General features: G+C 68.0%; 48 protein-coding genes and 1 tRNA gene. 20 read left to right on the forward strand and 29 right to left on the reverse strand.

The window, feature by feature from the left end:
* Positions 1-226: 226 nt before the first annotated feature.
* Positions 227-460, forward strand: a complete 234-nt coding sequence (locus ACFE7U_RS02200; RefSeq protein WP_375408092.1) for a hypothetical protein — start codon at positions 227-229, stop codon at positions 458-460.
* An 82-nt stretch (positions 461-542) separates the two neighbouring features.
* On the opposite strand, the gene ACFE7U_RS02205 is transcribed toward ACFE7U_RS02200, so the two are convergent.
* From ACFE7U_RS02205 to ACFE7U_RS02240, 8 genes are all read right to left on the reverse strand, one after another.
* Positions 543-1,940: an NAD(P)(+) transhydrogenase (Re/Si-specific) subunit beta gene (locus tag ACFE7U_RS02205; RefSeq protein ID WP_375408093.1), complete on the reverse strand. Its 1,398-nt coding sequence runs from the start codon at positions 1,938-1,940 to the stop codon at positions 543-545.
* 4 nt (positions 1,941-1,944) lie between these two features.
* Positions 1,945-2,394: an NAD(P) transhydrogenase subunit alpha gene (locus ACFE7U_RS02210; protein ID WP_375408094.1), complete on the reverse strand. Its 450-nt coding sequence runs from the start codon at positions 2,392-2,394 to the stop codon at positions 1,945-1,947.
* A gap of 18 nt (positions 2,395-2,412) precedes the next feature.
* Positions 2,413-3,552 (reverse strand): Re/Si-specific NAD(P)(+) transhydrogenase subunit alpha, encoded by a 1,140-nt coding sequence (locus ACFE7U_RS02215; protein WP_375408095.1) that lies wholly within the window; start codon positions 3,550-3,552, stop codon positions 2,413-2,415.
* Positions 3,553-3,604: 52 nt separating this feature from the next.
* Positions 3,605-3,898: an aa3-type cytochrome c oxidase subunit IV gene (locus ACFE7U_RS02220; protein ID WP_375408096.1), complete on the reverse strand. Its 294-nt coding sequence runs from the start codon at positions 3,896-3,898 to the stop codon at positions 3,605-3,607.
* A 140-nt stretch (positions 3,899-4,038) separates the two neighbouring features.
* A complete protein-coding gene (locus ACFE7U_RS02225; RefSeq protein ID WP_375408097.1) occupies positions 4,039-5,409 on the reverse strand; it encodes an ABC1 kinase family protein in 1,371 nt (456 codons plus the stop codon).
* Positions 5,410-5,499: 90 nt separating this feature from the next.
* Positions 5,500-5,898: a type II toxin-antitoxin system death-on-curing family toxin gene (locus ACFE7U_RS02230; protein WP_375408098.1), complete on the reverse strand. Its 399-nt coding sequence runs from the start codon at positions 5,896-5,898 to the stop codon at positions 5,500-5,502.
* Positions 5,895-6,119: an AbrB/MazE/SpoVT family DNA-binding domain-containing protein gene (locus ACFE7U_RS02235; protein ID WP_375408099.1), complete on the reverse strand. Its 225-nt coding sequence runs from the start codon at positions 6,117-6,119 to the stop codon at positions 5,895-5,897. The genes ACFE7U_RS02230 and ACFE7U_RS02235 overlap by 4 nt, the downstream gene beginning before the upstream one ends.
* Before the next feature lie 60 nt (positions 6,120-6,179).
* Positions 6,180-8,054, reverse strand: coding sequence for a M3 family oligoendopeptidase (locus ACFE7U_RS02240; RefSeq protein WP_375408100.1), 1,875 nt, complete (start codon positions 8,052-8,054; stop codon positions 6,180-6,182).
* A 331-nt stretch (positions 8,055-8,385) separates the two neighbouring features.
* Here ACFE7U_RS02240 and ACFE7U_RS02245 point away from each other — a divergent pair, with 331 nt between their 5' ends.
* Both ACFE7U_RS02245 and ACFE7U_RS02250 read left to right on the forward strand, forming a co-directional pair.
* Entirely contained in the window at positions 8,386-9,879 is a 1,494-nt protein-coding gene (locus ACFE7U_RS02245) for a sigma-54-dependent transcriptional regulator (RefSeq protein WP_375408101.1), read from the forward strand.
* Positions 9,880-10,003: 124 nt separating this feature from the next.
* Complete coding sequence (locus ACFE7U_RS02250) at positions 10,004-11,986, forward strand: murein L,D-transpeptidase (protein ID WP_375408102.1); 1,983 nt, start codon at positions 10,004-10,006, stop codon at positions 11,984-11,986.
* Positions 11,987-12,651: 665 nt separating this feature from the next.
* Here the strand turns inward: ACFE7U_RS02250 and ACFE7U_RS02255 are convergent.
* Complete coding sequence (locus ACFE7U_RS02255; RefSeq protein ID WP_375408103.1) at positions 12,652-13,272, reverse strand: hypothetical protein; 621 nt, start codon at positions 13,270-13,272, stop codon at positions 12,652-12,654.
* A gap of 319 nt (positions 13,273-13,591) precedes the next feature.
* Positions 13,592-15,661, reverse strand: coding sequence for a M3 family metallopeptidase (locus ACFE7U_RS02260; RefSeq protein WP_375408104.1), 2,070 nt, complete (start codon positions 15,659-15,661; stop codon positions 13,592-13,594).
* 132 nt (positions 15,662-15,793) lie between these two features.
* Here ACFE7U_RS02260 and ACFE7U_RS02265 point away from each other — a divergent pair, with 132 nt between their 5' ends.
* On the forward strand, positions 15,794-16,687 hold the full coding sequence (locus tag ACFE7U_RS02265) for an extensin family protein (protein WP_375408105.1): 894 nt from the start codon (positions 15,794-15,796) through the stop codon (positions 16,685-16,687).
* A 148-nt stretch (positions 16,688-16,835) separates the two neighbouring features.
* On the forward strand, positions 16,836-18,050 hold the full coding sequence (locus ACFE7U_RS02270) for a L,D-transpeptidase family protein (RefSeq protein WP_375408106.1): 1,215 nt from the start codon (positions 16,836-16,838) through the stop codon (positions 18,048-18,050).
* 15 nt (positions 18,051-18,065) lie between these two features.
* On the opposite strand, the gene ACFE7U_RS02275 is transcribed toward ACFE7U_RS02270, so the two are convergent.
* Genes ACFE7U_RS02275 through ACFE7U_RS02285 form a run of 3 tightly spaced genes read right to left on the reverse strand, consistent with a single transcriptional unit; the run spans position 18,066 to position 20,885 of the window.
* Entirely contained in the window at positions 18,066-18,791 is a 726-nt protein-coding gene (locus tag ACFE7U_RS02275; RefSeq protein ID WP_375408134.1) for an ABC transporter permease, read from the reverse strand.
* A gap of 19 nt (positions 18,792-18,810) precedes the next feature.
* Positions 18,811-19,917: an ABC transporter permease gene (locus tag ACFE7U_RS02280; protein ID WP_375408135.1), complete on the reverse strand. Its 1,107-nt coding sequence runs from the start codon at positions 19,915-19,917 to the stop codon at positions 18,811-18,813.
* Between the two features lie 56 nt (positions 19,918-19,973).
* Positions 19,974-20,885: a glycine betaine ABC transporter substrate-binding protein gene (locus tag ACFE7U_RS02285; protein WP_375408107.1), complete on the reverse strand. Its 912-nt coding sequence runs from the start codon at positions 20,883-20,885 to the stop codon at positions 19,974-19,976.
* 341 nt (positions 20,886-21,226) lie between these two features.
* Here ACFE7U_RS02285 and ACFE7U_RS02290 point away from each other — a divergent pair, with 341 nt between their 5' ends.
* The gene (locus ACFE7U_RS02290) at positions 21,227-21,616 is read left to right on the forward strand and encodes a response regulator (RefSeq protein WP_375408108.1); all 390 of its coding nucleotides are present in this window, start codon (positions 21,227-21,229) and stop codon (positions 21,614-21,616) included.
* A 26-nt stretch (positions 21,617-21,642) separates the two neighbouring features.
* Here the strand turns inward: ACFE7U_RS02290 and ACFE7U_RS02295 are convergent, their stop codons facing one another.
* Both ACFE7U_RS02295 and rsmI read right to left on the reverse strand, forming a co-directional pair.
* On the reverse strand, positions 21,643-22,035 hold the full coding sequence (locus ACFE7U_RS02295) for a YraN family protein (RefSeq protein ID WP_375408109.1): 393 nt from the start codon (positions 22,033-22,035) through the stop codon (positions 21,643-21,645).
* Complete coding sequence (gene rsmI, locus ACFE7U_RS02300) at positions 22,022-22,996, reverse strand: 16S rRNA (cytidine(1402)-2'-O)-methyltransferase (protein ID WP_375408136.1); 975 nt, start codon at positions 22,994-22,996, stop codon at positions 22,022-22,024. Before rsmI ends, ACFE7U_RS02295 begins: the two co-directional genes overlap by 14 nt.
* 156 nt (positions 22,997-23,152) lie before the next feature.
* On the opposite strand from rsmI, the gene ACFE7U_RS02305 reads away from it, so the two are divergent.
* Positions 23,153-24,379, forward strand: a complete 1,227-nt coding sequence (locus ACFE7U_RS02305) for a penicillin-binding protein activator (RefSeq protein WP_375408110.1) — start codon at positions 23,153-23,155, stop codon at positions 24,377-24,379.
* A 108-nt stretch (positions 24,380-24,487) separates the two neighbouring features.
* Here ACFE7U_RS02305 and ACFE7U_RS02310 read toward each other — a convergent pair whose 3' ends face one another.
* The 5 genes from ACFE7U_RS02310 to ACFE7U_RS02330 all read right to left on the reverse strand — a co-directional run bounded on the left by ACFE7U_RS02310 (position 24,488) and on the right by ACFE7U_RS02330 (position 28,980).
* Entirely contained in the window at positions 24,488-25,999 is a 1,512-nt protein-coding gene (locus tag ACFE7U_RS02310; protein WP_375408111.1) for a hypothetical protein, read from the reverse strand.
* Positions 26,000-27,172: a radical SAM family heme chaperone HemW gene (hemW, locus tag ACFE7U_RS02315; protein ID WP_375408112.1), complete on the reverse strand. Its 1,173-nt coding sequence runs from the start codon at positions 27,170-27,172 to the stop codon at positions 26,000-26,002. It lies immediately after the preceding gene.
* Between the two features lie 71 nt (positions 27,173-27,243).
* On the reverse strand, positions 27,244-27,876 hold the full coding sequence (gene rdgB / locus ACFE7U_RS02320) for an RdgB/HAM1 family non-canonical purine NTP pyrophosphatase (RefSeq protein WP_375408113.1): 633 nt from the start codon (positions 27,874-27,876) through the stop codon (positions 27,244-27,246).
* On the reverse strand, positions 27,873-28,586 hold the full coding sequence (rph, locus tag ACFE7U_RS02325) for a ribonuclease PH (protein ID WP_375408114.1): 714 nt from the start codon (positions 28,584-28,586) through the stop codon (positions 27,873-27,875). The genes rdgB and rph overlap by 4 nt, the downstream gene beginning before the upstream one ends.
* A gap of 109 nt (positions 28,587-28,695) precedes the next feature.
* On the reverse strand, positions 28,696-28,980 hold the full coding sequence (locus tag ACFE7U_RS02330) for a hypothetical protein (RefSeq protein ID WP_375408115.1): 285 nt from the start codon (positions 28,978-28,980) through the stop codon (positions 28,696-28,698).
* Between the two features lie 215 nt (positions 28,981-29,195).
* Between ACFE7U_RS02330 and hrcA the strand changes: the two genes are divergently transcribed.
* A complete protein-coding gene (gene hrcA / locus ACFE7U_RS02335; RefSeq protein WP_375408116.1) occupies positions 29,196-30,284 on the forward strand; it encodes a heat-inducible transcriptional repressor HrcA in 1,089 nt (362 codons plus the stop codon).
* Positions 30,285-30,320: 36 nt separating this feature from the next.
* On the opposite strand, the gene ACFE7U_RS02340 is transcribed toward hrcA, so the two are convergent.
* From ACFE7U_RS02340 to ACFE7U_RS02355, 4 genes are all read right to left on the reverse strand, one after another.
* The gene (locus ACFE7U_RS02340; protein ID WP_375408117.1) at positions 30,321-30,518 is read right to left on the reverse strand and encodes a DUF1236 domain-containing protein; all 198 of its coding nucleotides are present in this window, start codon (positions 30,516-30,518) and stop codon (positions 30,321-30,323) included.
* A complete protein-coding gene (locus ACFE7U_RS02345; protein WP_375408118.1) occupies positions 30,485-31,114 on the reverse strand; it encodes a hypothetical protein in 630 nt (209 codons plus the stop codon). The genes ACFE7U_RS02340 and ACFE7U_RS02345 overlap by 34 nt, the downstream gene beginning before the upstream one ends.
* A 461-nt stretch (positions 31,115-31,575) precedes the next feature.
* The gene (locus ACFE7U_RS02350) at positions 31,576-32,655 is read right to left on the reverse strand and encodes a tartrate dehydrogenase (protein WP_375408119.1); all 1,080 of its coding nucleotides are present in this window, start codon (positions 32,653-32,655) and stop codon (positions 31,576-31,578) included.
* Positions 32,656-32,749: 94 nt separating this feature from the next.
* A complete protein-coding gene (locus ACFE7U_RS02355) occupies positions 32,750-34,576 on the reverse strand; it encodes a chloride channel protein (protein WP_375408137.1) in 1,827 nt (608 codons plus the stop codon).
* A gap of 194 nt (positions 34,577-34,770) precedes the next feature.
* Between ACFE7U_RS02355 and ACFE7U_RS02360 the strand changes: the two genes are divergently transcribed.
* The 8 genes from ACFE7U_RS02360 to ACFE7U_RS02395 all read left to right on the forward strand — a co-directional run bounded on the left by ACFE7U_RS02360 (position 34,771) and on the right by ACFE7U_RS02395 (position 41,930).
* Positions 34,771-34,847 (forward strand) — tRNA-His (locus ACFE7U_RS02360).
* A gap of 393 nt (positions 34,848-35,240) precedes the next feature.
* Positions 35,241-36,350: a histidine kinase dimerization/phosphoacceptor domain -containing protein gene (locus ACFE7U_RS02365; RefSeq protein ID WP_375408120.1), complete on the forward strand. Its 1,110-nt coding sequence runs from the start codon at positions 35,241-35,243 to the stop codon at positions 36,348-36,350.
* Positions 36,351-36,358: 8 nt separating this feature from the next.
* Positions 36,359-36,844: a response regulator gene (locus ACFE7U_RS02370; RefSeq protein WP_375408121.1), complete on the forward strand. Its 486-nt coding sequence runs from the start codon at positions 36,359-36,361 to the stop codon at positions 36,842-36,844.
* 297 nt (positions 36,845-37,141) lie between these two features.
* A complete protein-coding gene (locus tag ACFE7U_RS02375; RefSeq protein WP_375408138.1) occupies positions 37,142-38,293 on the forward strand; it encodes a transglycosylase SLT domain-containing protein in 1,152 nt (383 codons plus the stop codon).
* A 296-nt stretch (positions 38,294-38,589) separates the two neighbouring features.
* Complete coding sequence (locus tag ACFE7U_RS02380; protein WP_375408139.1) at positions 38,590-39,120, forward strand: response regulator; 531 nt, start codon at positions 38,590-38,592, stop codon at positions 39,118-39,120.
* Positions 39,121-39,329: 209 nt separating this feature from the next.
* Positions 39,330-40,250 carry a transglutaminase domain-containing protein gene (locus ACFE7U_RS02385; RefSeq protein WP_375408122.1) on the forward strand — a complete coding sequence of 307 codons (921 nt, stop codon included), beginning with the start codon at positions 39,330-39,332 and terminating at the stop codon, positions 40,248-40,250.
* Positions 40,251-40,310: 60 nt separating this feature from the next.
* The gene (locus tag ACFE7U_RS02390; RefSeq protein ID WP_375408123.1) at positions 40,311-41,117 is read left to right on the forward strand and encodes a transglutaminase family protein; all 807 of its coding nucleotides are present in this window, start codon (positions 40,311-40,313) and stop codon (positions 41,115-41,117) included.
* Positions 41,118-41,264: 147 nt separating this feature from the next.
* Positions 41,265-41,930, forward strand: a complete 666-nt coding sequence (locus ACFE7U_RS02395; RefSeq protein WP_375408124.1) for a L,D-transpeptidase — start codon at positions 41,265-41,267, stop codon at positions 41,928-41,930.
* 163 nt (positions 41,931-42,093) lie between these two features.
* Here ACFE7U_RS02395 and ACFE7U_RS02400 read toward each other — a convergent pair whose 3' ends face one another.
* The gene (locus tag ACFE7U_RS02400; protein ID WP_375408125.1) at positions 42,094-42,456 is read right to left on the reverse strand and encodes a hypothetical protein; all 363 of its coding nucleotides are present in this window, start codon (positions 42,454-42,456) and stop codon (positions 42,094-42,096) included.
* A 195-nt stretch (positions 42,457-42,651) separates the two neighbouring features.
* Positions 42,652-43,140 (reverse strand): phasin, encoded by a 489-nt coding sequence (locus tag ACFE7U_RS02405; RefSeq protein WP_375408140.1) that lies wholly within the window; start codon positions 43,138-43,140, stop codon positions 42,652-42,654.
* A gap of 201 nt (positions 43,141-43,341) precedes the next feature.
* On the opposite strand from ACFE7U_RS02405, the gene ACFE7U_RS02410 reads away from it, so the two are divergent.
* The 4 genes from ACFE7U_RS02410 to ACFE7U_RS02425 all read left to right on the forward strand — a co-directional run bounded on the left by ACFE7U_RS02410 (position 43,342) and on the right by ACFE7U_RS02425 (position 51,597).
* Positions 43,342-45,981 carry an ATP-binding protein gene (locus tag ACFE7U_RS02410; RefSeq protein WP_375408126.1) on the forward strand — a complete coding sequence of 880 codons (2,640 nt, stop codon included), beginning with the start codon at positions 43,342-43,344 and terminating at the stop codon, positions 45,979-45,981.
* A gap of 124 nt (positions 45,982-46,105) precedes the next feature.
* Positions 46,106-47,413, forward strand: coding sequence for an ABC transporter substrate-binding protein (locus ACFE7U_RS02415; RefSeq protein WP_375408127.1), 1,308 nt, complete (start codon positions 46,106-46,108; stop codon positions 47,411-47,413).
* A 168-nt stretch (positions 47,414-47,581) separates the two neighbouring features.
* Positions 47,582-49,531 carry an acetate--CoA ligase gene (gene acs, locus ACFE7U_RS02420; protein ID WP_375408128.1) on the forward strand — a complete coding sequence of 650 codons (1,950 nt, stop codon included), beginning with the start codon at positions 47,582-47,584 and terminating at the stop codon, positions 49,529-49,531.
* Positions 49,532-49,809: 278 nt separating this feature from the next.
* Complete coding sequence (locus ACFE7U_RS02425; protein WP_375408129.1) at positions 49,810-51,597, forward strand: MFS transporter; 1,788 nt, start codon at positions 49,810-49,812, stop codon at positions 51,595-51,597.
* A 143-nt stretch (positions 51,598-51,740) separates the two neighbouring features.
* Here ACFE7U_RS02425 and ACFE7U_RS02430 read toward each other — a convergent pair whose 3' ends face one another.
* The 3 genes from ACFE7U_RS02430 to ACFE7U_RS02440 form a co-directional block, all read right to left on the reverse strand.
* Entirely contained in the window at positions 51,741-53,105 is a 1,365-nt protein-coding gene (locus ACFE7U_RS02430; protein ID WP_375408130.1) for a DUF2252 domain-containing protein, read from the reverse strand.
* A gap of 23 nt (positions 53,106-53,128) precedes the next feature.
* Positions 53,129-54,727, reverse strand: a complete 1,599-nt coding sequence (purH, locus tag ACFE7U_RS02435; RefSeq protein ID WP_375408131.1) for a bifunctional phosphoribosylaminoimidazolecarboxamide formyltransferase/IMP cyclohydrolase — start codon at positions 54,725-54,727, stop codon at positions 53,129-53,131.
* Between the two features lie 77 nt (positions 54,728-54,804).
* Entirely contained in the window at positions 54,805-56,571 is a 1,767-nt protein-coding gene (locus ACFE7U_RS02440) for a heparinase II/III family protein (protein ID WP_375408132.1), read from the reverse strand.
* Positions 56,572-57,671 lie beyond the last annotated feature (1,100 nt).

The raw sequence follows: 57,671 nt of genomic DNA on the forward strand, positions 1-57,671 counted from the left end.
CATGTCGACGGCCGTGCTCTTCGTCCAGCCGAGCAGCCCGGCGTAGAACGCAAAGGCGGCCTGCCAGTCGCGCGCGTGGAGTTCGTGCCAGCCGACATGGCCGGGCGTACCGAGCGCCGGCATCTCGGGCGGGGCGCCCTCGGCCGCGGAAGAGGACGAAGACGGCGCCCTGCGAGTCGGCGGCGACGGCAAAGCGGCCGATACCAGGGATGTCTGCGGGCGCGCGATGGATCGCACCACGCTGACGGCCGCCCTCAAGCCTCTCGAACGAGGAGGCCTCGTGGCGATCGCGATCGACGACAAGGACAGGCGAAGCCGGCGTCTCGTGCTGACGGATCGGGGCCGCAGCACCCTGGTCGAGGCGGTGCCGATCGGGAACCGCGCGCACGATGCGAACGAGGCGAGGCTGGACGGGCTCGACCCGTCGGCGTTGCGAACATCTCTGCGCGCTCAGGAGTGAGGCCCGGAGACGACGGCGGGGTCGGCGATGACGCCGACCCCGGTTCAGTCTGGATGAGTGGAGCGGATGTTCCGCCCGCGTCTCAGAGGTTCTTGAGGATCGAGTCGACGACCTTCTTGGCGTCGCCGAACAGCATCATGGTGTTGTCGCGGAAGAACACCTCGTTCTCGACGCCCGCATACCCTGAGCCCATGCCGCGCTTGATGAAAAGCACGGTCTTGGCCCGCTCCACGTCGAGGATCGGCATGCCGTAGATCGGCGAGGCCTTGTCGGTCTTCGCGGCGGGGTTGGTGACGTCGTTGGCGCCGATCACGAAGGCAACGTCGGCCTGCGGGAACTCGCCGTTGATGTCTTCCAACTCGTAGACCTCGTCGTAGGGGACGTTGGCTTCGGCGAGCAGCACGTTCATGTGGCCGGGCATGCGACCTGCCACCGGGTGGATGGCGTACTTCACGTCCACGCCCTCCTTCTTGAGCAGGTCCGCCATCTCGCGCAAGCTATGCTGGGCCTGGGCCACCGCCATGCCGTAGCCAGGCACGATGATCACGCGCTCGGCGTTCTTCATGATGTAGGCGGCATCGTCCGCAGAGCCCTGCTTCACCGGCCTGGTCTCGACAGCGCCCGCCGGGCCAGCTGCGGCGTCACCGCCGAAGCCGCCGAGGATGACCGAGATGAACGACCGGTTCATCGCCTTGCACATGATGTAGGACAGGATCGCACCCGACGAGCCGACGAGCGCACCCGTGATGATCAGCGCGAGATTGCCCAGCGTGAAGCCGATGCCGGCCGCAGCCCATCCCGAGTAGGAGTTCAGCATCGAGACGACGACGGGCATGTCGGCGCCACCGATCGGGACGATGAGAAGCCCACCGAGCACGAAGGACAGGATCACGATCAGCCAGAAGAGCAGCTTGCTCTCGGTGCCGATGAACATGGCGATGAGGCCGACCAGCGCGATGGCCAGCGCGATGTTGATGGCATGGCGCTGGGGCAGGATGATCGGCTTGCCCGACATCCGCCCGGAGAGCTTGGCGAAGGCGATGACCGAGCCCGTGAAGGTGATGGCGCCGATGGCGACGCCGAGTGCCATCTCGAACAGGGACTCCTTGTGGATGTGGCCGTTCTCGAGGATCCCGACCGCCTGGGGCGCATAGAGGGTACCCGCTGCGCCGGCCACGGCCGCGAGGCCGACCAGGGAGTGGAAGGCCGCCACGAGCTCAGGCATCGCCGTCATCGGCACGCGCTTGGCGATCACCGCACCGGCGCCGCCACCGATAACGAGGCCGAGGATCACGATCGCCCAGGCGCCCGCCCCTGCCGGCGGATGGCCGACCAGGGTCGTGACGACGGCCAGCCCCATGCCGATCATGCCATAGAGGTTGCCCTGGCGCGACGTGGTCGGGTGCGAGAGCCCCCGCAGCGCCATGATGAACAGGACGCCGGCAACGATATAGAGGAGACTCGAGACGTTCTGGGACATCGTCTCAAGCCTTCTTCTTATACATGCCGAGCATGCGTTGGGTGACGAGGAACCCGCCGAAGATGTTCACGCTGGCAAAGACGATGCCGAGGAACCCGAAAAAGCGGGCCCAACCGGTGCCGTGCTCGATGAGCGGCACGCCGGCGGCGAGGATGGCGCCGACGATGATCACCGAGGAGATCGCGTTGGTCACCGACATCAGGGGCGTGTGCAGGGCCGGAGTCACGGACCAGACGACGTAGTAGCCGACGAGGATCGCCAGCACGAAGATCGCGAGCTGGAAGACGACCGGGTCGACAGCGCCGTGGGTCACGGCGGAGAGGCCTTGGCCGAGGCTGTCGGCGATGGTCTGCGCCTGGTCGGCATTCGCTTTCGCGATGTCGGCCGCGGTACGGGCGGCGGCGGCGGCGGCGCGTGCCTGCTCGGCCGCCAGTTCGGGTGGAAGCGTGGCCATCTTGGTCCTCCGGCGGGATCAGGCTTTGGGCTGGAAGGCGGCGTGGACCACCTGGCCGTCACGGGTCAGGTTCGTGGCCTTGACGAGCTCGTCGTCCCACTTGATCGCCAGTGTCTTGGCCTCCTTGTCGACCAGCGTCTCGACGAAGGCGTAGAGGTTGCGTGCGTAGAGGTTCGACGCTGTGGCGGCGAGCCGGCCTGGCACGTTGAGGTGGCCGACGATCTTGGCACCGTTGCCCGTCACGACGATCTCGCCGGGCTTGGCGCCCTCGACGTTGCCGCCGCGCTCCACCGCGAGATCGACCAGCACCGAGCCCGGTTTCATCGAGGCGACCATCGCCTCGGAAATCAGCTTGGGTGCGGGCCGGCCGGGGATCAGCGCCGTGGTGATGACGATGTCCTGCTTGGCGATGTGGGTCGCCACGAGCTCGGCCTGCTTCTTCTGGTACTCGGCCGACATCTCCTTGGCGTAGCCGCCCGAGGTTTCGGCCTGCTTGAACTCGTCGTCCTCGACAGCGACGAACTTGGCCCCGAGCGACTCCACCTGTTCCTTGGTGGCGGGCCGCACGTCGGTGGCGGTGACGACAGCGCCCATGCGGCGCGCGGTTGCGATGGCCTGCAGGCCGGCGACGCCGACGCCCATCACGAAGACGCGGGCGGCGGGCACGGTGCCGGCGGCCGTCATCATCATCGGCATGGCGCGGCCGTACTCGGAGGCACCGTCGATCACGGCCCGGTAGCCGGCGAGGTTGGCCTGGCTCGAGAGCACATCCATGACCTGAGCGCGGGTGATGCGGGGCATCAACTCCATGGCGAAGGAGGTGACGCCGGCTTCGGCCATGGCCTTGAGCGCGTCCTCGTTGCCGTAGGGGTCCATGATCGCCACGACGGTCGCACCGCTCTTGTAGACGCCGAGTTCGTCGGCGGCGGGGCGGCGCACCTTCAAGATCAGGTCGGCGTCGCGGGCCGCCTCCTCTGCGGAGGCCGCCATGGTGGCGCCGGCCGCCTCGTACTCGCCGTCCGGCACGCCGGCCTTGGTGCCGGCACCGGACTGGACGACGACGTCGGCGCCGAGCGCCTTGAACTTCTTCACCGTCTCGGGGACCGCCGCGACTCGCGGCTCCGCAGAATCCGTCTCAGACAGGACAGCGACGCGCATTCAACGATTCCCCACGGAACGGACCGATGTGATGGCCGGCAAGAAGGCGGCTTCAGGCGAAGGCGAGGTACAGGGCAAGGAGGATGCCCACGACGAGGGGGCCCTTCCAGCCGATCGCCGGAGAGAGGGCGCCGACCGCACCCGCGGCGCCCGAAAGGAACACGCCGAAGATCGCCATCAGCCATGCTTCACGAATGCCGCCAACCGCCAGAGCAAGAACCCAGCAGAGCACCACGACGGTGCCGATTTCCACGAAACGGACGAAGCCACGATAGGTCTGTTCGTGCGTTTTGTCGTCCATCGCCGGGCTGTAGCCATAACCGGGCGTGGTCTTCGTATCGGCCATCGTGTGGTCGTCCCCGTGACGTCGTCTTGATTGGTTCCAAGGGGATCTAGCGCAAGCCAAAGCGGCCCGCAATCGAGTTGCGGGCCGATGGAATCCATTCAACGGTTTTCGCAGGGGACGCGATGGAGGCCGCTGATCCGTCAGACGGGTTCCGGCAACCCCGCGACGGCGAGGGCCTGACTCTGACGGGCCGACAGTTCGTCCAGTGAGAACCGCTCGATCTCTGCCTCGAACAGCCGGTGATAATTCAGCTCCGACCGGAGGTGCAGGAAGACGGCGCCCAGCCCAACGGCGGCCCGGTCCATGAAGACGAATTCCTGGGGCACGGTGACCGGCCCCCGTGCTTTGAGCGCCTGGTGGACCTCGAAGGCCTGGCGGCGGCCGTAATCCCCCGGCTTGACGCCGTCGGCGACCGTACGGGTGCGGTCTTCGAGGAGCGGCCCATAGATGAAGCCGGCCCAGATGTTCAGGATGTCGATCAGCTCCCGGTTGAGATTCTTGAAGCCCCAGGTCTCGTAGGCGTGGACGATGCGTGCCTGATCGTTGGTGAGGAGCCCGCGATAGAGGTCGACCACGCCACCGACGAAGCGCGGGTGGAAGATGCGGACGCAGCCGTAGTCGAGAAGATTGATGCCGCTCGGCTCACCCCCCTCCGAGAAGACGGTGTAGTTGCCCAAATGCGGGTCGCCATGGATGACGGCGGCGCGGCTGAACGGGTGCCACCACGCCTTGAACATCGACTGCGCGAGGTGGTTTCGGATCTCGATCGAGGATTCCGAGAAACTCAGGATCCTCTCGCCTTCGAGCCAGCCCAGGGTGAGCAGGCGCTTCGTCGAGAGGTCCTGATGGATCGCCGGCACCCGCACGACGTCGATGTCGCGCAGGACGTTCCCGTAGAGGACGGCGTGCTTGGCCTCGCGCTCGTAGTCGAGCTCCTCGCGCACCCTCGCGCCGATCTCCTTGGCGATCTCGCGGGTGTCGAGCCAGGAACTGATGCGCCGATGCAGGGCGAAGGCGACCTCGAGCTGGGTCAAGTCGGCCTCCACGGCCGACTGCATGTCCGGATACTGGAGCTTGCAGGCGTAGGGCGTCCCGTCGAGACCCACGGCCTTGTGGACCTGCCCCAGAGAGGCTGCGGCCGCGGGCTTGAGGTCGAAGCTCGTAAAGCGCGACTGCCAGTCCGGACCGAGCTCCGCCATCATGCGACGCTTGACGAAGGCCGCCCCCATCGGCGGTGCATCGGCCTGGAGCTTCTGCAGCTCGGCGGCGTATTCGGGCGGCAGCAGGTCCGGCACCGTGGCCAGAAGCTGCGCCACCTTCATGATCGGCCCCTTGAGGCCGCCGAGCGCCTGGGCCAACGCCGCCGCGTTGGTCGGCGTCTCGCCGCCCTTGGCACCGAACAGCTTGGCGCCGGCCATGCGCGCCGCCACCCCGCCGACATTGGCGCCGACGCGGGCGTAGCGGCTGGCGCGTGCGGAGAAGCGATTGGCTTCGCTGTCGTGGTCGGCCATCAAGGGGAGATCCGCTGAGCAGTGTGGGTGACCTCGACATAAGCCGAGATCGACCCGATGCCAGGGCGATGAGGCCGCGGGTCGCGGGCTTCAGGCGGCCGGCCAGTTGTCGCGAATCCAGCGGGCAAGGCCGGTTTCGTCGACCTCGCCGGCGGCGAGGCCTCGGATCATCACTACGGCTTCGGCTTCTTCGACCACGAGATCGACCTCGTTGAGACCGAGGAATGTAATCAATGCCAGAAGAGCCGCACGCTTGTTGCCATCAATGGACGGATGGTTCTTCGCGATCCCGAAGGCGTAGGCGGCAGCCAATTCGGCCAGATCGACGTCTCCATGAGCCGCCCGGTTCATCGGGCGGCCGAGAGCGGATTCAAGCGCGCCCTCGTCGCGAACGCCCGTTGGGCCGCCGAAGAGCTTGAGCTGGTGCGCGTGAATGGCTTGGACGAGGTCGCTCGTCAGCCAAACGACCTCGCCCTGTTGTTCGCTCACTTGGCGAGTTCGGACAGGGCGTTGCGATACGTCTTCATCGCCTTCTCGGCGATCTTCATGCCTTTCTCGAAGGTCGGATCGTAGGGCGATAATCGGACCGAGCCATCGGTACTCTCGGTCACGTAGAGCCAATCCCCTTGGGCGAGATTGAGTTTGCTCATCAACTCCCGAGGCAGGATGAGCCCGGTGGAGTTTCCGATCTTCTTCACTTCGAGCTTCATGGTAGCGGCCTTGCGTTGTACGTTCCGTACAACGCAAGGCCGTTCGGCGCAAAGGGCGCGTCAGCCCTCCATGGTCTCGAGTTCCTCGATCATCCCCTCGATCATGGTGAGCCCGATCTGCCAGAAAGCCGGGTCGCGGGCGTCGAGGCCGAAGGGGGCCAACAACTCGCCGTAGGGCTTCGAGCCGCCGGCCGAGAGCAGGGTGAAGTAGCGCTCGACGAACCCGGTCTCGGCCGTGGCGTAGACCCCGTAGAGGGAGTTCACGAGGCAGTCGCCGAAGGCGTAGGCGTAGACGTAGAACGGCGAGTGGATGAAGTGCGGGATGTAGGCCCAGAACGGCTCGTAGCTCGGGTCGAGGGCGATGGCGGGCCCTAAGCTCTCCGCCTGCACGGAGATCCAGAGCGCGTTGATCTGCTCCGCGGTGAGCTCGCCCTCCGCCCGGGCGAGGTGAACCTTGCGCTCGAACGAGTAGAACGCGATCTGGCGCACCACCGTGTTGATCATGTCCTCGACCTTGGCCGCCAGCATCGCGCGCTTCTGGCTCGGGTCTGTGATGCCGGCGAGCAGGCGGCGGAAGGTCAGCATCTCGCCGAACACGCTCGCGGTCTCGGCCAGCGTCAGGGGTGTCGGGGCCATCAGGGCGCCGTTCGGGCCGGCCAGGACCTGGTGCACGCCGTGGCCGAGTTCGTGCGCCAGGGTCATCACATCCCGCGGCTTGCCCTGGTAGTTCACGAGGACATAGGGGTGCGCCGAGGGCACCGTCGGGTGCGCGAAGGCGCCCGGCGCCTTGCCGGGCCGGGTCGGGGCATCAATCCAGCGCCCATCGAAGAAGCTCCTGGCGATGTCGGCCATCCGTGGCGAGAAGGCCCCGTAGGCGTCGAGCACGGTGTCGCGGGCCTCCGCCCAGGAGATGGTGCGCTGCTCGACGCGGGGCAGCGGTGCGTTGCGGTCCCAGTAGGGCATCGCCTCGACGCCGAACCAGCGTGCCTTGAGCCGGTAGTAGCGGTGCGAGAGGCGCGGATAGGCCGCCTGAACGGCCTCCACCATCGCGGCCACGACTTCGGGCTCGACCCGGTTGGCGAGATGGCGCGCGTCGGCCACGTCGGAGAACCCGCGCCAGCGGTCGGAGATCTCCTTGTCCTTGGCCAGCGTATTGGTGATCAGCGTGAAGGTCCGCAGGTTTGCGCGGAACACCTCGCTGAGCGCGCCCGCCGCCGCCTTCCGGATTTCTCCGTCGGAATCCTGGAGCCGGTTGAGCGTCGGTTCGAGGGTCAGCTGCTCACCCTGGACGGGAAAGCGCAAGCTCGCGATGGTGCCGTCGAAGAGCCGGTTCCAGGCGGCCCGCCCGGTGACGGACTTCTCCAGGAACAGCTTCTCGGTGCGGTCGTCGAGCTGGAACGCCTTCTCCCGGCGCAGGTCCTCGATCCAGGGCTGGTAATGGCTCAGGGGGCCATCGGTCATGGCCCGGTCCATCACCGCGTCCTCGACCCGGTTGAGTTCGAGGGTGAAGAACAGGAGGTCGCCCGAGGCCTTGGTCAGGCGCTCCTGGGTGTCGCCGTAGAACTTCTCCCGCCGCTCGTCGGTGGTGTCGCCGGAATAGACGAGGCCGGCAAAGGACATCAGCCGGCCGAGGAGATCCTCGATTCCCTCGTAGGCCCTCACGGCCTCCCCGAGCCGAGCGGAGGCATCGCCGGAGGCGGCGATCGCCGCGACCTCGCCCGCATAGCGGGCCGAGAAGTCCCGGCATTCCGCCTCGGCGCGGGCGAGGTCGGCGCGGAAGTCCGACGAGTCGATGCCGGAATACAGGTCCGAGAGATCCCATTCCGGCAGGGCGCCCAGATCCACCGCCAGGGCCGCCGCCCGGGCCGCACTTCCGCCTTCGGTCTGTCGCGTCGGGCTCGAGAGGACGGTCTTCGCGACGGATCGGATCGACATGATGTTTCAACATCCCCATGCGGCGCGGAGCGCCGCCGCTTCGTTCGGTGACGTGCCACCGTTCCTGCGCTGATATCGAGCGCGACGGCCCCGCGATCAACCGAGCAATCGTCATCCATCGCCAGGGGCAACCCGTCGCAGCGAGGCCGATGGAGGATCGCCGGGGCCGAGCACGGATAACCGCCATCGTCGTTAAGCGCAGCTTTACGCTCTTGCTGCACGCTACGGCTCGAAACGAAACAACGGCCGGTCGGCGTCGCAGGTACATCCCGCAAGGGTCGTCCGGGGATGCGGCCGCCTTCCTCGCCTCACGGACCCGGGGTCTCATCGTATGTCGACAACCGTCCTCATCGTCGACGACGATCCCGTGCAGCGTCGCCTCGCGGAGGCCATGGTGCGCCGTCTCGGATTCGACGCGAAAGTGGCCGAGGGCGGCGAGCAGGCGCTCGAGATGCTCCGCGCAGGTGATTCGATCGACGTCCTCCTCCTCGACCTCGTCATGCCCGGCGGCCTCGACGGCCTCGGCGTCATGGCCGAGCTGCGCAAGGCCGGGATCGATACGCCGGTCATCGTGCAGACCGCCAACGGCTCGATCGATGCCGTCGTCACCGCCATGCGGGCGGGGGCCACCGATTTCGTCGTCAAGCCGGCCGGCGCCGAACGGCTCCAGGTCTCGATCAAGAACGCTCTGAAGGTCGACCAGCTCGAGGAGGAGGTGCGGCGCATGCGCCGGCGAGCCTCCGGCTCGTTGAGCTTCAAGGACCTCGCCTCGAAGAGCCCCGACATGGACCGGGTGACGCGGCTGGCCGAGCGCGCCGCGAAATCCAACATCCCCGTCCTCATCGAGGGCGAATCGGGAGTGGGCAAGGAGGTCCTCGCCCGCGCGATCCAGGGCTCCGGCGAGCGGCGCGGCAAGTCGTTCGTCACCGTCAATTGCGGGGCGATCCCCGACAACCTGGTCGAGTCGACTCTGTTCGGCCATGAGAAGGGCGCCTTCACGGGCGCCACCGAGCGCCATACCGGCAAGTTCGTCGAGGCCTCGGGCGGGACGCTGTTCCTCGACGAGATCGGCGAATTGCCCCTCGACGCCCAGGTGAAGCTTCTGCGCGCCCTGCAGGAGGGTGAGGTCGACCCCGTCGGTGCCAAGCGCAGCGTGCGTGTCGACATCCGCCTCATCTCGGCGACGAACCGCTCGCTCCTCGACCTCGTCAAGCAGGGGCGTTTTCGCGAGGACCTCTACTACCGGCTCAACGTCTTCCCGATGACCCTGCCTCCCCTGCGGGCGCGCCGCGAGGACATCCCGGATCTGGTGCGCTCGTTCTGCGCGCGCTTCGCCGCGGAAGAGGGCAAGCGGATCCGGTCCGTGACCCCGGAGGCGCTGGCGCTGCTGAGCCGCTATGGATGGCCCGGCAACGTCCGCCAGCTCGAGAACGCCCTGTTCCGCGCGGTCGTGCTCGCCGACAGCGATGAGCTCACCGTGGCCGAGTTCCCCCAGATCGCCGCGCAGGTCGAGGGTTTCGACGTCCGCATCCCGGCCGCTCCCCATCAGCCGATGGTCCGTCCTGGGATGCCCGAGCCGGTGCGCGAGATCGTCCGGGTCGAGGTGCGCGATCCGCACGCCATGTCTCTCGTGCTCGACGAGACCGGCGAGATGAAGACCATGGACGTGATCGAGAGCGAGGCGATCCGCTTTGCGTTGCAATTCTATCGCGGTCGCATGTCGGAGGTGTCGCGCCGGCTCGGCATCGGGCGTTCGACCCTGTATCGCAAGCTCAAGGACCTCGGCCTCGATGCCGAGGACAAGCAGGACGAGGCCGCGGCCTGAGCCGCGACCGAGCGCGCTTGGGACACCATCGATTGAGGTCCGTGCCGTTGCGCACGGCCGCGCTTGGTACGATGATCTTTAACCTGGGACGGGCCGGACGGCTCGTTGCCGAGGAGTTGCAACCATGAGCGCTGCCAATGGCGCTTCGCGCTCCGCCTCCGTCGCCCTGGCCACCGCTCTGGCGGCCTACGTCGGACATGCGGCCTTCACGGTGCCCGCCGCCTACGCACAGGCCGCGATCCCGGGCGAGGCGTCGAGCGCTGCGATCCAGCTAGCGGACCCTGTCCCGGCCGAGATCGACGAAGAGGCGGCGGGCATGCAGTCCAAGTCGGACGTTGCCAAGCCGAACGTTGCCAAGCCGGACGTTGCCAGCGAGACGGCGGGCGCGGCTCAGGCGACCGCGCCCCTTGCTCCGCCATCCGATCCGCTCGGCGCGGCCGTCGCCGCGCGGCTGACCGATCCGGCCCCGCTTCTCGCGAGGCTGACCACGAAGGATCGCGAGGCGATGCAGGCCTTCTACGCGCTCGGCGCGTTCAAGCCCGTCTGGATCGTCGAGGGCGCGTTCACCCCTGCGGCGAAGGCCGTGATCGCGCGCCTGGCGCAGGCCGGCGAGGACGGGCTCGATCCCTCGGCCTATCCGGTCCCCGTCCTGGGCACTGCCAAGCTGACCGACGCCGAGGTCGCCCAGGCCGACCTGAAGCTCTCCTCGGCCGTGGCCCTCTATGCGCGCGACGCCCGCGGCGGTCGCATCAATCTCGCGGGGCTGTCGCGCCTCGTCACCCCGACCCTCGATCTGCCCGGGGCGGACGCCGTACTCGGGCGCCTCGCGTCCGGTGGTCCGGAAGCCGGGGGTCTCCTGCAGCGCTTCAATCCCGACCAACCCGGCTACCGCGCCCTCAAGGCCCGCCTCGCCACGATCCGCGACCGCAGCCAGCCGGCTTCCGCGACCCTGAACCTGCCGGCCGGTCCGGTGCTGAAGCTCGGCATGCGCGATCCTCGGGTGCCGCTGATCCGGAACCATTTCGACCTCGAGACCCGTTCCGCCGGAACGCTTGATGCGTCGCCCGGCGAGCCCGAGGCCTACGACCAGGGCGTCGCCGCCGCAGTCATCGCATTCCAGAAGAAGCGCGGCCTGGCGCCGACCGGCACGCTCACCGCGCAGACGGTCGTGGCACTGGCCATGCCCGCGGTCGCGCCCCGCGGCAGTGCCGACGAGGCCGCGCTGATCGTGAACATGGAGCGCTGGCGCTGGCTGCCCTCGGAGCTCGGGCCGGACTACGTCATGGTCAACATCCCCGAGTTCCGGCTGCGGGTGGTCCGGGACGGGCGCTCGCGCGACGAGGCGCGAGTGATCGTGGGCAAGACCGAGTCGCCGACCCCGATCTTCTCCGGCCTGATGGAATACGCGGTCGTCAATCCGTCGTGGAACGTCCCGCCCTCGATCCTGAAGAACGAGTTCCTACCCGCGCTCGCCCGCGATCCGGGCTACGCCGCCAGGCGGGGCTATCAGGTCTCGTACAACGGCAAGACCGTTTCGGTCCGCCAGCCGCCGGGCGAGCGCAATGCGCTCGGCTTCATCAAGTTCATGTTTCCTAACAACCATGCGGTCTACCTGCACGACACGCCGAACCGGTCGTTGTTCTCGGCGTCCCACCGCGCGTTGAGCCATGGCTGCGTGCGGGTCGACGACCCCTTCCGCTTCGCCGATTCCGTCCTGCCGACCGAATGGTCGAGCGAGCGTCTGAAGAAGCTCATCGGGAAAGGTGAGCGCACGGTCCGCTTGTCCCAGAAGCTCCCGGTCCACCTCGCCTATTTCACGGCCGTCCTGGACGAAGGCGGAGCCTACCGGACGTTCCCCGACCTGTATGGATACGACGCCCGGATGAGGACCGCCCTTGGTCTCGGCTCCACCGGGGGAGCGATGGTGAGCGTCTCCGCGGAACCTCAGAGACGTGCGAGCCAGGTCGTCAGGCCGCCGGCCGGTCCTCCTGCGGCCCGGCGTCCGAACGCGGCGTCCGTAAGGGTCGATGCCGATCGGGCACCCTCGGATTTCGGCGAGCCAGGCCTCTGGACGCCCTCCCCGTCCCGACCTCGTGCTTGGTGGTGAGCGTTCGCGCCGGGGAGGCGTCCTTCGCACCGCGACGATAACCGCCGTGCGAACGCTCCCGCGTCGCGATCCTTCCTGGGGCGTGTCCGGAGTCTGAGACCTCGCGCGGGTTCGATGCAGGCCGCTCTGGGCGTCGTCCCGCCGTGCGAAATGCCGTTGCGGTTGGCCTTGGCCGACGATTCACTCGGCTCCCGGATCACTTGGCTCCGGGACAAGAGATGGACCGGCCGGTCGGGTGGCGACCCAGCATCGCGCGTCAAATCACCATTAAGGGGTGTGTGCCTACGCACTGCGAACACTTGTCGGGACTGCAAGAACGAATAAGTCGTAAAGACCAAAAAAGATTCTGGAACTTATCGCCGCCGTCCCCATTATTCACCACAGTCGTGTTTGCGTCCCTCTCCGCACAGTTTTTCGTGGCCCCTGGCCCGGTGACCGTCATGCCCGTTTTCGACGCAAAAAATCTCGGCTCCGACAAGAGCGGCTTCGCACTCCTTGCGGCCATTCTCCATCCGACGCGCGAGGCTCAGACCCGCGCCTTGACTCATGGCCGTTGCAGGGCCGAGCGCTCGGCCACCATGGCAGATCCCCTCACGATGGAAAGCCGGTTTCCTCAACGGCCAGCCGAGATCGAGTCCGCCGTTCCGAACCAGTGATCGTCGGCGCTACCAGTCCTGAGGCGTGATGAGTCCGTCCTTGGTGACGACGACCCACATCCGGCCGCGGCGTTCGATCGATTCCGCCCGGCCTACGCCTGGGACCAGGTCCCCCCGGGCGACCTCCACGAGGCGTCGCTTGCGATCCTCCAGCACCGCGATTCCGTCATAGACCTCACGGACTGCCCAGTTCGCGATGGCGGCTGGTTTTTGTTTCACGTCCGCCGCTGCTTTCGCCTCGGCGATGGAGCCAGTCTGGACGGGATCCGGAAGGGCCGGTTTCGCGGCCTGCGGCGCGGACGCCGGTGGGACGATGGCTTGCGGCGCGGTCCGCTTCTCGATCAGTGTCGCCAGGGACGATAGGCGGGCCACCTGCTCGCGATCCGCTACGTCCTGCTTTTCTGCGAATGCGACGAGCTTCGTGGCCAGCGTCTGCTCCATCCGCGTCACGCGCTGGGTAAGTTCGGTGCGGGTGGCCTTGGCGTCCTCGGCGATCCTTTCGCCCGATTTGACGATGGTCCCGGTCAAGCGCCCGATCTCTCCCGAGATACGCGCCGTCTCGGCCCGCCCGGCATCCACATCGGCTTTGAGCTGCGAGAGCGTGGACGTGGCCATGTCGCTGCCCGACATGATCAGACCGGCGCTCCCGGCTCCGATGACCAGACCGAGGCTGAGTGCGGCGCCCCCGACGATCGCCGCGCGGGCATCGACGGCGCCGAGCAGCTTGCGCCGCAGGGCGCTCACCGGTTTCGCGTCCGAAGGCGCTTTCTCCGATCCGGAATTGGAGGACCCGGAGACCGCCTGCTTCAGCAAGTCGGCCGCCGAAAGGGCGGCATCCTTGGAGCCGGACGGGGGCCGTGCCGCAGCGATGATGTCCGTCATGACCGTTGGTCCCGATAATCCAGGCCACGATCGTTAAGGACGTTTCTTTACCGAAGGGTTACCATGATCAGGCTGCGAGCCCCCGCTTGCGGAGCAGCGGGTCGATGCTCGGAAGCCGTCCTCGGAACGCTGTGTAGGCCTCCTTCGGGTCGCGCAGATTACCGGCCCCGTAGACGTAGGTGCGCAGCCGCGACGCGGTCTCGGGATGGAAGATGTCGCCGGCCTCGCGGAAGGCATCGAAGGCATCGGCGTCGAGCACCTCCGACCACAGGTAGCTGTAATAGCCGGCCGCATAGCCGTCCCCGGAGAAGATGTGCGCGAAATGCGGGCTCCGGTGCCGCATCGAGATCTCCGCCGGCATGGCGATGCGCTCCAGGGCGTCCGCCTCGAAAGCGAGCACGTCGAGCCCGTCCTCGCCCGCGCTCGACAGGTGCAGCGTCATGTCGACGATCGCCGAGGCCGTGTACTCCACGGTGGAGAAGCCCTGGTTGAACGTACGGGCTGCGAGCAGGCGCTTGAGCAGATCCTCGGGCATCGGCTCGCCCGTGAGGTAGTGCCGGGCGTGCTCGCGCAGGACCTGCGGTTGCTCGAACCAGTGCTCGTAGAGCTGCGAGGGCAGTTCCACGAAATCGCCGGGTACGGCAGTGCCGGCGAGCATCGGGTAGGTCACGTCGGAGAGGAGCCCGTGCAGGGCATGGCCGAACTCGTGGAACAGTGTGCGGGCATCGTCGAAGGACAGGAGCGTCGGCTCACCGACGGGTGCCTTGGCGAAATTCATCACGTTGACGATGATCGGCTTCACGTCGGCGGTGAGGCGTTCCTGCGAGCGGAAGGCGCTCATCCAGGCGCCGCTGCGCTTCGAGGCGCGTGCGAAGTAATCGCCGATGAAGACGCCGACCTGCGATCCGTCGGCGTTCTGCACGCTCCAGGCGCGGATGTCGGGATGGTAGCGCGGAAAATCCTCCAACTCCTCGAACCTCAGCCCGAACAGCTTTGAGGCGGTGTCGAAGGCGGCGGCGATGACACCGTCGAGCGACAGGTACGGCTTGATCTCGCCCTCGTCGAGGTCGTGCTCGGCCCGTCGCAGCTTCTCCGCGTAGTGGCGCCAATCGTGCCGGGCCAGTGCGAAGTTTCCGCCTTCCGCCTGGACCAGGGCTTGGAGCCGGTCGCGCTCGGCGGCGGCGCGGCGGTGGGCGGGCGTCCAGACGTTGCGCAGCAGATCCATCGCCGCGTCGGGCGTCGCCGCCATGGTGTCGGCGAGCTTGAAATGCGCGAAGCTCTCGAAGCCGAGGAGCCGCGCCCGTTCGGCCCGCAGGGCGACGATTTCGGCGATGACCGTGCGGTTGTCGTGATCGCCCCCATTCTCGCCGCGGCGGATCCAGGCTTCGTAGGCCCGTTCGCGCAGATCGCGGCGGGTCGAGAAGACGAGGAACGGCTCGATCAGCGAGCGCGACAGGGTAATGACGTGGCCGTGCTCGCCGCCGCGCTCCTTGGCGGCACTGGCGGCGGCCGAGCGCAGGAAGTCCGGCAGACCGGCGAGGTCGTCCTCGCCGTCGAGCGGGAGGGCAAAGCCGCTCTCGTCGGCGAGCAGGTTCTGGCTGAAGCGCGTGCCGAGTTCGGCCATGCGCACGCTGATCTCCGCCATCCTGGCCTTGGCCTCCGGTGCAAGGTCGGCGCCGGCCCGGCGGAAGCGGATGCGGTAGCGGTCGAGCACGCGACGCTCTTCGCCGCCCAGGCCCTCGGCCTCGGCGTCCACGGCCGAGATCCGAGCCCAAAGGTCGGGGTTGAGGTAGATCGCGCTGCCGTGACGGGCGAGCCGGGGCGTGATCGCGCGCTCGACCGCCTGCAGATCCGGATTGGTGTGGCTGCCGCTGAGATTGAAGAACACGGACGCGACGCGGTCGAGGTCCTGGCCGGCCCGCTCCATCGCCGCCACCGTGTTGGCGAAGCAAGGCGCCTCCGTGTCGCCCGCAATGGCCGCGATCTCGCCGTCATGCGTGTCGAGCGCCTGCTCGAAGGCCGGGAGGAAATGCGCGGGCGCGATCCGCTCAAAGGGAGGCAGGCCGTAGGGCGTATCCCAAGTGGTCTCCGCAAAGGGGCCGGTCGCCGTTTCGGAACGGGTGGTGCTCGTGGTCATTGTCGTCCTTGCTGGGTCGTTCGTTGCGCGGATGGTAGAGGGCACCGGAGGCCTAAGCAAAGCGATCCTCACGACGCAGGCCGTTCGACGCCGGCGCTTCAAGACCAGTGATGCCGGGAGCACCAGGGCGCCATGTCTTCCCAACGACCGCCCGTCGCCGCCCGGCGTCCCGACCGCCTTCCCGAACGACTTGCCCAGCTGCTGATGGCCGTCCTGCCGGCGCTCGCCCTGCTTTCGCCGTCGCTGCTCCTGGCGCAGGACAAGCCCTCCCTTCCGCCCGCCGGCCTGCCGACGCCTCCGGCCCGGCCGGTGGAACTGACGCCGGCTCAGGGGCCGTCACCTGCTGTCGCTGCGCCTGCTCCGACTCCTCCTGAACGACCGACGGAGCTTGCGCCATCGCCCTCTCCTCCCCCGGCCGCCGAGATGCCGTCGCCGCCGCAACGTCCCCCGGAACTCAGCGGTGAGGCAATCCTCGCCCTCAAGGTGCAACCGCCCGACGACACAGCGTGCCGGGGGCGGCTCACGAGCCTCGGTGCGACGTTCGAGGCGCTGCCACCCATCGTCCTCGGCCAGTGCGGAGCCGAGAGACCCCTGAAGCTCTCCAGCCTCAAGGGCGTCGCCATCGAGCCAGCGGCGACGGTCGTGTGCGGCGCAGCCGAGGCCTTGGCCCGCTGGACGACGGAGGTTCAGTTCGCGTCCGAGCGGGACCTCGGGCAACCGCTCACCAGCCTGTCGGTGGGAAGCTACGAGTGCCGCGGCCAGAACCACAGCACCGATGCCAAGCTCAGCGAGCATGCACTCGCCAATGCCATTGACGTGATGGGCTATGGCTTTTCCAACCGCGCGCCGATCCGCGTCGGCGCCTCTGCGGCGGGAACGCCGGAGGCGTCGTTCCAGGCAGTGGTGCAGGCCAAGGCCTGCGGCTTCTTCCGAACGGTCCTCGGCCCCGGCTCGGACGCCGCCCATGCGAACCATCTCCATCTCGACGAGCGCGAGCGGAATGCCGGGCATCGCCTCTGCCAATAGGGACCGAACCTCGCAGGGATATTGACCGTGGCCGGACATGGAACACCGGACGGCGTCGCGCCTTGATGGCTCGGGCGCCGCGATGATCTTTGCGGTTGCATTCCGTGGGAGCGAATCGGTGATGGGCAGGTCTGGGGTACGTGCGTTGGTGGTCCTTCTGGCCTTGGCCGCCGCATGCGGACCCGGCCTGGCCGAGGGACGCAAGGCGAAGGCCGGCAAGGAGGAGGCGAAGGAGAGCGTGGCGGCGAAGGCGCCCCTGACTCGGGACGCGGTCAACGCCGCGACCTTCGGGCCTTCGGCGGCCGGCGAGACCAAGCAATCCGCGAAATCCAAATCCGCGCAATCCAAGACGTCCAAGGCCAATGGGAAAAGGCCGGATGCTCTCCTGCTCAAAGCCCAGGTGCTGCTCGGCCGGATGCATTTCTCGCCCGGTGCGATCGACGGGCGCGACGGCGAAAATTTTCGCGGTGCGCTCTCGGCCTTCGCGGTGGCGCAGGGGCTGCCGGCGACCACGGCCCTGAACCAGGAGGTTTTCGACAGGCTCCAGGCCTCCGGCATCGATCCGGTCATCGTCGACTACACCATCACGAAGGCCGATACCGCGGGGCCGTTCGTCGAGAAGATCCCGGCCAAGATGGAGGAACAGGCCTCGCTCGAAGCGATGGGCTACACCGATGTGCGCGAGATGCTCGCCGAGCGCTTCCACATGTCCCGCGACCTGCTCGGCGCCCTCAATCCCGACGCCGCCTTCGACAAGCCGGGCACCGTGATCGCAGTCGCGGCGGTGCCGGCAATGGAGCGCGGCAAGCCCAAGGCCGAGGCGAAGGCTCGGGCCAAGGGGAAGGCCAAGGACGGTGACAAGGAAGAGGCCAGGAAGGACGACGCCAAGAAGGACGAGAACAAAGGCGACGGCAAGGTCGAGACCAAGAGCGACGATACCCCAAAGAAGGTGACCCGCATCGAGGTCGACAAATCCTCGCGGCAGGTCCGCGCCTTCGATAGCGAAGGCAAACTGCGCGCCTTCTATCCGGCCTCGATCGGAAGCGAGGAGAAGCCCGCTCCCTCCGGCAGTGCCAAGGTCGAAGCCGTGGCCTACGAGCCGACCTACACCTACGACCCGAAATATGCCTTCAAAGGCGTGAAGGCGAAAGAGAAGTTCACGCTCAAGCCCGGCCCCAACAACCCGGTCGGCCTCGTCTGGATCGACCTCTCGATCCCCTCCTACGGGATCCACGGCACGCCCGAGCCCGAGAAGGTCGGCAAGACCGAATCGCATGGCTGTATCCGGCTCACCAACTGGGATGCCCGCGAACTGGCAGGATCCCTCGAGCGTGGCGCGACGGTCGAGTTCAAGGATGAATGACGGACCCAGCGCGCCTCATCGCCGCCAGAGCCCAGCGACCGTCAGCATCGCGGCGTCGCACAGGAAGGCCAGTGCCGCCGTGGCGCAGGCCCCCTGCATGAGGGGAAGGATATTCTGGTTCTGCAGGCCGGAGATGATCGGGGTGCCGAGGGTCGAGGCTCCGGCGAGGGCCCCGACGGCGCCGGTGGCGACCGCCAGGACGAGACCGGTGCGAAGGGCGTCGAGAATGCCGGGCGCCGCAAGCGGCAGCTCGACCTGGCGAAGGACCTGGGACGCGCTGAGCCCGATCGCCTTGCCGGCCTCGCGGGCATCGCGGGAGACGCCCTCGATCGCAGCGACGGTGCCGCGCAGCACGGGCATGATGCCGTAGGCGACGAGCGCCAGCAGCGTCGGCGGGCCGCCGAAGCCGAGCACCGGCATCGACAGGGCCACCACCACCACCGGCGGTATGCCCTGCGCGACCGCCGCCAGCGTATCGATGCCGTGCCGGAGGGGAGCCATACCCTCCCGCGTCGCCAGGATGCCGAAGCCGATCCCGAGCACGGCCATGATGGCGAGACCTGTCAGGGCGATCGCGAGGTGGTCGCCGGCCAGCGCGAGGAGCCGATCCGTGCCAACGGGGCGAAGCGGCGCCTCCCCGATGGCGACCACCACGTGCGCGGCAACGTCCGGATGGCTGAGGACGGCCAAGACTATCCCGGCGAGCGCGAAGCCGATGGCGGATCGCAGGCGTCGGGGCATCATCGGCGACGCTTCGGGCTCATGCGCTCCACCATGTGCGGGCCTTCGCTTCGAGGGCGCTCAAGGCGGTCTCGGCGACGAGCGATAGGGCCACGATGGGCAGGGCGCCGAGCAGGATCAGATCGGGCGCGAACTGTGCCATGCCGTCGAAGACGATGCGGCCGAGACCGCCGGCGCCGACCAGGGCTCCCAGGGTCGCCAATCCGAGGCTCTGCACCGCCGCTACCCGCAGAGCGCCGATCAGGACGGGGGCGCCCAGCGGTAGACGCACGCGCATCAGCACCTGGGTCCGACTCAGGCCCATGGCCTTGGCCGCGTCGAGGATCGCGGCGTCGGTGCCACCGAGACCGGCGGCGAGGCCACGCCAGAGCGGCAGCAGCAGGTAGGCCGCGATCCCGATCAGCGCCGGCCCCGGTCCGAGGGCGCTGAACCCGGCCTCGCGCATTGCCGGAACCGCCTTCAGCAGTGCCGAGGCCATCGCGACCAGCGCTCCGAACAGGGCCACTGCCGGCACGACCTGAATGCCGCTGACCGCGATCTCGACGATGCCCTGGCCTCGTCGCCAGAGCGAGGCCGCGACAGCGAGGAGGATGGCGAGGGCGAGCGCGCCGCCCGCGAGGATGAGGTGTTGGAGAACGGCCTCGGCAACCAGTGCCCGCCGGGCTTGAAACTCGACCGCGAGGGACAGATGGTCGAAGAATCCGGTGCGGCCGGCGAAGAGCAAGGCCACGCCCAGAACGATCGCGACAGCGATCCCGAGGCCGCCGACACGGCAGTCCCGGATCGCCCACACCGTCCCGGTGCCGAGCACCACAAGGGTGATCCAGGCGCCTGAGGCGAGGCTGGCCCGCATGGCCCCCAGCCCGGCGGCCAAGAGGTCCTCCGCACCCTCGCCAAGCCCGACCAGCAGGAAAAGCAATCCCGAGCCGATCAGGACGAGTGCCGCCACTGCCGTCGCGCGCCGTCTGCCGATCAGCAGGAGGAGCCCGGTCGACCCGCTCCCGGCGACGAGGTGAACGGTCTTGCCGATCGCTCCCGCGCCATGGGCCGGCACGCCGATGGCGAGCCGGTTGGCGGCGACCGCCAGCAGAGGGAAGCCATACAGTCCCATCAGCAGCAGGAGCACGAGCGCCAAGGAGGCAGCAGCCTGCCACGCGAGTCGCGAGACAACCGTCGTCCGCTTCACCCGATGAGCCCGCGAAGGCGCAGGTAGCGCTCGGCCACCGCCTCCGGCGGCTCTCCCTCCACGGAAACGCCGGCGTTCAGCCCACGCAGCGTCGCGGCGTCGAGGCCCTTGAACAAGGCGGCCAGCGTCGGGCGGATGCGTGGATCTCGTTCGAGGCTGGCTGCCCGGATGACGGGAGCGACCTCGTAGACGATCTGCGCACCCTTCGGATCGCCCATCACAACCAGATCCAGGGCCGAGAGGGCGCCATCGGTGCCGTAGACCATGCCGGCATTGACCCCGCTGATTCCCTGGGCGGCCGCCCTCGCCGTCATGGCCGTGTCGCCGCCAGGCAGGCTGATGATGCGATCGTGCGGCATGTGGAAATCATAGGCCGCCTCGAAGGCCGGAAGGGCGGCCGGACTCTCCACGAATTCCGTGGACGCGGCGAGCCGGATCAGCCCGCGCCGGACCGCGCCCGCGAAGTCGGCCATGGTGGCTAGACCCTCGCGCCGGGCGAGATCGCCCTGCACCGCGATCAGCCAGGTGTTGTTGGCCGGTGCCCGATCGAGCCACACGAGGCCGCGCCCCGCGTCGGTCCGGGCGATGGTATCGAATGCACTCTGCGAGGTCCGCCAGATCGGATCCGCCTCGGTGCCGGTGAAATAGGCGCCGTTGCCGGTATATTCGGGATAGACGTCGACATCTCCCGAGAGCAGCGCGGAGCGCACGATCAGTGTCGGGCCGAGGCCGAGCCGGCGCACCACCGGGAGGCCGAGATGTTCCAGCATGAGCGCGATCATGGCGCCGGTCAGCGCGCCTTCCGTATCGGACTTCGAGGCGACGACGAGGGCACGCGCGGCCAGCGCGGGCCGGCTCGACGTCACCGCAAAGAACGCGAGACCCCCCTTGGACCTGAGACCCGCCATAGACCCAAGACCTGCGAGGCAGGCGCGCCGGTCCAGGGATCGTCCAAACCGTTTCGACTCCACGCTCCTGTCAGACCTCGCTCGGACGATGACTGTATGGTTTCATACACTGTGTCGCGTGGATGTATCACTTCGTTACATCACTTCGTATCCACCCATTCCAAGGATGGGGAAAAGCTTGACACCGTGCGTCGATCGGGCGACGGCTCCAGTCCGTCCTGCCGGCAACATACGTCGCGAGTACGGACAGCGGCATGGGTTTGCCGCCGGTCGGCTCGCGGCTCGGTGATCCGCAGGAATACGTTCCGACGAGGAACGGATCGAAGGGAAGACACCGCGGCGTGAATGCTGAAGCGAACGACGACCTGCTGAACGGAGCCCGGGTGCTGGTCGTCGAGGACGAGGCAGCGATCTCGATGCTTCTGGAGGACATGCTGCTCGACTTCGGCTGCATCGTGGTCGGCCCGGCGGCACGCCTGGCCACGGCCCTTGAGATGGCCGAGGCCGAGGCCTTCGATGTCGCCATCCTCGACGTCAACGTCGCCGGCGAGCCGATCTATCCTGTCGCCGAGGCGATCGTGCGGCGCGCGATGCCGCTGGTGTTCTCCACGGGCTACGGCGGAGCCGGCATCCGCGAGCCGTTCCGGGAGTGCCCGGTCGTGCAGAAGCCTTTCAGTCAGGCCGATCTCAAGCGTACCCTGATCGCCGCCATGGCGGCCGCCCGCAAGTAGCGCCCGGTCCGTCACGCTCCTCCGCATCACAGACCTTCGATCGTGAAGGCGTCGGGTACGTGGACCGGCCAGGTCGCAGGCGCCAGGAACACGGCATCCGCCCGTAAGGTGAGCCCGCCGTAGCGGGGATGGCGGCCGAGCCAAGCCCGCACGGCCCGCGAGAACCTCGCGCGCTTCCTCGCATCGATCGCCTCGCGGGCATCGTCGAGTCTGGCCCGCGCCTTCACCTCGACGAAGGCGATGGTGTCGCCGCGACGCAGGACGAGATCGATCTCGCCGCCCGCCGCGCTGAAGCGACGGGAGAGCGGCCGATAGCCCTTCAGCATCAGCGCGACAAGTGCCAGCGTCTCTCCGGAACGCCCGCGTTCGTGCGTGGCGCGTCGACGGCCCTGCGGATCACCGAGGTCAGGCCTCGTCATCGGTCTCGCTTTCCGGGCCGCGCCTGGCGAGGGCGAGTGCGCGGGCATACACGGCCCGCCGCGGCTGTCCGGTCTCATCGGCGACGAGGGCCGCCGCGTCCTTGATCGAGTGCCGCTCGAGCGCCACCAGGATGGCGGCATCCATCCCGGCCTCGACGGCCTCGGGCTCCGGCTCCTCCGGGCTGGTGCCGATCACCACGACGACCTCCCCCTTGGGCGCCCCCTCCTCCGCGAAGGTTTCGGCGAGCTCGCCGAGGGTGCCGCGCCGGATCGTCTCGTAGAGCTTGGTCAATTCGCGAGCCACCGCGGCGGGCCGGGCGGCGCCGAGAACGGCAGCGGCGTCGGCCAGCATCTCGGGCAGGCGATGCGGGGATTCGAACAGCACAAGAGTGCCGGGCACCTGGGCCAGGGCGCCGAGGCGGTTGCGGCGCGCCCCCGATTTATGAGGCAGGAAGCCCTCGAAGAAGAAACGGTCCGTCGGCAAGCCGGCGGCGACGATGGCGGTCATCACCGCCGACGGCCCCGGGATCGGCGTGATCGCGATGCCGGCCGCGATCGCCGCCTGGACGAGCTTGAAGCCGGGGTCGGAGACCAGCGGCGTGCCGGCATCCGAGACCAGCGCCAGCGCCTCGCCCGCGAGCATCCGGGCGATCATCCGCTCGCGGACGGCCTCGTTGGAATGCTCGTGATAGGCGACCAGCGGCGTCGTGATGCCGTAATGCATCAGCAGCGTGCGGGTGACGCGGGTGTCCTCGGCCAGCACCGTGTCGGCCGCCGCCAGGGTCGCGAGCGCGCGGAAGGACACGTCCTTGAGGTTGCCGATCGGAGTCGCGACCACGTGCAGGCCGGGCTCCAGCGGCTCGGCCTCCGCGGCGAGGCCGAAGGCCGTGAAGGTGGCCGGCGCCTTGCCCTCCGCCAGGGCCGGGCGGCGCCGGCTGCGATTGTCGATACGGGGCGTCATGGTCGGGACCTTCGTCATGACTCCACCTTGCCATGCCATCGCGGTGCCTTGGAGTGCCGGCGGGGTTGAGCCGTGCATTTACTTTTCCGGTCCAGACTTTATCCCCGATCGAAGGATCGGGGACGACCGGCCTCGTCCAGGCCTTGAGGGGGTGACATGCGCGTTCGAGACCGTTTCGGCCGGTTGCGCAGCCTCGTCGTCCTCGGTGCGCTGGCCGGGTTCCTCTCGGCCTGTATGGGCGGTCCCGATGGCGGACCGCGGGTCGGGTCGCGCAATGCTCCTCCGGTCGAGCCCGAGATTGCGGCCGCGCCCGCGCCGGGTGCTTCGACGGCGACGCGGATCGGCACCGGAACGGTGAAGCTTGCGCTGATCGTGCCGCTGACCGGCCAGGGCGCTGCCATCGGCACCGCCCTGCGCAACGCGGCCGAGCTCGCCGTGGAGGACTTCCAGAAGCCGGACCTCCAGATCCTGGTCAAGGACGATCGCGGCAGCCCCGACGGCGCACGCGAGGCCGCCCAAGCGGCACTCGCGGATGGCGCGGACCTGGTGCTCGGTCCGCTCTTCGCCGCCAACGTCCAGGCTGTGGCCGGCGTCGTGCGGCCGGCGGGGAAGCCGGTGATCGCCTTCTCCACCGACGCGGCGGTGGCGGCGCGCGGCGTCTACCTCATGAGTTTCCTGCCGCAGACCGAGGTCGACCGCATCGTCGACGCGGCGGTCTCAGGCGGGCGCAGCTCGTTCGCTGCACTCATCCCCGAATCGAGCTACGGTAACGCCGTCGAGGCGCAGTTCCGCGAGGCGGTGGCCCGCAAAGGCGCGCGCCTGGTGGGAATCGAGCGCTATCCCCCAGGGAACCCGGCTGCCGCGATCGGCCGCGTCGCCGGCCTGATCGCCGGGCCGGGCGCGGGGGCCGACGCCCTGTTCCTGCCCGACACGCCGGAGGGCCTCACCACCCTCGCCCCGGCCTTGACCCGGGCGGGGTTCTCGCCGGCGCGGGTCAAGCCGCTCGGCACCGCCGTCTGGAACGATCCGCGCGTCTTCGCCCTGCCGGCCCTCCAGGGCGGCTGGTTCGCGGCGGCCGATCCGGCCGGATTCGCCACCTTCTCGCAGCGCTACCAGGCGCGGTTCGGTGCCGCGCCGCCACGCGTCGCGACCCTGGCCTACGACGCCGTCTCGCTGAGCGCGGCGCTGACCCGCCAGTACGGCTCGCAGCGCTTCGCGGATGCCACGCTCACCAATCCGGCGGGCTTCGCCGGCACCGACGGCACCTTCCGGTTCCGGCCCGACGGCCCGAGCGAGCGGGCGCTCGCGGTCAACGAGATCCGCAACGGCGCCGCCACCATCGTCGCGCCGGCCCCGCGGGCCCTGGGACCTTCGGGGACGTGACGATCGCTTGCTCGCGACGAGGGTTTCGGCTGTCGCTGATCACGCGTTGCGGACCGCGCATCCTTCGGGGGCGGTTCGAGGTCGGCTGCGAGATTCTTCAGCGGTCTTTCAGTAGGAACCGTAGGAGATGAAGCGGCCTCCGGTCCCAATCCACCCGTCTCCGCTCGTGGCACCATTCTCGTCTATACCGACGAAGACTTCCGGGTTGAAATTCCAATTCTCGACCCAGTAATCGGCCGGATCGTTCGAGAGCGGCGAGTCCGTTCCCGTCCGCTTCTTGTACTCTGCCTTGATCGTCGCGATCACATTCTGAAGCTGAGCGGCGTTCACCGTGTACTCGTAGGGCGCCGTATCGGCGAACGTCGTGTAGCGAGTCTCGCCGGATGCCGGCGACAGGGACATGAACGGGTTGGAAACCCCTTTGGTCAGGCGGCGCATGGGGATGTTCAGGATGTCGTGGCCGGAGCAGCCGGCCCCGCAAGCGTCACGGGTATAGGCGTACTGGGCGTCCAATGTGCCCCGACGGGTCTCGAAAATAGCAGCGCCCATGTAGAAGCCACGCCGTTCGCCGCCCGAGGTCCGGTCGATCAGGTGATAATAGGTGTTGACCTGGGATCCCCCATAGGACCCCGCCTGAGCCGAACCGCCGGCGAAGGGGATGCGCAGCTCGAGGGCGGTGCGGACACCCTGTCCGGTCGCCCAGGGGCGAAGGGCGTCGGGCTCATACCGGCTTGCGGCGACGACCGGGATGAGGGCGCCGGTCTGCTCCGGGTGAGCCGCCTTGTTCTCACGGTGGAATGCGTCGAGGGAGGCCTTCACGGTCCGGCTGTCGATTCCGATGCCGAACTGACCGGCATATCGCTGAACCCCCGTGAAACCCCACTCGCTATCGATCAGGTTCTGCGGCAGGCCGATGATGTTGCCGCCGTTCACCGCCCAGGTGTTCGGGATGCCCGTGATGTTCGACGTGTCCAGGCGGGTTTCGAGCTTCCGGTTCATGGGTCCGACGCCGTGTCGGGTGACGATGTATGTCAGTGAACCGTCGCGTGGCGAGGGCGGGTCGAAGGGTGGGTTGTAGAGGTAGACGTTCGCACCCGTATCGGCGGCCGGCGGCAGCCGCGTCGCGCGACCCTCGTAGATGCCGTTCGTGGCGTAATGCCTGATCGCGGCCGACCAATCCGTCCCGAACGCCGCCGCGAGATCGGCGTTCGTCGGAGCACCCAGATATTCGCGCACATTGAAGCCGAAGCTCGTCGCACGGCCCTCGACCTTCCCTCTCGTCTTCCAGTGGGTCAGGCGGTCGATGCCGGCCGTCGCGACATCGCTGTTCAGGACGCCATATTGGGTGGCATCGAAGACCGGGCTCTTGTCGGAGAAGGCTGCACACGAGCCTTTCACCGTGCGGGCAAAGCAGCCGTTTGCCTGTTTCACCCACGATCCATCGAGACCGGTGCCTGGGCTGCAGACATAGCTGACGACCTGCTGGGAGCCCGCATCGCAATAGATGCCGGTCGATGCCTCGGCGAGGGCCGCGAGCGGTGTCAGCACACAGGCACTGACGAGAATGAGCCTCTTCACGGCGTGATCAGCCTCCATCAGCGCCCCGTTGAAATCCGTCACTCAGCCGGCCAGTTCCCGCACCACGGCGTTCAACACCGGCGCCCCCCGCGCCGTGGTGGCGATCCGCCCGCTCCCCAGGCGCGCCACCAGCCCGTCGCCCACGAGGGCGTCGAGGCGGGCGGCGTCGAGGGGCCGTCCTTTGAGGGCCGCGTAGCGGGCCGGGTCGATGCCTTCCGTCAGGCGCAGGCCCATCATCAGGAATTCGTCGCCCTGGTCGGCGGCGCTAAGCACCTCGGTGGCGGTAAGGCCGTGACCGTCGCGCTCGACGCGGGCGAGCCAAGCCTCCGGGGCGCGCTCCGTCACCGTGCCGATCCGGCCGTCAGGCGTCACGAGGCGGCCATGGGCGCCCGGTCCGATGCCGGCATACTCGCCGTAGCGCCAATAGAGCAGGTTGTGCCGCGATTGGGCGCCGGGCCGGGCGTGGTTCGAGATCTCGTAGGACGACAGGCCGGCGCGGTCGCAGACCTCCTGGGTCACGTCGTAGAGGATGCGGGCGGCCTCGTCGTCCGGCGGCACGAGCTTGCCGGCAGCGGCCAGGCCGAAGAACGGCGTGCCCGGCTCGATCGTCAGCTGGTAGAGCGAGAGGTGTTCGGCCGAGCGCGCGATGGCGCCTTCCAATTCGGCGCGCCAATCGGCGGGGGTCTGGTCGGGCCGCGCGTAGATGAGGTCGAAGGAATAGCGCTCGAAATGGCTCGCCGCCACGGCCACGGCGGCCAGCGCCTCCTCGGCGCTGTGGAGCCGGCCGAGGCGCTTGAGCGACGCATCGTCCAGCGCCTGGACCCCGAGCGAGACCCGGTTCACGCCGGCCGCACGGTAGCCGCGGAAGCGTGCGGCCTCGACGCTGGTGGGGTTGGCTTCCAGCGTGACCTCGACGTCGCGCGTGGTGCCCCAGGCCACCGCGACCGCGTCGAGAAGGCCCGCCACCGTGGCGGGCTGCATCAGCGAGGGGGTTCCGCCGCCGAGGAAGATGCTGGAGACGATGCGTCCGGGCGTGCGCGCGGCCACATGGGCGATCTCGGCCTGGAACGCCCGGAGAAAACGGGCCTCATCCACCGGCGCCAGCCGGACGTGGCTGTTGAAGTCGCAATAGGGGCATTTGGCGGCGCAGAACGGCCAGTGGAGATAAACGCCGAAGCCCGCGTCGCGGGTGGGGTGGTCGGGAGCTTGGATCATCAATGATGCCGCATGGAGAGCTTTGTTCGCGACGCTCTCCCCTCACCACAAGGGGGAGGAGAGGGCTTCGATCACGCCCGTCGTAGGCACGCCTCCGCCAGCAGCACGAAGGCGCGCGCCCGGTGGGAGAGCGCCGCCCCTGTCAGCCAATCGACGCCGTGCTTCTCGTGCGACGACATCTCGCCGAAGGTCCGCGCATGCCCGTCGGGCAGGAAGAGCGGGTCGTAGCCGAAGCCCAGAGTCCCGCGGGGCGGCACGACCTCGCCGAAGACACGGCCCTCGAAGGTCTCGGCATGGCCGTCCGGCCAGGCGATGACGAGGGCCGAGACGAAATGCGCCCGGCGCTCGATGACGCCGCGGCGGTCGAGTTCGTGCGCGATCCGGGCCATCGCCGCCGAGAAGTCTTTCGACGGTCCGGCCCAGCGGGCTGAGAACAGGCCCGGCGCACCGTCGAGCGCATTGACGCAGAGCCCGGAATCGTCGGCGAAGGCCGGCAGGCCCGAGGCTCTTGCAGCAGCCTCGGCCTTGATCGCCGCGTTCTCCGAGAACATCGTGCCGGTCTCGTCGGGCTCCGGGAGACCGAGTTCACCGGCCGAGACAGCTTCGACCCCGAACGGTGCCAGCAGCTCGCGCATCTCCACGAGCTTGCCGGGATTATGGGTCGCGATGACGACCTTGCCGGTGAGGAGACGGTGCGCGCTCACGCGATCGCCTGCTTCTGAAGGGCAACGAGTTCGGCGATTCCGCCCTTGGCGAGGCGCAGCAATTCGAGGAGCTCGTCCTCCGAGAAGGGCTTGCCCTCGGCGGTACCCTGTACCTCCACGAGCCCGCCGGTACCCGTCATGACGAAGTTGGCATCAGTCTCGGCCGCCGAATCCTCGGCGTAGTCGAGATCGAGCACGGCAGCGCCCTTATAGATCCCGCAGGAGATCGCGGCGACGTGCTCGCGCAGGGGGTCGACCGAGATGATCGAGCGACCGCGCATCCAGGCGAAGCAGTCGTGCAGGGCCACCCAGGCGCCGGTGATCGCGGCGGTGCGGGTGCCGCCATCGGCCTGGAGCACGTCGCAATCGACCGTGATCTGCCGCTCGCCGATGGCCGGCAGGTTGGTGACGGCACGCAGGGAGCGGCCGATCAGGCGCTGAATCTCCTGGGTGCGGCCCGAGGGCTTCCCCGAGGTGACCTCGCGACGGTTGCGCTCGTGGGTGGCGCGCGGAAGCATCGCGTATTCGGCGGTGACCCAACCCTTGCCCGAACCGCGCAGCCAGGGCGGGCCGCGCTCCTCGAGGGAGGCTGTGCACAGCACCTTGGTGTCGCCGAAGGTGACGAGGCAGGAACCCTCGGCATAGCGGGCGACCGCGCGTTCGAGGGTGACGTTGCGCAGGGCGTCGTTGGCGCGCTTCGAAGGCCGCATCGGCGCTCTCCCTCACGGTTTTCGGTTTTGTGAGATCGCGCTCTTAGGCGTCAGAATCGTCGGCAGCAAGCGGGGCGCCCGGTGGAGGGCGCCCCGCAGTCTCGCCCGATCAGTAGCGGTAGCGGCGGCCGTGGAAGTGGCGGCGGCCATGATGGTGGCCGAAGTGACGGCCGCGGTGATGGCCGAAATGACGGCGGTGGTGACGGCCATGGTGGCGCCAATGGCCGCCGCCATAGCGCACCTCGGCAAGATCGGAGGCCGGCGCGACGACATCGATGGGGGCCATGGCAGGCGCGGCTTCGGCGGATGAGGGGGCGCCAAGCATCATGCCGCCGACGATCGCGACGACGAGGGCGGACGACTTGACCAGTGCGGACGGGGACGGAAACTTCATCAGCGGGACTCCTTGAGGAACCATGCATTCGACCGAGCCAGCCCTATTCCGGCTCGCTCGATCAGCGCTGTCAAACGCGCGACGCCGCCAAATCGCCCCCGTCTGCACGACGATTTTTTCGTGTCCTGTTCAGATCCGTCGGCATGACCACGCGACGCCGTCGCGGCTTGTGCCGCGCGTTCAACGCGGACACAGTGAGGGACTGGACAGGACCCGTGACAGAGCACCCCCGACCCTTCTCGCCAAACCCAGCGCTCGCCGGCCTCGATGCGCGGGCACGGGAGATCTTCAGGCAGATCGTCGAGAGCTACCTCTCCACCGGCGAGCCCGTGGGTTCCCGCAACCTCGCGCGCATCCTGCCGATGCCGCTTTCGCCCGCCTCGATCCGCAACGTGATGGCGGACCTCGAACATTCCGGTCTGATCTTCGCACCCCACACCTCGGCCGGGCGCCTCCCCACCGAACAGGGTCTGCGCTTCTTCGTCGATGCCATGCTGGAGCTCGGCGATGTCGGACGCGAGGAGCAGGAGCGTATCGAGGCGCAGATGCGCGCGGCCGCTTCCGGCCACACCTTCGAGAGCGCCCTCGCCGAAGCCTCGACACTGCTCTCCGGGATCTCGCGCGGCGCAGGCGTCGTCGTCACCACCAAGACCAACGTGCAGCTCAAACACATCGAGTTCGTGCGCCTCGATCCCCAGCGGGCCCTCGTCGTCCTCGTCTCGGACGACGGCTCGGTGGAGAACCGTCTCCTCGACCTGCCACCCGGCTTGCCCGCAGGTGCCCTACAGGAGGCCTCGAACTACCTGAACGCGCGCCTGCACGGCCGGACCCTCGGCGGCTTGCGTGCCGAGATCGAGGCCGGGCGCCAAGAGATGAAGCACGAACTCGACGCCATCACGGAGCGGCTGGTCGATGCCGGACTCGCCGTGAGCGTCGGACCTACGGATGCGCGACAGCTCATCGTGCGGGGCCAAGCCAACCTTCTCGACGATTTGCGCGCGGCGGAGGATCTCGAGCGCATCCGCCTCCTGTTCTCAGACCTTGAGACGCAGAAGGAGGTCATCGACCTCCTGTCGCGGGCCGAGGGCGGCGAGGGCGTGCGCATCTTCATCGGCTCGGAGAACAAGCTGTTCTCGCTCTCCGGCTCGTCGATGATCGCCGCACCCTTCCGGGACGGCGCACAGAAGATCGTCGGCGTAGTCGGCGTCATCGGCCCGACCCGGCTGAACTACGCGCGGATCGTCCCGATGGTCGATTACACGGCCCGGGTGGTCTCGCGGATGCTCGACCGCGGGCCGCGATAGCTGGCACAGCCGCAAGGCTGTGCCAGCGTTCTCTCGTCAGCCGCGGATGACGTCCACGATCTCGTAGGTGTCAGGATCGACGATGACGATGTCGTCGTCGACCAGCACGTAGCGGTAATCCTCGTATTCCGGCGCGATCCGGACGATGTCCGGCGGCAGGTCATACAAGGTGTAGCTGCGGGCGATCGAAGCGCCGACCGTCAGGGCGAAAGCGCCGGCGGCGAGCCGCGGCACGGAGCGGCGGAACAGGCTCTGTCGGAACTCGGTGCGCTGAGGAGCGCCGAGACGCCCGAAGGCGCCCCGTGCGGAACCACCGTCGCCGCGGGCTCCACGACCACCGCGGTCGCCCCGCTCTCCCCGGCCGTCGCGATCTGCCCGACCATCGCGATCGCCACGATCGCCGCGCTCGTTGCGCTCGCCACGCTCGCCGCGGCCATCCCGCTCCGTCCTGCCGTCGCGATCGCCGCCGCGCTGGCCCGCGCCACCACCTTCGTGGCCACCGCGGGCGCCATCCTCACCGCCCCGGCCGGGAGCACCGCGCTCGCCGGCGCCGCCGGCCCGACCGGGCGTGCCGGCCTCGCCCGCACCGCCTGCACCGCCGCGCATTCCGCCACCGGCCTCGCCGGCACCACCGCCGCGCATGCCGCCGGCTCCGCCCGCTTCACCGGCACCGCCGGCTCCACCGCCGCGCGGGCCAGCACCGCCACCTGCACCACCCCCTGCACCACCACCTGCGCCCATGCCGCCGCCGGCCCCACCGCCAGCGGCTCCACCAGCACCGCCGCCTGCCCCGCCGCCGGCTGCACCGCCGCCACCGCCGCCAGGGCCACCCTGGGCGACCGCCGTCGCCACGCCGGCGACCATGAGGGCCGCCGCCATCGTGCTTCGCAAGAGCTTGTTCATGAGGTCAAATCCGTTCGCAGTTGAGTGACGACGCCTCGCGACGTCGATGCGAACCCCAAACGACGGCGCCGACAAAAGCGTTCCGCCAACATCAGATCTGGTCTTGAAGAGCTGGGCGTTCCGATCGTACGTCTTCGTGGCCAAGCTTGTCGGACGTCACCTTCATGCAGTCCTTGCTGGCCCGACGACTTTGCCGGACCAAACGAATAGCCAAGCTTTCCTGGAATATCCGTGAGGGCGGCGGGAATTGAAACGGCCGCTCGGCCCTTGAGCCAGGATCCCTTGCCGTCGCTGACGAGGAACCCTGGCGCCTCGCCGCAATCGCGACGCGCGTCGCGTCAGCGTCATGGGAAGAACGACTCGCCTGCCCTGACGAGTCGATCGCCGCTCACCCCACGGCGTCGGCCACCGCCCGGCCGCAGGTGGCCGTGTCGGCGGTGCCTTTCAGGTCCCCGGTCCGTGTGGCCTCGTTCGACAGCACCCGCTCGATGGCCGAGACGATCCCGGCGGCCGCCTCCGCTTCGCCGAGATGCTCCAGCATCATCGCGCCGGACCAGATTTGGCCGATCGGGTTGGCGATGCCTTTCCCGGCGATGTCCGGCGCCGAGCCGTGGACGGGCTCGAACAGTGAAGGAAATGTCCGCTCCGGGTTGATGTTGCCCGAGGGCGCGATGCCGATCGTGCCGGTGCAGGCGGGTCCGAGGTCGGACAGGATGTCGCCGAAGAGATTCGAGGCTACCACCACGTCGAAGCGGTCCGGGTTTAGCACGAACTGCGCCGTCAGGATGTCGATGTGGTACTGATCCCATCGGATCCCGGGGTAGCCCTCCGCCACCGCCTTCACCCGCTCGTCCCAGTACGGCATGGTGATCGAGATGCCGTTGGATTTCGTCGCCGAGGTGAGGTGGCGCTTGGGTCGCGTCTTCGCGAGGTCGAAGGCGAAGCGCAGCACGCGGTCGGTGCCGAAGCGCGTGAAGATCGATTCCTGCATCGCGAATTCGCGGTCTGTGCCCGGGAACATGCGGCCGCCGGCATTGGAATACTCGCCCTCGGTGTTCTCGCGGACCACCCAGAAGTCGATGTCGCCGGGCTCGCGACCGACGAGCGGGCACGGCACCCCCGGCATCAGCCGCACCGGGCGCAGGTTGACGTACTGGTCGAACTCCCGCCTGAACAGGATCAGGGAGCCCCACAGGGAGATGTGGTCGGGGACCTGGTCGGGCATGCCGACGGCACCGAAATAGATCGCGTCGTGCGAGCCGATCTGCGCCTTCCAGTCCTCCGGCATCATCCGGCCATGGGCGGCGTAGTAGTCGCAGCTTGCGAAGTCGAACACGTCGAGATCGAGGGTGAAGCCGTAGCGTGAGGCGGCCCGTTCGAGGACGCGCACTCCCTCGGGCATCACCTCCTTGCCGATCCCGTCCCCGGCGATGACGGCGATGCGATGGTGGCGTCCGGCCTTCGTCATGGCTCTTTCTCCCGATTGAACTTTTCGCGCCGGGTCTGGATCGCGGGGCTGCCGTCGTCAATCGTCGGGTGGGTCCGAAGGGTCCTTGGACCCGCTACACCGCCTCGCCGACCATGGCCTGCCTCTGCCGGTCGAGCTCCTCGCTGTAGCGCTTGAGCGTATGGCTCTCGGTGAGGAGGCCGATGACCCGGCGGGTGTCGCGGGATTCCAGCACGGCCAGCGCCTCGCTCTCGCTGCGGTCGAAGGCGGCCGCCGCCGCCTTGGCGTTCATCTCAGGGAGGAGGAAGGCGTCGGGATAGCGCACGAGGTCGGTGAGGCGCGGAGGGTCGTCCGCTCGGGCTGCGGCCTGGCGGGCCGCCTCGTGAGCCTCGGGGACCAGCACGATCCCGGCATACCGGTCGGCGTCGTCGACCACGATGACCCGCGAGGACGAGCCGAGGGGATGCTCGGCGAGGAACGCCGGGAGTGACGTCGTCAGGTCCACCGTGGTGGCGTCCCGGCGCATCAGGGCGGCCACGGTGAGGCTGCGGATCCAGCCGACGTCGTGGGCGCTGCGGATGCTCTCGCCGCGCAGGTGAAAGCGCCAGGTCGCGAAGGAATACCCGAAGGTCTTTCTAACCGTGAGCGACGAGGCGATCACCGCAACCAGCACGAGCCCGGTGATCGGGAAGCTGCCGGTGAGCTCGAGTGCCAGGAACGTCATGGTGAGTGGGCCGCCGACGACCGCTACGGCGAGCGCGCTCATTCCGACCACGCCGTAGGCGAGCGGGGTAAGGCCGAAGGCGACGAGGCCCGGCAGCACCTCCGGCATCAGCGCGGCGAAGCATTTGCCCGCCAGCCCTCCGAGGAAGAGGGAGGCGAAGAACAGGCCCCCGCGAAATCCACAGCCGATCGAGATTGCCGAGGCGGCGGCCTTGGCCAGGAACAGGACGGCCAGTGCGAGGGCGCCGATGGCCGGTCCATCCGCCTCGAACTGCAAGTGCAGGGCGCCGTGCCCGCCTGAGAGGATCTGCGGCGAGACCGCCAGAGCGAGGCCTCCGACGCAGAAGCCCCCGAGCATCGGCGCTACGGCGGCCGGAACGCGGCTCGCCCGGATGCCCGACTCCACCAGGGTGACGGCGCGCATGATCCCGACCCCGAGAGCGGCGCAGATCAAACCCAGCATCAGGCTCGGCAGCGTATCGATGGCCGTGATGGCGCCGGTCACGAAGCTCCCCGGCTGGACCCCGGCCACCAGTGCGGGCTGCGCAACCAGTGCCTTGGCGACGAGGCTGCCGCACAGGGCGGACACCACCACCGGGGTCAGGATCGCGATGGAGTAGGTGCCGATGATCAACTCGAAGGCGTAGAACGCCCCCGTCAGCGGCGCCTCGAAGGCCGCCGCGATGGCGGCGGCAGAACCGCAGCCCACCAGGGTGCGCAGGTCCGAGCGGCGGAGCTCGAAGGCGATGCCGAGCCGCGACGCGAAGCCCGCGCAGAGCTGCGTGTACCCCGCCTCCAGCCCCACCGAGGCGCCGCTCCCGTTCGAGACGACGTTCTGGACCGCGACGAGACCGGAATCGCGTACCGACATCCGCCCGCCATGGAGGGCATTGGCCTCGATCGGGTCGATCATCGCCCGCCGCGGCCGTTCCGGTCGCGACAGGACGAACAGCAGGAGGCCCAGGAGCGCCCCGCCGATCGCCGGCCCGATCACGACGAGAACCGGTTCGAGATCGGTGGCCGCACTGAGGCGCGTGCCCGGCGCGATCTGGTAGAGGAGTTCGCGAAGGCCCTGCGCGGCGACGCCCATCGCCGCCACGGCGACACCGGCGCCGCAGCCGACAAGGCCGGCAAGCCCCACGAGCCCGATCTCCCCGCCGCGGACCAGCGCCCGAAGCCGCGCCGGGACCGTGATGAAACGGACGAGCCCGGGCCGCATGGGCGGGGTATGGATCGTCACCGTGGAACCGGACCTGCCGCGCCAAGCCCGCGGCCGCCCATCTCGCACTGTCTTCCGACCATCGCCATCCGGCCATGGAGGCGCCGAGGCCGATCCTCGTCAAGGCGAATTCGGCCTAGGATGCTTCGCCCGCTTGAAAAGGCGGCAAGGCCAGGATACATCGCCCGCTCAGTGCCGCCGTAGCTCAGTTGGTTAGAGCACCAGATTGTGGATCTGGGGGTCCCCCGTTCGAGCCGGGGCGGTGGTACCAAAGTTCGAATCCGCGATCGGGCGTCGGCTTTCCCCTCTCCGCTTTTAGCGCGATCCTCCTACGTTCGCCCGGCAAGACGTATGCGCCGGCAAGTTGCGCACGGCGTCTACCGGCAACCGGACGCGAGAGAGCCGGCGCGACCGTCGCCTCCCCGTCTTCGGCTTAGGCGGCGGGTTAGGAGGAAACTGCCCCGGTTCGCCAGGGCCGCCCGCTGCCCGCTGCCATCCTCGTCTTCAAGCCTGGAAAACTGCGATATCGCGGCGCGGCCTGCAACCTATGGCCAAGCCTGCCGTTATCGCGCCACATTCGTTCATGCGCGCAGTGGCGCAGTCACCCCGCCGCAACCAGAGCGAGCGCCGAAGGTGATCGAGACCATGCGGAGAGACAGGCACGATGGAACCGGCTGAAGCATGGCGCCTCACCGACAGGCTCATCAACGAACACGGCAAGGGCGACCCTTTTGCCGCCGCGGTGCGCGCGACCCGCATGGCGATGATCATCACCGACCCGCGTCAGGACGACAACCCGATCGCGTTCGTTAACGACGCGTTCTGCAGCCTGACGGGATACGACCGTGACGAGATCATGGGGCGCAACTGCCGTTTTCTTCAGGGGGCCGAGACCGACCGGGGCGCAGTGAAACTCCTGAGCGAGGCGATTCAGGCGCGCCGCGATATCGGCATCGACCTCTTGAACTATCGTAAGGACGGCACGGCCTTCTGGAACGCCCTCTATGTCAGCCCGGTCACCAACGAAGCGGGCGAGCTGCTGTATTTCTTCGCCTCGCAGCTCGACATCACTGACCGGGTCGACGCGCTGCAGCGGACGCAGAGCGAGAAGGACCGCTTCGAACGTGAAGTTGCGGCGCGAACCCGCGATCTTACCGACGCGCTGGCCGCCAAGACGATGCTGGTCCACGAGGTCGATCACAGGGTCAAGAACAACCTGCAGATGATCTCCTCGCTGCTGACGATGCAGACCCGCAACATCACCGATCCGGATGCCAAGGCGTCGATGGAGCAGATGCTTCTCCGCGTCGAAGCCCTGGGGACGGTCCACCGGCGCCTCTACCAGTCGAACAACGTCGAGCGGTTCGACGTGGCCGAGTTCGCCCGTGACCTCGCCACCGACCTCATCCGCGGCTCCGGCCGGTCCGACATCCACCTGCATCTCGATCTGGAGGCGGTCGAGATCCCGGTGGAGAAGGCGCCGCCCGTCGCGCTGATGATGAACGAGCTGCTGACCAACGCGCTCAAGCACGCCTTCGCCGACGAGCGGCCGGGCAGGCTCTCCGTTACGGTCCGCCCGGATGCGACCCATTTCGGGATCAAGATCGTGGACGACGGTGTCGGGATGCCGGGCCAGCCGCTCGGTAAGAATTCCTTCGGCAAGCGCCTCATCGAAACGCTGGCCCGCCAGCTCAACGCCAGTATCGGCTGGCAGCCCGCCGATCCCGGAACCCGGATCGACATCCGTCTGCCGCGCGAGTTGGCCGACACCTAGGAGCAACCGTGAATGACGAGCCACTCAGAGTCCTGATCGTCGAAGACGAAGCCGTGCTCGTCATGCAGCTCGAAATGCTGGTGGAAGACAGGGGGCACGTCGTCGTCGGTACGGCCTATTCGGCATCCGAAGCGATCGCCCTGGCGCGCGCGACGCGGCCCGACCTCGCCTTCGTGGACCTGCAGCTCCAGGGCCGTTCCTCCGGGATCGATGTCGCCCGCGCCATCCGCGACATGGAGGGTGTCACGATCGTGTTCGTGACCGCCAATGCCGCGGCGCTCGCGGATGACTTCGAGGGCGGCGCAGCCGTGATCGCCAAGCCGTTTTCCGTAGCGCTCATGAGGAACAGCCTGCCGTATATCGAACAATGCGTTCGGCAGCCGCCACCGAAGTTGGATCTGCCGCTCGGGATGCGTCTGGCTCCGGCCTACCTCGCGCACTTGGAGAGCCTACGGGCCGGAACCACCATCAGCGCCGTGACGAAGGCCCTTTGAGGTCCATCGCCGAGGTATTCTGCTATCTCCCAAATCCTCGCCGTGATGTCCGGGTCGAAACGGGCGTGCGAGGCTTCAAACCTCGTCCTGTCACGGCGTCTGCGGTCTGAAGGTGCCGGACGCGGCCAGCGGGCGATCCCCGGTCCAAGCCAAAAGGCGTCGCAGTTGCGCCTTCCACCCGCGTCCCATGGTGCCACGGCTTTGCCACAAGCGCAGCCGTGTTGTCGCCACAACTGTCAACGCATGTGTTGCCGAGGCAGCGCGGGTCGCGCGGAATCAGGGAGCGTCGTGTCGCAGATGCAAGGTCGCATGATTGGATCGTCGCGGACTCCTCTCGGCCCTCGTTACGTGGCTCCTCCGGGAGCTGCCGTTCCATCTCACGACGTCATCAGCTTCGGGACACGCGTCGGCCGTGACCACGGCAGCAGGCCCGCACTGGTCCGGTCGCTCGTCGCGATGTCGATCCTGGCCGCCGGCCTCGGCGCGCTGGTCGCCCGCGGTGGCGACCTGAGTGCCGTCGGTATCGGCGCGGCCGTGGCGTCCTCGTCGGCAGCGATGCCCCTGCCAATGCCCAAACCCCGCATCCAGCTCGTCGCTTCGGCGATCCTGCCCGCAGCGCCCACCGTCCTGACTTCGTCCTCGGCCTTCGCGCCGATCCACGATCTCGACACCGAGATCGGCTCGAACGCCGTCGATCGGGTCTCCTACGACTACCTGCTGACCGAGAGCGCGATCGGCGACCCCAACGACATCCTCGAGTTCGGGCCGATGAAGATCCGTCGCCACCTCGTGCAGAAGATCGTCCGCGCCGCGCAGGCCGTGCAGACCGATCCGGTGCTGCTAATGGCCGTGGCCGACAAGGAGTCGAGCTTCATCACCGAGGTTCAGGCCAAGACCTCCTCGGCCACCGGGCTCTACCAGTTCATCGAGCGGACCTGGCTCGGTGTGATTCGCGATTTCGGCCCAAAATACGGCCTGACCCAGGATGCTGCCCTCGTTGTGTCGGGCGAGAACGGCCGCCCGAACGTCGCCGACCCGGCCGAGCGCAGCCGTATCCTCGAGCTGCGCCGCGACCCCTACCTGTCGGCCTTGATGGCCGGCGAGATGCTCAAGCGGGACGCCTCGCGGATCGCCCTGAGGATCGGACGCGACCTCACCCTCGGCGAAGTCTACCTCGCGCACTTCCTCGGCGTCGACGACGCGGAGGATTTCCTGGCCAAGGTCGCCGACAAGCCCAAGGCCGCCGCGGCGCAGATGCTGCCCGGACCGGCGCGGGCCAACCGTTCGATCTTCTTCGCCGCCCAGCGGGGTCGCAAGAAGGCGGCGAGCCTCTCGGTGGCCGAGGTCCACGGGAAATTCGAGTCCATGATGAGCACCCGCGGCGCCCGCTACCGCGACGTCCGTTCCATGGCGGGCATCCTCGCCTACGCCGACGCCACCGTGGAGTGACTCCGAAAGCTCCCCGTTCGACCTCGCCCCGGACGGCCACCTTTGCAAATTTTCGCAACCGATGACCGGCTGCGGGCTTTAACATAGGTGTCGCCGCATCCGCGCGGATCGCGATACGGACAGCTTTGAGGAGATCCGACTTGGTCGATCCGAAAGACGAGTCGTCAGGTCCGACGTCGCGCGGGGCCAATCTTCTGTCATTTCCGCGGGCCAAGTCTTCCCACGACGCGTCCTCTGCGGCCCAGCCGGCCTGCGCAACGGACAATAGCCTCAACCCCGGTCTTTCGCTCGACAGGATCGGTCAGGCGCTGGCCGCCTTCTACGATGACCTGGTCGCCGAGGGCGTACCCGAGCATCTCGCCGGTTTGGTTCGCCAAGTGAAGCCGGCCGAGGTCGAGCCGGTCACTCAGCCAGATGAGGGCATCGTCGTAACCGCGCCCGGCAAGTCGGGCCGGCTCGCCATCATCGTCGAAGACGAAGCGGCGACGCGGACCCTGGCGGAATCGCTTTTCGAGGCCACCGAACTTGAGGCGATCGGCTGCGATAGCGCGGAGGGCGCCCTCGACATCCTGAGGGAACGGGGCACCGACGTTGCCCTCGTCTTCGCCGATATCCGCCTCGCCGGGGAGATGGACGGCCTGCAACTCGCCAACGCCGTGGCGACCCTGTGGCCGCGCACCCGGATGGTCGTCACCTCGGGCCAGTCGCCCGTCAAACCCTCGGACCTGCCCAATCAGGTCGTGTTCATTCCCAAGCCCTGGCGGCCGGCGGCGGTTCTTGTCGAAGCTGGTTTGGCGACAAGCGAAACGCCACCCATCGTTCCCTAGACCTTGAGTGGTGCCGCGACCACGGCCCGCCTTCGGCTCCCGGTGCACCTGCCGATTCAATCCTTGCGCGAATGCGCGGAACGGGGGAGCGACGAGCGTCGTTTGCAGCGCACGATCTCTGAGGGTTGGCCGATTCGCGGCCATCGTGGGCTCACCTTTTGCATCACCCCGACGAAGAGGCCGCGCATGGGCGCGGCGGAGCCGTTTCTGTGCCGATTCTGTCCGTCCGTCACGTCACCACCTACCGTTACCGGCAGCCCGTGGGATTCGGCGAGCACCGCATCATGTTCCGCCCGCGCGACAGCTACGACCAGCGCCTGATCGCCGCGACCCTGGCAATCACACCCGAGCCGCAGGGCCTGCGCTGGCTGCACGATGTCTTCGGAAATTGCGTCGCCGTGGCGAGCTTCACGGGTCGTGCCTCGGTCCTGCGCTTCGAATGCGCGATCACCCTCGACCACACCCCGGAATCCGTTCCCGACTTTGCCCTCGCCCCGAACGCCGCCTTCTATCCGTTCGGCTACGGCGTCGACGACATGCCCGACCTCGGCCGGTCGATCGAGCGCCAGCACCCCGATCCGCGCAACGAGGTCGATGCCTGGGCACGCAGTTTCGTGCCTCCGGAGGGGCGGATCGCGACGCAAGACCTGCTCGCCGACATGACCCGCAGCGTGCGCCGGAACTTCGCCTACCTCGCCCGGTCCGAGAAAGGCGTGCAGGACCCGGTGACGACTCTGAGATTGAAGCGTGGAAGCTGCCGCGACTTCGCCGTCCTGATGATCGAGGCGGTGAGGGCTCTGGGCATGGCCGCCCGTTTCGTGTCGGGCTACCTCTACAACCCGCGCGGCGACCGCGACCGCCATGTCGGAGGCGGCTCCACCCATGCCTGGGTCCAGGTCTATCTCCCCGGCGCCGGTTGGGTCGAATTCGATCCGACCAACGGCATCGTCGGCAACCGCGACCTGATCCGAGTGGCCGTGGCCCGCGATCCGCGCCAGGCGGTGCCGCTGCACGGCTCGTTCTTCGGTTTTCCCGCCGACGATCTCGGAATGACCGTGGAGGTCGACGTGGTCGAGGTCGAGGCGCCCGCGCAGGAGACGCGGGTGCCGGATCCGATGGTGTCGCGTTGACGGGGCGCTCCCGCCTTCGTCGTCGCGAATAGCTTTGTCTTTCAGCTACAGGTGAGCGCGATGAAGATCAGGACTGGGTTCGACATTGCCTTCGAATCGGTTCAGCCGACCCCGATGATCCTCGAGCTCAGCGTGCATCCCACGCGGATGCCCGATCTCCTCACCCCGCACGAGATCCGGTTCGATCCGCCGATCCCCTGGCAGGAATATCGCGACGTCTACGACAACGTCTGCACCCGCATCGTCACTCCGCCGGGCCTGCTCACGATGTCCGCCGACTTCACCATCCAGGATTCGGGGCTGCCCGATGTCTATGCTCCGAGCGCCCAGCAGATCGCCGTACAGGACCTGCCCCAGGACGTGCTCATCTACCTCCTCGGTAGCCGCTACTGCGATACCGACAAGCTTTCCGAGACCGCCTGGTCCCTGTTCGGCGGTACGCCGATGGGCTGGGCCAGGGTGCAGGCGATCGTCGATTACGTCCACGACCGCATCCGCTTCGACTACCTCTGCGCAGACGCGACCCGTACGGCCTGGGACGGTTTCATGCAGCGCCAGGGCGTCTGCCGCGACTTCGCCCATCTCGCGGTTGCCTTCTGCCGGTGCATGAACATTCCGGCGCGCTACTGCACAGGCTATCTCGGCGATATCGGCGTCCCGCGCGTCCCCGATCCCATGGATTTCTCGGCCTGGTTCGAGGTCTATCTCGATGGCGGCTGGTACACCTTCGACGCCCGTCACAACATGCCCAGGATCGGGCGCATCCTGATGGCCCGGGGACGCGATGCCACGGACGTCGCGATCACCACGAATTTCGGCTACGCCCACCTCGCGCGCTTCGAGGTCCATACCGACGAGGTGTTCTGAGGGTCGGAGCCGTGCTGCCAAGACGACGTGATCACCGTGGGGGATCAGCGTCTTGCGAGGTCAAGGGGAAAACACGATAGAGCATGGAACCGATGCGCAATGCCCACGCTTGTATGGCAAAGGTTATCGCACAGGTAGGGTTCCATCATGAAGACCTTAGCTACTGCCCTGGCGGGCGTTCTCGGTGTCTGTGTTCTTGCATGCGGTCCGGTCGCCGCCGCTCCCTACGATCCTTTCGAGGTCAATTCAGGTGAGGAGTATTACTCCGATCCGGCCTACGACCCCTACGGCTCCCCCCGTGGCGCCGATCTCGGATATCGGAACTACACGCAGGGAACTGGGCCTCAGGCGGCACCTCAGGCCCAGGTCGCACCGATCCCCCGCGAGATCGTTTCGTTTAACGCTGGCTACAAGCCCGGCACCATGGTTGTCTCCACGGCCGAACGGCGCCTCTACCTGGTGCTGCCGGGCGGTGAGGCGATCCGCTACGGTGTCGGCGTCGGCCGTCCCGGCTTTACCTGGTCCGGAACCAAGAGCGTGACCGCCAAGCGTGAATGGCCGTCATGGACTCCCCCGGCGGCGATGCTCGCCCGACGTCCCGATCTGCCGCGCTACATGGCCGGCGGTGTCGAGAATCCGCTCGGCGCCCGTGCCCTCTACATCGGCAATACCGAGTACCGCATCCACGGCTCGAACGAGCCGGACACGATCGGTCAGGCTGTGTCCTCAGGCTGCATCCGCATGACCAACGAGGACGTCACCGACCTCTATGATCGCGTCAAGGTCGGCGCCAAGGTCGTCGTCCTGAACTGAAGTCTGCACCGCCCTCATGGAAAGGCCGCGTCATCCTGGGATGGCGCGGCCTTTGTCGTGAGAGACTCACGATCCGCGAGCTAATCGATCCCGCGAACACCGTGCCGTCATCCTCCACCCGGCGAAGGACGGGATTGGCCCGCCCGGAACGGCGACCTAAGCCTTACCGGACGACCCGCCCGACCGCGGTCTGCGGGTTGCTGAACGCGGCAACCGGCATGTCGCAGAAGCAACGGGCACCGAGCGGCCGCGGGCCCGGCAGCGGGCAGGAGAATGGCTGGAATCCCGCGATCCCGGACTGGACGGCGTCGCAGTTAAGACCGATCTCGCGACCGGGCGGCGGACCACGTCGGCCCCGCTCGTCACCGTAAGGACCGCGACGGGGCGGCGGCTGGTCGTAGCCGTCATCCTCGTAACCCGGCGGTGGTCGGTCGTAGCCCCCACGATACTGTGCGCTGGCGCCATGCGCTCCGATCGCGCTGGCGAGGATGACGGCGCTGAGGCCAATTCGGTAGGCAAGGCGCATGGATCTGTCCGCCCTTGGCAAGTTCCGGTCGTCCGCACACCACGCGCGGCGCCGAAGGCAGGCGTTATGGTGCCGCCGTGCCGGAAACAAGGCGGGCGCGGAGGTGGGGAGCGGAGAGCGGCCAAAAACGAAAAGACCCACCCCGTAGCTTACGGGGCGGGTCGGCATCGACGTCAAAAGGCGACGTGAGGGGCTTCAGTTGCTGGCGTTGCGTGCGGCGTTCTGAGCATCCTCGCCGGCCTGACGGGCCGCCTCGGTACCCTTCTCCATCGCCTGGCGGGCCTGGTCGGCGCCCTGCTGCATGGCGGTTTTGGCCTTTTCGGCGCTTTGCTGCATCACCGACTGGGCAAGGCCACCGAACTCCTTGGCCTGGGCCTGAATCGCGGCGAACTGATTGCGCACGAACTCGGCCTGATGCTGCATCGCCTCCTGGACGTCGCGCGAACGCACGAGTTTCTGGGCTAGGTCGAATGCGGCGTTCACGTTCTGCTCGGCGAACTCGAAGCCGCGGGCCGACATGTCCTGAGCGCTGGTCCGGGCGGTCTCGGAAGAGCCGTGAACGGTCTCGGCGGTCTTGCGCGCGGCGCCGATGAACGAATCGAAGGCCTTACGAGCCTGATCGACGCTCTTCTCGGCGAAATCGCGCATCTCGGCGGGGACTTCATAGGATGGCATGTTGCTCATGATCGTCTCCTCAGACTTGCTTGTTGAAGGCTTGTTGTGCGCTGCACAATAACACACCTTTTCGCCTATGACAGCGGGGTGGCGCACATTAAGGTTGATATCGTGTCAACGCGTGTCGATGCCGTTTGGTGTCCACATCCCGCCGGGCGATGCCCTAGTAAAGACTGCAGACCGCTTTGGTGTGACGTGAAACAGGTTTGAATGTCCAATCCGGGGATCGATCAAGGGTCTGACGACCAGGCCGATGCACTCGCGGCGGTCACGACGCGGTGGAACGGCGACAGCCGGATCGGTCCTCTGCTGTCCACCGTCGATCGCGCATTCCTGATTTTCGATCCGTCCGCCGAGTTCGTCCTCCATGCCTCGCCGGCGGCGCTGCAACTCCGCGACGGCATCGCGGCGGCGGATGGGCGGCTCGATGCCGCTCTGGGGCTCAGCGCCCAGATCCACCGCGCCGGCCTCGACGTCGAGCGGCCCGTCCTCGCCCGTCTTCAGCTCGACCGCCGTCGGCTGAAGCCCCAGGTGACCTGCCTCGTCGTCCAAGCTCCCGGCCGGGCCGGCATGGTGATCGCCCTCTTCCCCGTCGGTCAGATCCCGCGCCTGCGTCCGTTCGCGGAAACGAAGCCAACTGCCCGGTCGGTCCTTCGGCTCCCTTCGCATGAGCCCCGGCGCATCGCCGAGCCGGAACCTTCAGTCGGGCCGGATATCGAGCTCGCACCCGGCTCCGGCAGCCCGCCGCGCTTCACTTGGCGCAGCGATGGCAACGGTTGCATCCGGGCCGTGTCGGGTCCGGCCGGTCCCGTCGTCCGCGCGGTGATGGCCGGCCGTTCCTGGCACGACCTCGCGCAATCGCGGGTCCTAGCGGATGCGGAAGGGCTGCTCGCGGCCCTTGCAGAGCGACGGACCTTCCGGGCGATTCCCCTTGTGCTGCGGCGCCCCGGGTCGTCTCAGCCCATGGAAGTCGAGGTCTCCGGGGCGCCCCTGGCGCGGGCCGACCAGCCTTTCGCCGGCTATGGCGGCTTCGGTCTCCTGCGGCCGCTGGCCGTGGAGGAGCTTCCGACCGAGGATCCATTGCCGGTGGAAGAGGGTTCAGACGTCCATCCGGAACCGGGGGCGGTCGTCCTGGTATCAGATGAGAACTCCGCTCCGCAGTTTGCTCGCGGCCACACCGACGACGAAGCTCCGGCCTTGGCGGATTCGCTTCTGTCGGGTGACGAGCACGACGCGTTCCGTGAGATCGCAAGGGCCCTGGGAGCCCGCTTCTCGGGAGACGCGCTGCCGGACGTGCACAGACCCGAGGGTCCGGGCGCCGCCGTGATGCCGTTTCCGCGATCCGCCATGCGGGCGGCCGAGGCGCCATCGAGGTCCGATGCGGCCGATGGCGGGACCGCGGCGATCCTCGACAGGCTGCCTGCTGCGGTCCTGATCTGCCGCGACGGAGTTCCGCTCTTCGCGAACCGCAGCCTCCTCGACCTGACCGGCTTCGAGTCCCTCGCGGAGATCGATGCGTCCGGCGGCCTCACGCGCCTGTTCCATGGACTCTCGCCCGAGGATTTGACCCGCTCCGACACGCCCGTTCCCCTCGCGAGGCGCGAGGGCGGCAGCATCGAGGTCTCCGTCAAGCGCTCGACGATCGTATGGGAGGAAGCGGCGGCGGAGTTGGTGATGATGCGCGAGGCCGGAGCGAGCGCGGGCGATCCCGCCACCGCAGCGCTTCAGGTCGCTCGGGCGATGGCCCAGGACATCGCCGTGCGCCGTTCGGGCGAGGCCTCAGCGGTACTCGACAGCCTCGAAGACGGCATCCTGGCCGTCGATCCGGGGGGACGCATCCTGAGCCTGAACCGTCGCGCGGCGGCCATGTTCGGCCTCGACCCACGCGAGGTCGTCGGCGGCGGAATCGCGAGCCTGTTCGCTCCCGAAAGCGCCGCCGAGATCCTGATGGCACTCCGGGAGCCCGACGCGGCGGAAGCGAAGCCGAGACGGGTCTTCGCCAAGGGCGGTGCCGGCCTTCTCCCCGTCAGCCTGCGGCTGCTCGCCCTGCGTCAGGGACCGGAGCGCAGAGTGGTCCTGGTTCTACGCGAGGCGCCGCGACCGGCCGAGGACCAGGCCGAAGCGGGACGCCGCGCCGCCGAAGCGACCAGCGCCTTGCGATCGGAGGTTCTGGCCAAGATCAGCCACGAGATCCGCACGCCGATGACCGGCATCCTCGGCTTCGCCGACGTGATGCTCGCGGAGCAGTTCGGGCCGTTCGAGAACGAGCGCTACCGCGAGTGTCTGCGCGACATCCGCGCCTCGGGCGAGCACGTCCTCAACGTCGTCACCGACCTCCTCGATCTGGCCAGCATAGAGGCCGGACGCCGGGATCTCGCCTTCACCGACGTGCCCCTGAACGAGATCGTATCCAACTGCGTCACCGAGATGCAGCCCCAGGCCGCCCGGGACCGGATCGTGATCCGCACCAGCTTTTCACAGAACCTGACGCGATTGGTCGCCGACGAGCGATCGGTGAGGCAGGCGGCGCTCTACGTGATCTCCAATGCCCTCCGCTTCACGGAAGCTGGCGGGCAGGTGATCGTCTCCACCACCATGGCCGATCGCGGCGAGATCGCCCTGCGTGTGCGCGATACCGGGATCGGCATGACCCCCGACGAGATCGCGGCAGCGCTCGAACCCTACCGGGATTCAGGGGCCACTTTCCCGAAATCCGGCACCGGTCTCGGCCTCACCATCACCAAGGCCCTCGTCGAGGCCAATCACGGCCGCTTCCGTATTACCAGCCGCAAGGACGAGGGCACCCTCGTTGAGATGCTGTTCCCGACCGAGCAGGCACTCAGCGCCTGAGTCACGGCGGCTGGCGGCCGACGACGCGGCCGGCCAGATGCGAATGCAGCCTCGGTCTCGGCGCCACTCGTGTGCGCCTCCCGGATCTGCCATCCTGTTGGGCAATGCAAACCGGGAGGTCGCGATGGCGAGACGTCCGGCACGTGTCGCGGGCCTCGGGTTCCTGTTCCTGGCCACCACGGCTTCCGCCGATTCCATCGTCGTGTCCTTGCTCACGACCCGTGCCGGACCCGCCGCTGCGGTCGGCGAACGCGTCGCCAACGGCCTGCGCGACTACGTCGAGATGCTGAACCAACGCGACGGCGGCATCGCCGGGCAGCGGCTCGACGTGATGGAATGCGAGACCGGGTCGGAGGTGGACCGTGCCCTGGCCTGCATGGAAGCCGCGAAGGCGGCGGGCGCGGTCGTCGTCGGCGTTCCCGACAGGGCGATGACGCAGGCCCTCGTCGATCCTTCGGCGCGGCACGGTATCCCGCTCCTGTCCTTTGCCGACGGCTATCCCATCGCGACCCGAGGCGACGTGATGCCGTGGGTGTTCAACCCCTCGGCCTCGGTCCTCGGCGGCATCACGGTCGCCTTGCGCGCGGTCGCCGAATCCTCTGGCCGCGAGACCGGCGTCCGAGGCTTGGCGATCGGCCTCGCCTACAGCACAGCCGGCGCGGACCCCGCCGCTCTCGACCTGATGCGGGACCTCGCAACGAGGGATGGATTTTCCGCGTCCTTCCACGCGCTCGCCGACGAGGCGAAGGCCAACCGGGAGACCCTCGAGGCCACTGGTACGCGTCGTCCCGATTACCTGATCCTTCTCGGGCAGGGCATACAGTCCGGCACGGCAGCCGAGGAGGCCCTGGAGGCCGGCTTCCCACCCGAACGGCTCCTGGCCTTGCGCTGGCCCGACGATTCCGACCTGCGCCGGGCCGGCACCGCGGCCCGCGGATTCCGCGAGGTCGGTCGTCACGCCTTCGGCGACAACTTCCCGGCCTTCGACGAGATCGACGTTCACGTGATCGACCGCGGCCTCTCGCGGACGCCAAAGGACGGCTCCGGAGAGACCCACTACAACAGGGGCGTCTACAACGGCGTGCTCCTGGCCGAGGCGATCCGCGCCCGGCGCAAGCGCCGGCCCGACGGAGCCCTCACGGGAGACGATGTCCGGCGCGCCCTGGAATCTCTTTCCATCGATAAGGCACGCTGGAAGGAGCTCGGGCTTGCGGGCTTTGCCCGGGCGGTCTCACTCGATTGTACCGATCATGGCGGTACTCCCGATCTCTACGTGCTGGCCTGGGACGGCGCGAAGTGGCGTCCGGCCATGCCTCCGGTCCCTCAGGATCTCGGCGCGCTTCAGGGCCGGATCGATAGGCTCGTGGCCGAGTTCAGGGCGGCCCACCCGGACTGGCCGGCGCGGACCGAGCCCTGCGAGCACCCGAAATGACACCACCTGCCGGCGCGGCATTTCGATGTGGGAGACAAAGCTCGGCTTTTGTCTTTGTTGATGTTTTTCCCTTGCCGCCGCCCTGTCGCAGTGCCTAGAACCGGTCTGGAAGCACCGGCTGCGCGGGATCTCGCGATACGATCGGGCACCAGGAACAGGAAACGCGCGATGGACGAGAAGGTCGTGGACGTCAGCCCGGCATGGCGCGAAGGCGCTCATGTCGACGACGCCAAGTATCTGGCGATGTACGACGCGTCAGTGAAGGATCCCGAAGCGTTCTGGGCCGAGCATGGCCGGCGCATCGACTGGTCGACGCCCTACTCCACCGTCAAGAACACCAGCTTCGCTCCCGGCAACGTCTCGATCAGATGGTTCGAGGACGGACGCACCAACGTCGCCCTGAACTGCATCGATCGTCACCTCGCGACCCGCGGCGATCAGGTCGCGATCATCTGGGAAGGCGACGATCCGGGGGAGTCCAAGCACATCACCTACCGACAGCTTCATGCCGAAGTCTGCCGGATGGCGAACGTCCTGCGCAACCGCGGCGTTTCGAAGGGCGACCGCGTCACGCTCTACATGCCGATGATTCCCGAAGCCGCCTACGCGATGCTGGCCTGCGCCAGGCTCGGCGCCATCCACTCCATCGTATTCGGAGGCTTCTCGCCAGATTCGCTCGCCGGCCGCATCGAGGGCTGCGCCTCGAAGCTCGTGATCACCGCCGACGAGGGGCTGCGCGGCGGCCGCAAGGTCCCGCTCAAGACCAATGTCGATGCCGCGCTTGCCCGTCTCGGTCCGGACGCTGTCGACCACGTGGTGGTCGTGCGCCGCACCGGCTCGAGCGTGCCGATGGAGCCCGGCCGCGACGTCTATTACGATGAGGCTGCCGCCCAGGTGACAGACGATTGCCCGGCCGAGCCCGTGGAGGCCGAGCACCCGCTCTTCATCCTCTACACCTCCGGCTCGACGGGCCAGCCCAAGGGCGTCGTCCACACCACCGGCGGCTACCTCGTCTACGCGGCGATGACGCATCAATACGTCTTCGATTATCGCGAGGGCGAGGTCTATTGGTGCACGGCCGATGTCGGCTGGGTCACGGGCCACAGCTACATCGTCTACGGGCCCCTCGCCAACGGCGCCACCACCCTGATGTTCGAGGGCATCCCGACCTACCCGACGAACTCGCGCTTCTGGGACGTAGTCGACAAGCACAAGGTCAACATCTTCTACACCGCGCCCACCGCGATCCGCTCGCTGATGGGCGGTGGCGAAGGCCCGGTGAAGAAGTCCTCCCGTTCCTCTCTGAGGGTCCTTGGCTCGGTCGGCGAGCCGATCAACCCGGAAGCCTGGGACTGGTACTACCGGGTGGTCGGCGACAGCCGCTGCCCCATCGTCGACACCTGGTGGCAGACCGAGACGGGCGGCATCCTGATCACGCCGCTGCCCGGCGCGACGCGGCTCAAGCCCGGCTCGGCCACGCGCCCGTTCTTTGGGGTAAAGCCCATTATCGTCGATGCCGAGGGCAAGACGCTCGAGGGTCCCTGCGAGGGCAACCTCTGCATCGCGGATAGCTGGCCCGGCCAAATGCGCACGGTCTATGGCGACCACGAGCGCTTCGAGCAGACCTACTTCTCGACCTATCCGAACCTCTACTTCACCGGCGACGGCTGCCGGCGTGACGCCGACGGCTATTACTGGATCACCGGCCGGGTCGACGACGTCATCAACGTGTCGGGCCACCGCATGGGCACGGCCGAGGTCGAATCCTCGCTCGTCGCCCATCCGAAGGTCTCCGAAGCCGCGGTCGTGGGCTATCCCCACAGCCTCAAGGGCCAGGGCATCTACGCCTACGTCACCCTGATGGAGGGCGAGGAGGGCTCGGACGCCCTGCGCAAGGAACTCGTGACCTGGGTCCGCAAGGACATCGGGCCGATCGCCTCGCCCGACCTGATCCAGTTCGCGCCGGGCCTGCCCAAGACCCGGTCGGGCAAGATCATGCGCCGCATCCTGCGCAAGATTGCCGAGGACGAGTTCTCTTCGCTCGGCGACACCTCGACCCTGGCAGAGCCGGCGGTGGTCGACGACCTCATCGAGAACCGCCAGAACCGGGCTCAGTAAGCCCGAGCTACGGCGGGACGGCCTTCGACAAGCCTCCGCCCGTCGCTTCCGCGCAAAGCTGTTACAAATTGCTTTGTGACGACTGCAAATTTCCTTTTACCTGTTGGGCCAAATCAAGGCCTACGGTATCTTGGCTGTGCCGGCTTCGCAGTTGCGAACGGAATGTGGGTCCAGCCGCATTCCGTATCAGCAACGCGCGGAAGGGATAAACGACGCCGATTGCGCCGCACACGGCGCATCGCGACAACGACAACAAACGACTTGGGAGGGACGGGACCATGGCAAGTACAACTGCGGCACCACTGCCGGAGGAGGCGGCGCGACCGATGAGCGCCGGGGAGAGGAAGGTCATCCTGGCATCGTCGCTGGGCACCGTGTTCGAATGGTATGACTTCTATCTCTACGGATCGCTCGCCGCGATCATCGGCGCGCAGTTCTTCTCCGCCTATCCCGAAGCCACCCGCAACGTCTTCGCATTGCTTGCCTTCGCCGCCGGCTTCCTCGTCCGCCCCTTCGGCGCGCTGGTGTTCGGCCGCCTCGGCGACATGGTCGGCCGCAAGTACACCTTCCTCGTCACGATCCTGATCATGGGCATCTCGACCTTCGTCGTCGGCCTTCTGCCCTCGTATGCGACGATGAACGAGTACGGCGTCGGCTGGGTCGCACCGGTCGCGTTGCTGGCGCTCCGCATGCTCCAGGGCTTGGCGCTCGGCGGTGAATACGGCGGTGCCGCGGTCTACGTGGCCGAGCACGCTCCCCGCGGCCGGCGCGGTTTCTACACCGCCTTCATCCAGACCACGGCGACCCTCGGCCTGCTGCTGTCGCTGATGGTGATCCTGTTCACCCAGATCTACGTCAACGCGAACTACGCGCCCGTCGCCACGACCCTGGCGGATGGCTCCGCCGGCACGATCACGCCGTTCGCCGCCTGGGGCTGGCGCATTCCGTTCCTCGTCTCGATCGTGCTGCTCGGCGTCTCGGTCTGGATCCGGCTGCAGATGCAAGAGAGCCCGGCCTTCAAGAAGATGAAGGAAGAAGGCACCGGCTCGAAGGCGCCGCTCTCGGAGGCCTTCGGCCAGTGGCGCAACGCCAAATGGGCCCTCCTCGCCCTGCTCGGCCTCACCGCCGGCCAGGCCGTCGTCTGGTACACCGGCCAGTTCTACGCGCTGTTCTTCCTCCAGACGATCCTGAAGGTCGACCAGTTCACGGCAAACGTGCTCATCGCGTGGTCGCTCATCCTCGGCACCGGCGGATTCCTGTTCTTCGGCGCACTCTCCGACAAGATCGGCCGCAAGCCGATCATCCTCGGAGGCTGCCTGATCGCGGCGCTGACCTTCTTCCCGCTGTTCAAAGCGCTGACCGCCGCGGCCAACCCGGCCCTCCATGCGGCCCAGCAGAACACGCAGGTGGTGGTCAAGGCCGACCCGGCGGATTGCTCCTTCCAGTTCAATCCGGTCGGAACGGCCAAGTTCACCAATTCCTGCGACATCGCCAAGGCGCTGCTCGCACGGAGTGCCGTGAACTACAGCACCGAGAATGCGCCGGCCGGTACCAAGGCGACGGTGAACGTGGCGGGCAAGGAGTTCGCTGCGGCTGACCCCGCCTTCGCCAAGGATATCGGCGCGGCGCTGACCGCGGCGGGCTACCCGACCGCGACGAACCCGAGCATTGTCAAGATCGTCATCGATCCGAAGGACGGTCTCTCCAACTTCGCCAAGATGATCGACATCTTTTCGGTCCAGAAGCTGACGATCATCGGCATCCTGACGATCCTCGTCCTCTACGTGACGATGGTCTACGGGCCGATCGCGGCGGCCCTCGTCGAGCTCTTCCCGACGCGTATCCGTTACACCTCGATGTCGCTGCCCTACCACATCGGTAACGGCTGGTTCGGCGGCCTCCTGCCGGCGACCGCCTTCGCGATGGTGGCCCAGACCGGCGACATCTATTTCGGCCTCTGGTACCCGATCGTCATCGCCGTCGCGACCGTGATCATCGGCGCTCTGTTCATCCCGGAAACCAAGGATCGCGATATCCTCACCTACGACGAGGCGCCCGCGCGCTAAGTCGGCGAGGCATCGTCGAGAACAACGAAGGCCCCGTCGCGAGACGGGGCCTTTTTGGTATCCGGCTGCCATCCGATCGATCGACCCGATCTATTCTACCCTCGCCAATCGTCCCGCCCCATCAGCATGGCGAAAGTCACGCCTCAAGCTTCCCGGTCCAGCAACGCCGCGTGATCGTCCAGCGTCTGTTCCGCGTAGGTCATGGCGAAGGCCGCCATAGCGTCGTCGAATGACGTCGACCGTCCCATGTAGCCGGCGATCGCCGCGGCATCGCCGGATCGGGCGTGCGCGCGGGCCAGCGTGCGTCCGCACAGGGCGGCATAGCGCCTTGGCTCGTCGTCCGACATCAGGTCGGGCACGTTCGAGAGCTTGTGGTTCTTCAACTGGCGCACGTAATACGAGCGGCCGCTCGCCGGTGAATGCGCGGTCCCGAGGAAGATGTCGCTCGCCGCCTGCATGATGCGCTGACCGTCGATCACGCGTCGGCCTTCCGACCCCGCCGCCCCAATCGGTGACAGCACCAGGGGCGCCATCACCGAGGCCTGCGCCTCCTTGACCTGCAGGAAGAGCGGAGCACCGTCGGCATCCGTGTAGAGTCCGACGGTGCAGACCCGGCCCACGGAGCCGATGCCCACCACCTTGAAGGCGACGTCTCGCAGGGCGTAGCGGGCGACGAGAGCCTGACGCTCGGGAGCAAGGCTGTCGGGGTAGAGTTCCAGTGCCGCCCGCGCATCGCATATCGGCTCGTCGCTGCCGTCCGGCAGCCGGTGGAAGACCTTCCTGCCCTCGTCGGCGATGCGCCATGTCGCCGGTGCCCCGTCGCGCGTCGCGGGATCGAGGTCGGGGATGTCGGCCTCGACGGTCTCGTGACGAAGACCGGCATCGAGATCGCGCCTGAGGTCGTCGCGCGACCGGTGGTCGTCGATGCGAGACACCTCATGGTCGAGATCGATGCTGCTCCGCCAGCAGGCGAGCGGTTCCATCTCGCCGAGCGTGTCCATGTGCTCCCGGTACGCCGCGACGCTGGCGCATGCCAGTTCGCGCGCCCTGTCCTCACCGAAATCCGCCTCGGCCACGGCTTCGACCGCCACGCTCGCCGCAAGCCGCTTCAGATCGACGGTGAAATCGATCCCCGGCAGGGTCTCGTCGAAATCGTTGATGTCGAACATCACCCGGCCTTCCGGGCTCACAAACACGCCGAAATTGCCGATATGACAATCGCCGCAGGCCTGGACCGGAATGCCGGCCATCGCTGATCCGACGAGATCGGCCGCCATGATCGCGGCGGCCCCGCGCAGGAAGGTGAACGCATTCTTGCGCATCTTCCTGTAGCGCCGCGGGATCAGGTCCGGCAGGCGCGCGGCATCGCTTTCGGCGAGGATCGCCAGGGGATCTCTCGTTCGTCCCGTGCGCCACTCCGCGTGGGCCGCATGAGGGGTCGCATCCCGAAGGGCCTCGCCCTCGGCGTAGCGCTCGCGGCGGGTCCGGCGGGCCGATGCATCGCTCATGAAGGCTCCAGCGGATGAGGGTGTCAGTGCCGGAAGTGGCGTTGCCCCGTGAACATCATCGCGAGCCCGGCCTCGTCGGCGGCACGGATCACCTCGTCGTCGCGCATCGAGCCGCCGGGCTGGATCACCGCCGTGGCGCCGGCTTCCGCCGCCGCGATCAACCCGTCCGCGAAGGGGAAGAAAGCGTCGGAGGCGACCACCGCGCCCTTGGCGAGGCTCTCCGACGCGCCGATCCGGATCACCGCCTCGGCCGCCTTCCAGGCGGCGATGCGCGAGGAATCCACCCGCGACATCTGCCCGGCACCGATGCCGACGGTGGCGCCGTCGCGGGCGTACACGATGGCGTTCGACTTCACGTGCTTGGCGACCCGGAAGGCGAAGAGGAGGTCGGCGAGCTCGCGCTCGGTCGGCCCGCGCTTCGTCACGACCCTGAGCGCCATGTCGTCGACCGTCGCGTTGTCACGTGCCTGGACCAGCAATCCGCCGGAGAGGGTGCGGACCGTCTCGCCGGGCGCCTTCGGGTCCGGCAGCGCGCCGGCCAGCAGAAGGCGCAGGTTCTTCTTGGCCGCCACGATCGCGATCGCTTCCGGCGAGGCGTCCGGTGCAATGATGACTTCGGTGAAGATCTCGACGATCCGTCGCGCCGCGTCGCCATCAAGGGGACCGTTCAGCGCGACGATACCGCCGAAGGCCGAGGTCGGGTCGCAGGCGAGCGCGCGCTCGTAGGCTTGCAGAAGACTCGTCCCCGTCGCGACGCCGCAGGGGTTGGCATGCTTGATGATCGCCACCGCAGAACCGCGCGCCGGCTCGAACTCGGCGACGCATTCGTAGGCGGCATCGGTGTCGTTGAGATTGTTGTAGGACAGCTCCTTGCCCTGGAGCTGGCGCGCCGTGGAGATGCCCGCCCTCGGGCGGCCGGGGGAACGGTAGAAGGCGGCCGGCTGGTGCGGGTTCTCGCCGTAGCGCAAACCCTGCGCGAGGGTCCCGCCGAACGCCCTGAACGGGGCAGTGCCCGCCACCTCCAAGCGGTCCGCCAACCAGTTGGCGATCGCCGCGTCATAGGCGGCGGTGCGGGCGAAGGCCCGGGCGGCGAGGCGCCGGCGGGTCGCGCCGCAGAGCATCCCGGACCCGGCCGCGAGTTCGTCGAGGAGGATGGCGTAGTCGGCGACATCCGTCACCACCGCCACGTCGGCGTGGTTCTTGGCGGCGGCACGGATCATGGCGGGGCCGCCCACATCGATGTTCTCGATCGCCTCCGCGTCCGTGCAGTCCGTCGCGATCGTCGCCTCGAACGGATACAGGTTGACGACGAGGAGATCGATCGGCCGGATGCCGTGCGCGGCCAGCGCCGCCTGATGCTCGGGATTCGCCCGCACGGCCAGCAATCCGCCATGGATCGCCGGATGCAGGGTCTTGACCCGGCCGTCCATCATCTCGGGGAATCCGGTGACGTCCGCGACCTCGATCACGGTTAGGCCTGCCTCGACGAGGGTCCGGTGGGTTCCGCCCGTGGACAGAAGCTCGATGCCGTGGTCGGCGAGCGCCCGCGCGAAATCCACGAGGCCGGTCTTGTCGGAGACGGAGAGGAGCGCGCGGGTCACCCGCACAGGATCGGAGGGCATCGAAAACCCGTTCTGGTCAGGGATCAATTTGCCGGCGGGTAGCACGAATCGAACCGTGCGGGCCAGTCAGGCCGGCGTCAGGACGCCGTCGCGTCGACCCGGGCGAAGCGCCAGCGCAGCCGTGCCTCGGTGACCACGCGCAGATACACGATGATCTGGTCGGTGCGCCGGGCTCCCGTGAGGCCGGCGAAATAGACGCTCTCCTCGATCGCGACGTCGACTGCGTCGTCGTCCGACGCCGCACCGAAATGCCAGACCTCGCCCTGCGGTGTGGCGAGTTCCAGTCCGTCGCCGGCCCGGCCGCGCACGGCGATGCCAGGATGGAGATGGAATCTCACCGCGACCTCGTGCGAGCGCAGCTTTCCCGCGTTCCTGCCCTTGTTCCTGCCCTTCTCCCCGCTGCCTTCGCGCAGAAAGGCATCCTCCCCCTCCAACGCCTGACCATCGGCGAGGAGGCGCCAGCGCCGCTCGTGGACGAGGCCGAAGGAGGCCGCGTAGCCGTCGTGGCGCGCGGCCAGCACGTGTGCGTCCGCCTCCCGTGTCCGCTCCGAGCGGACGTCGGTCGGACCCGACAGCACCACCGGCCCGATCCGGCGCGACAGCCAGTCGATCGCTCTCGCCTCGCCCCACCAGGCCCCGCCCGCGAGGAAGCGGCAGGACGAGGTATCGGCCACGCTCGCGGTGGAATGGGCAGCGGTGGTGCGCGCGAGCCGTCGCAGCTCCGGCCCGCTCGCGGGGAGCCCGCAATTGATGACGATGCGCTGAGGGCCGCTCGACATCTCGAACGAAAGGCAGCCCGCACAGGAATTGCGCGAGTACAGCATCGGAGGCGGCGGGCCGACATCGGCGACCACCGCGATCCTTCCCGCCTCCAAGCGCTCGTAGCCGGAATGCGGCGCATGCATCATCGGCTGGGCGAGCGCCCCGTCATAGACCAGCAGCGTCGCGAGATGGTCGGCGGCCGTGGCGCCCATCCCGTTGAAGTGGCTGAGCGAGGCATCCCCATGACGCAGCAGGCGCAGGAGCGGCAGCATCCGGTCGATGGCGCGCAGCAGCGCTTCCGGCGGATCGACGCCGCGCCCGAGGAAGCTCTGGCGCAGGGGCAGCAGGTCGAGGAGCAACTCCATAGCGAAGCGCGGATCGCGGCTGCGATGGCCGCCATCGGCCATGATCTGGCGGTCGAGTTCGCGCGCGAGGACCCGCGTTGCCCGACGCAGAACCGGCTGGATGCCCTCGCAGCACAGGCCGGCATAGCTGAGTGCCACCGCGGCGAGGAGGCGCGTCTGCGGGACGCTGGTCCGGCGTAGGTCGCGTTCGAGGTCGCGGGCCGCCCGGCCCAAGGTCTTGAGGAAAGCTTGGTAGAAGTCGTGGTCTGCCCCTTCGAGCATCAGCGGGGACTGGCACAGGAAGGCGATCAGCCGCCGCGCCGCCACCGGCGTCGGCCGGGCCAGGACGGCCTCACCCCGCCCCGCGATGAAATCGGAGACGAAGGCGCGGGCATTGGCTCGGGCCAGGGCAGTATCGGCCGCGCGCAGGTGGCGCAGCCAGCCGAAGCCGTAGAGCGCATCGGCCCATTCCGGCGAGGGCGGCGCGTAATCGAACGGCGAGCGCCCGTTCACGGAGAGCGAGCGGCCGGCGAAGACGAACAGCCCGGCATAGATGTCGTCGGCGAAGGTGGCGTCGCTGGTGCGCAGGTCGTGCGGAGCGATCACCACCCCGGTGACGCGGGCGCCAGCCAGAATGTCCGGACGGGCACCGAGCCTCGCGACGCCGCCGCGCACCGAGCGCAGGACTTCGCCCCCGATGAGCCGATACAGGCGCCAGCGTTCAGCCCCCCAACGCACGTGGTCTCCTCTTTCGGCGACGCGCCGCCGATCCGAGCGCTGCAGGATAGTCTCGTGGTCAGGATAGTGGCAGCCGGCTTAACCAGCGGTTAAGCGTAATCGAGGCTAAGCCTCTGAAATCGTTGGAAGCTGTTCTCAGGCGTTCCCGGTGCCGTTTCCGAGACGTTTCACGGCACGCGCCCATGCGAAACGCTGGTGAGCGTCAAGATTGGCGCGATCATAGGCGGAGACGGTGATCGTCGACCTTGGATGACCCGTAACCTTCGCCCCGTCATCTTTGGTGGCGCGCCCTCCCCTCGCTTCCGAAATGGCACTCGAGCGTTGGCCTCGGCAACACACGCCTTCCGGTGTCTCGGCATCCTTGCGGACCTTCTTTCAATGATCGGTGCTTTCCTGGCGTCCGTACGGCCGGCAGCAGCGATCGTAAATCGCCATCGGGCCGACCCGCGCCCTTAGGTGGGATGCGCGTGATTTCCCTCAGGACCGTCGGGCATAGCGACAGGTCGATAACGATATCCGGACCGCTTGTCTCGCCCGTCCTGCTGGGCCGATCGCGCAAGACCACCTCGCGATATGCTCCACTCCGATCCGGCCCACTTTCTTGTACGCCGCCCCGACATCCTCCTCGGCGATGGCGATGGGCCTCACCGCCGCCACCGCAATCACGTGCGTGGCCGGTTGACCCCCGCGGGCGAGCGGCAGGCGGATGATCTCGACGCCGGCCGCGGCGCGGATCGGCGGCGTCTGGTGTATGTCGGCCGGCGTATGGGCAGATTGCATCAACCTGCGCGGACCACCGGGCGCTGCCGGATCCGGTTCGGGCAATGTCACTCGACCGGTTCGATCATCGCTGGCAGGCCTGCGGTCCACGCGGACACCACCGCAACTTGCGCACCGCCCTCGCCAAGCGCGGATCGTACAGGCACCGGGTCCAAACGTCCCTCGATCCCGAGCACGCCTGCGGCCATCGGCGCTGGGCATCTGAACGATCGGATTTGGCCGCGTCCCCTACCTCACGAGCGTCTCTCCAGACCTGGAATGGATCGCAGAGTTAATCTGCCTCACCCTGCGACGCCTGCTCGCTGCCGCTATCCATCTCG

It is taken from the genome of uncultured Methylobacterium sp. (assembly GCF_964251405.1).
In the GTDB taxonomy this organism is placed as follows: Bacteria; Pseudomonadota; Alphaproteobacteria; order Rhizobiales; family Beijerinckiaceae; genus Methylobacterium.

Bases quoted from the DNA above. Each gene is read 5' to 3' on its own strand.
- ACFE7U_RS02245 (WP_375408101.1), top strand. From the start codon at position 8,386: ATGTCGACAACCGTCCTCATCGTCGACGACGATCCCGTGCAGCGTCGC.
- ACFE7U_RS02305 (WP_375408110.1), top strand. From the start codon at position 23,153: ATGCGCGTTCGAGACCGTTTCGGCCGGTTGCGCAGCCTCGTCGTCCTC.
- ACFE7U_RS02330 (WP_375408115.1), bottom strand. From the start codon at position 28,980: ATGAAGTTTCCGTCCCCGTCCGCACTGGTCAAGTCGTCCGCCCTCGTC.
- ACFE7U_RS02430 (WP_375408130.1), bottom strand. From the start codon at position 53,105: ATGAGCGATGCATCGGCCCGCCGGACCCGCCGCGAGCGCTACGCCGAG.
- ACFE7U_RS02410 (WP_375408126.1), top strand. From the start codon at position 43,342: ATGTCCAATCCGGGGATCGATCAAGGGTCTGACGACCAGGCCGATGCA.
- ACFE7U_RS02425 (WP_375408129.1), top strand. From the start codon at position 49,810: ATGGCAAGTACAACTGCGGCACCACTGCCGGAGGAGGCGGCGCGACCG.
- ACFE7U_RS02205 (WP_375408093.1), bottom strand. From the start codon at position 1,940: ATGTCCCAGAACGTCTCGAGTCTCCTCTATATCGTTGCCGGCGTCCTG.
- ACFE7U_RS02240 (WP_375408100.1), bottom strand. From the start codon at position 8,054: ATGTCGATCCGATCCGTCGCGAAGACCGTCCTCTCGAGCCCGACGCGA.
- ACFE7U_RS02355 (WP_375408137.1), bottom strand. From the start codon at position 34,576: ATGCGGCCCGGGCTCGTCCGTTTCATCACGGTCCCGGCGCGGCTTCGG.
- purH (WP_375408131.1), bottom strand. From the start codon at position 54,727: ATGCCCTCCGATCCTGTGCGGGTGACCCGCGCGCTCCTCTCCGTCTCC.
- ACFE7U_RS02250 (WP_375408102.1), top strand. From the start codon at position 10,004: ATGAGCGCTGCCAATGGCGCTTCGCGCTCCGCCTCCGTCGCCCTGGCC.
- rph (WP_375408114.1), bottom strand. From the start codon at position 28,586: ATGCGGCCTTCGAAGCGCGCCAACGACGCCCTGCGCAACGTCACCCTC.
- ACFE7U_RS02285 (WP_375408107.1), bottom strand. From the start codon at position 20,885: ATGGCGGGTCTCAGGTCCAAGGGGGGTCTCGCGTTCTTTGCGGTGACG.
- acs (WP_375408128.1), top strand. From the start codon at position 47,582: ATGGACGAGAAGGTCGTGGACGTCAGCCCGGCATGGCGCGAAGGCGCT.
- ACFE7U_RS02200 (WP_375408092.1), top strand. From the start codon at position 227: ATGGATCGCACCACGCTGACGGCCGCCCTCAAGCCTCTCGAACGAGGA.
- ACFE7U_RS02405 (WP_375408140.1), bottom strand. From the start codon at position 43,140: ATGAGCAACATGCCATCCTATGAAGTCCCCGCCGAGATGCGCGATTTC.
- ACFE7U_RS02375 (WP_375408138.1), top strand. From the start codon at position 37,142: ATGCAAGGTCGCATGATTGGATCGTCGCGGACTCCTCTCGGCCCTCGT.
- ACFE7U_RS02215 (WP_375408095.1), bottom strand. From the start codon at position 3,552: ATGCGCGTCGCTGTCCTGTCTGAGACGGATTCTGCGGAGCCGCGAGTC.
- ACFE7U_RS02365 (WP_375408120.1), top strand. From the start codon at position 35,241: ATGGAACCGGCTGAAGCATGGCGCCTCACCGACAGGCTCATCAACGAA.
- ACFE7U_RS02210 (WP_375408094.1), bottom strand. From the start codon at position 2,394: ATGGCCACGCTTCCACCCGAACTGGCGGCCGAGCAGGCACGCGCCGCC.
- hemW (WP_375408112.1), bottom strand. From the start codon at position 27,172: ATGATCCAAGCTCCCGACCACCCCACCCGCGACGCGGGCTTCGGCGTT.
- ACFE7U_RS02415 (WP_375408127.1), top strand. From the start codon at position 46,106: ATGGCGAGACGTCCGGCACGTGTCGCGGGCCTCGGGTTCCTGTTCCTG.
- ACFE7U_RS02235 (WP_375408099.1), bottom strand. From the start codon at position 6,119: ATGAAGCTCGAAGTGAAGAAGATCGGAAACTCCACCGGGCTCATCCTG.
- ACFE7U_RS02260 (WP_375408104.1), bottom strand. From the start codon at position 15,661: ATGACCACGAGCACCACCCGTTCCGAAACGGCGACCGGCCCCTTTGCG.
- ACFE7U_RS02390 (WP_375408123.1), top strand. From the start codon at position 40,311: ATGAAGATCAGGACTGGGTTCGACATTGCCTTCGAATCGGTTCAGCCG.
- ACFE7U_RS02220 (WP_375408096.1), bottom strand. From the start codon at position 3,898: ATGGCCGATACGAAGACCACGCCCGGTTATGGCTACAGCCCGGCGATG.
- ACFE7U_RS02295 (WP_375408109.1), bottom strand. From the start codon at position 22,035: ATGACGAGGCCTGACCTCGGTGATCCGCAGGGCCGTCGACGCGCCACG.
- ACFE7U_RS02225 (WP_375408097.1), bottom strand. From the start codon at position 5,409: ATGGCCGACCACGACAGCGAAGCCAATCGCTTCTCCGCACGCGCCAGC.
- rsmI (WP_375408136.1), bottom strand. From the start codon at position 22,996: ATGACGCCCCGTATCGACAATCGCAGCCGGCGCCGCCCGGCCCTGGCG.
- ACFE7U_RS02275 (WP_375408134.1), bottom strand. From the start codon at position 18,791: ATGCCCCGACGCCTGCGATCCGCCATCGGCTTCGCGCTCGCCGGGATA.
- ACFE7U_RS02265 (WP_375408105.1), top strand. From the start codon at position 15,794: ATGTCTTCCCAACGACCGCCCGTCGCCGCCCGGCGTCCCGACCGCCTT.
- ACFE7U_RS02350 (WP_375408119.1), bottom strand. From the start codon at position 32,655: ATGACGAAGGCCGGACGCCACCATCGCATCGCCGTCATCGCCGGGGAC.
- ACFE7U_RS02395 (WP_375408124.1), top strand. From the start codon at position 41,265: ATGAAGACCTTAGCTACTGCCCTGGCGGGCGTTCTCGGTGTCTGTGTT.
- ACFE7U_RS02255 (WP_375408103.1), bottom strand. From the start codon at position 13,272: ATGTCGGGCAGCGACATGGCCACGTCCACGCTCTCGCAGCTCAAAGCC.
- ACFE7U_RS02400 (WP_375408125.1), bottom strand. From the start codon at position 42,456: ATGCGCCTTGCCTACCGAATTGGCCTCAGCGCCGTCATCCTCGCCAGC.